The 55,783-nt window shown below is 71.5% G+C and carries 58 protein-coding genes and 3 tRNA genes (2 of these 61 only partly in view); 36 read left to right on the top strand and 25 right to left on the bottom strand.

The annotated features are described in order from the left end of the window. Positions 1-97 carry the beginning of a TetR/AcrR family transcriptional regulator gene (locus Vgi01_RS19360; RefSeq protein WP_204291921.1) on the bottom strand. It extends 500 nt beyond the left edge of the window, so the window shows 97 of its 597 coding nt (coding positions 1-97); it begins with the start codon at positions 95-97; its stop codon lies beyond the left edge, outside the window. Between the two features lie 100 nt (positions 98-197). Here Vgi01_RS19360 and Vgi01_RS19355 point away from each other — a divergent pair, with 100 nt between their 5' ends. From Vgi01_RS19355 to Vgi01_RS19345, 3 genes are all read left to right on the top strand, one after another. Next, positions 198-1,355 carry an FAD-dependent oxidoreductase gene (locus Vgi01_RS19355; RefSeq protein WP_239089053.1) on the top strand — a complete coding sequence of 386 codons (1,158 nt, stop codon included), beginning with the start codon at positions 198-200 and terminating at the stop codon, positions 1,353-1,355. A gap of 35 nt (positions 1,356-1,390) precedes the next feature. Then, a complete protein-coding gene (locus tag Vgi01_RS19350; RefSeq protein ID WP_102659908.1) occupies positions 1,391-1,906 on the top strand; it encodes a DUF3592 domain-containing protein in 516 nt (171 codons plus the stop codon). A gap of 124 nt (positions 1,907-2,030) precedes the next feature. Then, the gene (locus Vgi01_RS19345) at positions 2,031-2,498 is read left to right on the top strand and encodes a DUF8243 domain-containing protein (protein ID WP_204291920.1); all 468 of its coding nucleotides are present in this window, start codon (positions 2,031-2,033) and stop codon (positions 2,496-2,498) included. Here the strand turns inward: Vgi01_RS19345 and Vgi01_RS19340 are convergent. From Vgi01_RS19340 to Vgi01_RS19330, 3 genes are all read right to left on the bottom strand, one after another. After that, positions 2,481-2,969 (bottom strand): GNAT family N-acetyltransferase, encoded by a 489-nt coding sequence (locus Vgi01_RS19340; RefSeq protein WP_204291919.1) that lies wholly within the window; start codon positions 2,967-2,969, stop codon positions 2,481-2,483. The two genes, Vgi01_RS19345 and Vgi01_RS19340, sit on opposite strands and share 18 nt — an antisense overlap. 90 nt (positions 2,970-3,059) lie before the next feature. Further along, positions 3,060-5,429, bottom strand: a complete 2,370-nt coding sequence (locus Vgi01_RS19335) for a glycoside hydrolase family 65 protein (protein ID WP_102659906.1) — start codon at positions 5,427-5,429, stop codon at positions 3,060-3,062. Positions 5,430-5,485: 56 nt separating this feature from the next. Continuing rightward, on the bottom strand, positions 5,486-6,193 hold the full coding sequence (locus tag Vgi01_RS19330) for a prepilin peptidase (protein WP_102659924.1): 708 nt from the start codon (positions 6,191-6,193) through the stop codon (positions 5,486-5,488). 667 nt (positions 6,194-6,860) lie between these two features. Between Vgi01_RS19330 and Vgi01_RS19325 the strand changes: the two genes are divergently transcribed. Genes Vgi01_RS19325 through Vgi01_RS19270 form a run of 12 tightly spaced genes read left to right on the top strand, consistent with a single transcriptional unit; the run spans position 6,861 to position 16,017 of the window. Then, complete coding sequence (locus tag Vgi01_RS19325; RefSeq protein WP_102659923.1) at positions 6,861-7,427, top strand: hypothetical protein; 567 nt, start codon at positions 6,861-6,863, stop codon at positions 7,425-7,427. Positions 7,428-7,471: 44 nt separating this feature from the next. Continuing rightward, on the top strand, positions 7,472-8,392 hold the full coding sequence (locus tag Vgi01_RS19320; RefSeq protein ID WP_102659922.1) for a hypothetical protein: 921 nt from the start codon (positions 7,472-7,474) through the stop codon (positions 8,390-8,392). Further along, positions 8,389-9,054, top strand: coding sequence for an SAF domain-containing protein (locus Vgi01_RS19315; protein WP_204291918.1), 666 nt, complete (start codon positions 8,389-8,391; stop codon positions 9,052-9,054). Before Vgi01_RS19320 ends, Vgi01_RS19315 begins: the two co-directional genes overlap by 4 nt. After that, complete coding sequence (locus Vgi01_RS19310) at positions 9,054-9,854, top strand: CpaE/TadZ family protein (protein ID WP_013730910.1); 801 nt, start codon at positions 9,054-9,056, stop codon at positions 9,852-9,854. The genes Vgi01_RS19315 and Vgi01_RS19310 overlap by 1 nt, the downstream gene beginning before the upstream one ends. Further along, positions 9,844-11,379 (top strand): TadA family conjugal transfer-associated ATPase, encoded by a 1,536-nt coding sequence (locus Vgi01_RS19305; protein WP_102659904.1) that lies wholly within the window; start codon positions 9,844-9,846, stop codon positions 11,377-11,379. Before Vgi01_RS19310 ends, Vgi01_RS19305 begins: the two co-directional genes overlap by 11 nt. Further along, positions 11,380-12,285 (top strand): type II secretion system F family protein, encoded by a 906-nt coding sequence (locus tag Vgi01_RS19300; protein WP_373306997.1) that lies wholly within the window; start codon positions 11,380-11,382, stop codon positions 12,283-12,285. After that, positions 12,282-13,145, top strand: coding sequence for a type II secretion system F family protein (locus Vgi01_RS19295; RefSeq protein WP_102659903.1), 864 nt, complete (start codon positions 12,282-12,284; stop codon positions 13,143-13,145). Before Vgi01_RS19300 ends, Vgi01_RS19295 begins: the two co-directional genes overlap by 4 nt. 30 nt (positions 13,146-13,175) lie before the next feature. After that, complete coding sequence (locus Vgi01_RS19290; protein WP_102659902.1) at positions 13,176-13,370, top strand: hypothetical protein; 195 nt, start codon at positions 13,176-13,178, stop codon at positions 13,368-13,370. Between the two features lie 2 nt (positions 13,371-13,372). Further along, complete coding sequence (locus Vgi01_RS19285; RefSeq protein WP_102659901.1) at positions 13,373-13,816, top strand: TadE/TadG family type IV pilus assembly protein; 444 nt, start codon at positions 13,373-13,375, stop codon at positions 13,814-13,816. After that, a complete protein-coding gene (locus Vgi01_RS19280; protein ID WP_102659900.1) occupies positions 13,801-14,268 on the top strand; it encodes a TadE/TadG family type IV pilus assembly protein in 468 nt (155 codons plus the stop codon). Before Vgi01_RS19285 ends, Vgi01_RS19280 begins: the two co-directional genes overlap by 16 nt. Further along, on the top strand, positions 14,265-14,690 hold the full coding sequence (locus Vgi01_RS19275; protein WP_204291916.1) for a pilus assembly protein TadG-related protein: 426 nt from the start codon (positions 14,265-14,267) through the stop codon (positions 14,688-14,690). Before Vgi01_RS19280 ends, Vgi01_RS19275 begins: the two co-directional genes overlap by 4 nt. 16 nt (positions 14,691-14,706) lie before the next feature. After that, positions 14,707-16,017: a LysM peptidoglycan-binding domain-containing protein gene (locus Vgi01_RS19270; protein WP_204291915.1), complete on the top strand. Its 1,311-nt coding sequence runs from the start codon at positions 14,707-14,709 to the stop codon at positions 16,015-16,017. Between the two features lie 100 nt (positions 16,018-16,117). Here the strand turns inward: Vgi01_RS19270 and Vgi01_RS19265 are convergent, their stop codons facing one another. After that, positions 16,118-16,969 (bottom strand): Rieske (2Fe-2S) protein, encoded by an 852-nt coding sequence (locus Vgi01_RS19265; RefSeq protein ID WP_102659897.1) that lies wholly within the window; start codon positions 16,967-16,969, stop codon positions 16,118-16,120. A gap of 313 nt (positions 16,970-17,282) precedes the next feature. Further along, entirely contained in the window at positions 17,283-18,194 is a 912-nt protein-coding gene (locus Vgi01_RS19260; RefSeq protein ID WP_204291914.1) for a phytoene/squalene synthase family protein, read from the bottom strand. Between the two features lie 63 nt (positions 18,195-18,257). On the opposite strand from Vgi01_RS19260, the gene Vgi01_RS19255 reads away from it, so the two are divergent. The 9 genes from Vgi01_RS19255 (at position 18,258) to Vgi01_RS19215 (ending at position 24,572) form a co-directional block, all read left to right on the top strand. Then, complete coding sequence (locus Vgi01_RS19255; protein WP_102660025.1) at positions 18,258-19,412, top strand: polyprenyl synthetase family protein; 1,155 nt, start codon at positions 18,258-18,260, stop codon at positions 19,410-19,412. Beyond that, a complete protein-coding gene (crtI, locus tag Vgi01_RS19250) occupies positions 19,412-20,914 on the top strand; it encodes a phytoene desaturase family protein (protein WP_204291913.1) in 1,503 nt (500 codons plus the stop codon). Before Vgi01_RS19255 ends, crtI begins: the two co-directional genes overlap by 1 nt. Positions 20,915-20,960: 46 nt before the next feature. Next, complete coding sequence (gene idi, locus Vgi01_RS19245; RefSeq protein WP_102660027.1) at positions 20,961-21,551, top strand: isopentenyl-diphosphate Delta-isomerase; 591 nt, start codon at positions 20,961-20,963, stop codon at positions 21,549-21,551. Continuing rightward, positions 21,541-22,491 (top strand): MerR family transcriptional regulator, encoded by a 951-nt coding sequence (locus tag Vgi01_RS19240; RefSeq protein ID WP_204291912.1) that lies wholly within the window; start codon positions 21,541-21,543, stop codon positions 22,489-22,491. The genes idi and Vgi01_RS19240 overlap by 11 nt, the downstream gene beginning before the upstream one ends. Positions 22,492-22,606: 115 nt before the next feature. Then, entirely contained in the window at positions 22,607-23,386 is a 780-nt protein-coding gene (locus Vgi01_RS19235) for a polysaccharide deacetylase family protein (protein WP_204291911.1), read from the top strand. 154 nt (positions 23,387-23,540) lie between these two features. Further along, positions 23,541-23,613: transfer RNA gene (locus tag Vgi01_RS19230), tRNA-Glu, on the top strand. 33 nt (positions 23,614-23,646) lie between these two features. Then, positions 23,647-23,720 (top strand) — tRNA-Asp (locus Vgi01_RS19225). Between the two features lie 101 nt (positions 23,721-23,821). Continuing rightward, positions 23,822-23,895, top strand: a tRNA-Phe gene (locus Vgi01_RS19220). 173 nt (positions 23,896-24,068) lie between these two features. Beyond that, positions 24,069-24,572 (top strand): SRPBCC family protein, encoded by a 504-nt coding sequence (locus Vgi01_RS19215; protein ID WP_102660030.1) that lies wholly within the window; start codon positions 24,069-24,071, stop codon positions 24,570-24,572. Positions 24,573-24,600: 28 nt separating this feature from the next. Here Vgi01_RS19215 and Vgi01_RS19210 read toward each other — a convergent pair whose 3' ends face one another. Beyond that, on the bottom strand, positions 24,601-24,990 hold the full coding sequence (locus Vgi01_RS19210) for a hypothetical protein (protein WP_204291910.1): 390 nt from the start codon (positions 24,988-24,990) through the stop codon (positions 24,601-24,603). 153 nt (positions 24,991-25,143) lie between these two features. Between Vgi01_RS19210 and Vgi01_RS19205 the strand changes: the two genes are divergently transcribed. Further along, positions 25,144-26,487 (top strand): ABC transporter substrate-binding protein, encoded by a 1,344-nt coding sequence (locus Vgi01_RS19205; protein WP_102660031.1) that lies wholly within the window; start codon positions 25,144-25,146, stop codon positions 26,485-26,487. 54 nt (positions 26,488-26,541) lie between these two features. On the opposite strand, the gene Vgi01_RS19200 is transcribed toward Vgi01_RS19205, so the two are convergent. Together Vgi01_RS19200 and Vgi01_RS19195 are read right to left on the bottom strand one after the other, a co-directional pair. Beyond that, entirely contained in the window at positions 26,542-27,282 is a 741-nt protein-coding gene (locus Vgi01_RS19200; protein WP_204291909.1) for an enoyl-CoA hydratase/isomerase family protein, read from the bottom strand. Next, positions 27,279-28,202, bottom strand: coding sequence for a 3-hydroxyacyl-CoA dehydrogenase family protein (locus Vgi01_RS19195; protein ID WP_204291908.1), 924 nt, complete (start codon positions 28,200-28,202; stop codon positions 27,279-27,281). Before Vgi01_RS19195 ends, Vgi01_RS19200 begins: the two co-directional genes overlap by 4 nt. Before the next feature lie 194 nt (positions 28,203-28,396). Here Vgi01_RS19195 and Vgi01_RS19190 point away from each other — a divergent pair, with 194 nt between their 5' ends. Beyond that, on the top strand, positions 28,397-28,687 hold the full coding sequence (locus tag Vgi01_RS19190) for a hypothetical protein (protein ID WP_013730883.1): 291 nt from the start codon (positions 28,397-28,399) through the stop codon (positions 28,685-28,687). A 69-nt stretch (positions 28,688-28,756) separates the two neighbouring features. Here the strand turns inward: Vgi01_RS19190 and Vgi01_RS19185 are convergent, their stop codons facing one another. Beyond that, positions 28,757-29,536: a class I SAM-dependent methyltransferase gene (locus Vgi01_RS19185; protein WP_204291907.1), complete on the bottom strand. Its 780-nt coding sequence runs from the start codon at positions 29,534-29,536 to the stop codon at positions 28,757-28,759. 54 nt (positions 29,537-29,590) lie between these two features. Here Vgi01_RS19185 and Vgi01_RS19180 point away from each other — a divergent pair, with 54 nt between their 5' ends. Beyond that, positions 29,591-29,977 (top strand): PPOX class F420-dependent oxidoreductase, encoded by a 387-nt coding sequence (locus Vgi01_RS19180; protein ID WP_013730881.1) that lies wholly within the window; start codon positions 29,591-29,593, stop codon positions 29,975-29,977. 92 nt (positions 29,978-30,069) lie between these two features. On the opposite strand, the gene Vgi01_RS19175 is transcribed toward Vgi01_RS19180, so the two are convergent. Both Vgi01_RS19175 and Vgi01_RS19170 read right to left on the bottom strand, forming a co-directional pair. Next, complete coding sequence (locus Vgi01_RS19175) at positions 30,070-30,279, bottom strand: BldC family transcriptional regulator (RefSeq protein WP_007073996.1); 210 nt, start codon at positions 30,277-30,279, stop codon at positions 30,070-30,072. Positions 30,280-30,555: 276 nt separating this feature from the next. Further along, entirely contained in the window at positions 30,556-31,395 is an 840-nt protein-coding gene (locus Vgi01_RS19170; protein ID WP_013730880.1) for a DUF8083 family protein, read from the bottom strand. A gap of 201 nt (positions 31,396-31,596) precedes the next feature. Between Vgi01_RS19170 and Vgi01_RS19165 the strand changes: the two genes are divergently transcribed. Next, positions 31,597-32,679 carry a Glu/Leu/Phe/Val family dehydrogenase gene (locus tag Vgi01_RS19165; protein WP_204291906.1) on the top strand — a complete coding sequence of 361 codons (1,083 nt, stop codon included), beginning with the start codon at positions 31,597-31,599 and terminating at the stop codon, positions 32,677-32,679. Positions 32,680-32,974: 295 nt separating this feature from the next. Further along, a complete protein-coding gene (locus Vgi01_RS19160) occupies positions 32,975-33,187 on the top strand; it encodes a DUF3073 domain-containing protein (RefSeq protein ID WP_102660036.1) in 213 nt (70 codons plus the stop codon). A 141-nt stretch (positions 33,188-33,328) separates the two neighbouring features. Here the strand turns inward: Vgi01_RS19160 and amcA are convergent, their stop codons facing one another. The 5 genes from amcA to Vgi01_RS19135 form a co-directional block, all read right to left on the bottom strand. Continuing rightward, positions 33,329-33,565 (bottom strand): multiple cyclophane-containing RiPP AmcA, encoded by a 237-nt coding sequence (gene amcA / locus Vgi01_RS19155; protein ID WP_102660037.1) that lies wholly within the window; start codon positions 33,563-33,565, stop codon positions 33,329-33,331. Continuing rightward, positions 33,534-34,640, bottom strand: a complete 1,107-nt coding sequence (amcB, locus tag Vgi01_RS19150; RefSeq protein ID WP_286047556.1) for a cyclophane-forming radical SAM peptide maturase AmcB — start codon at positions 34,638-34,640, stop codon at positions 33,534-33,536. The genes amcA and amcB overlap by 32 nt, the downstream gene beginning before the upstream one ends. Positions 34,641-34,810: 170 nt before the next feature. Next, complete coding sequence (gene purM, locus Vgi01_RS19145; protein WP_102660039.1) at positions 34,811-35,965, bottom strand: phosphoribosylformylglycinamidine cyclo-ligase; 1,155 nt, start codon at positions 35,963-35,965, stop codon at positions 34,811-34,813. Positions 35,966-36,025: 60 nt separating this feature from the next. Then, positions 36,026-37,627, bottom strand: a complete 1,602-nt coding sequence (gene purF, locus Vgi01_RS19140; RefSeq protein WP_102660040.1) for an amidophosphoribosyltransferase — start codon at positions 37,625-37,627, stop codon at positions 36,026-36,028. 159 nt (positions 37,628-37,786) lie between these two features. Beyond that, positions 37,787-38,107, bottom strand: a complete 321-nt coding sequence (locus Vgi01_RS19135; RefSeq protein WP_204291935.1) for a sterol carrier family protein — start codon at positions 38,105-38,107, stop codon at positions 37,787-37,789. Positions 38,108-38,349: 242 nt separating this feature from the next. Between Vgi01_RS19135 and Vgi01_RS19130 the strand changes: the two genes are divergently transcribed. After that, positions 38,350-40,605 (top strand): carboxypeptidase-like regulatory domain-containing protein, encoded by a 2,256-nt coding sequence (locus Vgi01_RS19130; RefSeq protein WP_239089061.1) that lies wholly within the window; start codon positions 38,350-38,352, stop codon positions 40,603-40,605. Positions 40,606-40,709: 104 nt separating this feature from the next. Here the strand turns inward: Vgi01_RS19130 and Vgi01_RS19125 are convergent, their stop codons facing one another. The 4 genes from Vgi01_RS19125 to purS all read right to left on the bottom strand — a co-directional run bounded on the left by Vgi01_RS19125 (position 40,710) and on the right by purS (position 45,162). Beyond that, a complete protein-coding gene (locus Vgi01_RS19125) occupies positions 40,710-41,465 on the bottom strand; it encodes a 2-phosphosulfolactate phosphatase (protein WP_102660041.1) in 756 nt (251 codons plus the stop codon). 4 nt (positions 41,466-41,469) lie between these two features. Continuing rightward, positions 41,470-44,151, bottom strand: a complete 2,682-nt coding sequence (gene purL / locus Vgi01_RS19120) for a phosphoribosylformylglycinamidine synthase subunit PurL (RefSeq protein ID WP_204291904.1) — start codon at positions 44,149-44,151, stop codon at positions 41,470-41,472. Positions 44,152-44,218: 67 nt separating this feature from the next. Then, positions 44,219-44,902, bottom strand: a complete 684-nt coding sequence (gene purQ / locus Vgi01_RS19115) for a phosphoribosylformylglycinamidine synthase subunit PurQ (protein ID WP_102660043.1) — start codon at positions 44,900-44,902, stop codon at positions 44,219-44,221. Then, complete coding sequence (gene purS / locus Vgi01_RS19110; protein WP_013730868.1) at positions 44,899-45,162, bottom strand: phosphoribosylformylglycinamidine synthase subunit PurS; 264 nt, start codon at positions 45,160-45,162, stop codon at positions 44,899-44,901. The genes purQ and purS overlap by 4 nt, the downstream gene beginning before the upstream one ends. A 438-nt stretch (positions 45,163-45,600) precedes the next feature. On the opposite strand from purS, the gene Vgi01_RS19105 reads away from it, so the two are divergent. Continuing rightward, positions 45,601-46,281: a S1 family peptidase gene (locus Vgi01_RS19105; protein WP_102660044.1), complete on the top strand. Its 681-nt coding sequence runs from the start codon at positions 45,601-45,603 to the stop codon at positions 46,279-46,281. 27 nt (positions 46,282-46,308) lie between these two features. Then, positions 46,309-46,872 (top strand): YbjQ family protein, encoded by a 564-nt coding sequence (locus Vgi01_RS19100; protein ID WP_199180316.1) that lies wholly within the window; start codon positions 46,309-46,311, stop codon positions 46,870-46,872. 508 nt (positions 46,873-47,380) lie between these two features. Here Vgi01_RS19100 and purB read toward each other — a convergent pair. The 4 genes from purB to Vgi01_RS19080 form a co-directional block, all read right to left on the bottom strand. Then, the gene (gene purB, locus Vgi01_RS19095) at positions 47,381-48,805 is read right to left on the bottom strand and encodes an adenylosuccinate lyase (RefSeq protein ID WP_204291903.1); all 1,425 of its coding nucleotides are present in this window, start codon (positions 48,803-48,805) and stop codon (positions 47,381-47,383) included. Positions 48,806-48,871: 66 nt separating this feature from the next. Beyond that, a complete protein-coding gene (locus Vgi01_RS19090) occupies positions 48,872-49,378 on the bottom strand; it encodes a hypothetical protein (protein ID WP_146017615.1) in 507 nt (168 codons plus the stop codon). A gap of 418 nt (positions 49,379-49,796) precedes the next feature. Next, a complete protein-coding gene (locus Vgi01_RS19085; RefSeq protein WP_204291902.1) occupies positions 49,797-50,459 on the bottom strand; it encodes a hypothetical protein in 663 nt (220 codons plus the stop codon). Between the two features lie 141 nt (positions 50,460-50,600). Then, positions 50,601-51,893 carry an acetyl-CoA C-acetyltransferase gene (locus tag Vgi01_RS19080; RefSeq protein WP_204291901.1) on the bottom strand — a complete coding sequence of 431 codons (1,293 nt, stop codon included), beginning with the start codon at positions 51,891-51,893 and terminating at the stop codon, positions 50,601-50,603. Positions 51,894-51,947: 54 nt separating this feature from the next. Between Vgi01_RS19080 and Vgi01_RS19075 the strand changes: the two genes are divergently transcribed. The 4 genes from Vgi01_RS19075 to Vgi01_RS19060 all read left to right on the top strand — a co-directional run. Beyond that, positions 51,948-53,321 carry a 3-oxoacyl-ACP reductase gene (locus Vgi01_RS19075; RefSeq protein ID WP_204291900.1) on the top strand — a complete coding sequence of 458 codons (1,374 nt, stop codon included), beginning with the start codon at positions 51,948-51,950 and terminating at the stop codon, positions 53,319-53,321. Next, positions 53,321-54,442: a MaoC/PaaZ C-terminal domain-containing protein gene (locus Vgi01_RS19070; protein WP_239089051.1), complete on the top strand. Its 1,122-nt coding sequence runs from the start codon at positions 53,321-53,323 to the stop codon at positions 54,440-54,442. Before Vgi01_RS19075 ends, Vgi01_RS19070 begins: the two co-directional genes overlap by 1 nt. 82 nt (positions 54,443-54,524) lie before the next feature. After that, positions 54,525-55,280 (top strand): NUDIX hydrolase, encoded by a 756-nt coding sequence (locus tag Vgi01_RS19065; RefSeq protein ID WP_199180300.1) that lies wholly within the window; start codon positions 54,525-54,527, stop codon positions 55,278-55,280. Beyond that, positions 55,277-55,783, top strand: partial view of a protein kinase family protein gene (locus tag Vgi01_RS19060; RefSeq protein ID WP_204291899.1) — the 5' portion only. The gene runs 468 nt beyond the window's last position; the window shows 507 of its 975 coding nt (coding positions 1-507); its start codon is at positions 55,277-55,279; the stop codon falls past the right edge of the window. The genes Vgi01_RS19065 and Vgi01_RS19060 overlap by 4 nt, the downstream gene beginning before the upstream one ends.

The raw sequence follows: 55,783 nt of genomic DNA, 5'->3' as shown, positions 1-55,783 counted from the left end.
GGCTGGTGAGCCGGCTCGGCCCCTCGCCGACGACGACGCGCTCCACGGCGGCGAAGAGCTGCTGCCGAGGCTCGGGGGTGGCGACTCCGCGCGGCATGCCTCTGATCTTAGGCCCAGGCCGGACGGCTTCAGTTGTCTCGCATGAGCAGATGCTCATACTATTTGAGCGTACGCTCATTCTTGGGAAGGGATACCGCATGAGGCGAGCGGTGATCGTCGGCGCGGGCATCGCCGGTCTGGCCGCGGCGGCGCGGCTCGGCCGCGACGGCTGGCGCACGACCGTGGTGGAGCGGGCCCCGGGCCGGCGCAGCAGCGGCTACCTGGTGAACCTGCTCGGGTCGGGGTACGACGCCGCGCAGCGACTCGACCTGCTACCCGCACTCTCCGACCGCGCGCTGGGCTCCTTCTCCACCGTGCTGGTCCGCGCGGACGGTCGGCCGAAGTTCACCGTGCCGGCGGCCCTCGCCGAGGCCACCCTCGGCCCGCGCGCCATGACGGTGTTCCGGGGCGACCTGGAAGCCGCGCTGTACGACGTGGCCCGCGAGCACACCGAGTTCCGCTTCGGCACCACCGTCACCGCGATCGAGCAGGATGCCGACCGGGTACGGGTCACGCTCAGCGACGGCAGCACCGAGGATGCCGACCTGCTCGTCGGCGCCGACGGGGTGCACTCCGCCACCCGGACGTCGGTGTTCGGTGCGCAGTACCGGGTCGACCTGCCGTACGTGGTGGCGGCGGTCCCCCTCGCCGAGCCGGTGGCGGAGGTGCCCGAGTCGTCCGCGACGACCTTCATCGGGCCCGGCCGGACGGCAGCGATCATCAACCTGGGGCCCGGCCGATCCTCGGCGTTCTTCACCTACCGCTGCGAGGATCCGGGGCTGGAGGTGGCTCGGGGCGCGGTCGAGGCCGTCGGGGCGACCTTCGCCGACCTCGCCGCCGGGGTGCCCGAGGCGTTGCGGCAGTTGGCCGCCGATCCCGCCGGCGCCTACTTCGACCAGGTCAGCCAGGTGGTCATGCCCCGGTGGAGCGACGGTCGGGTGGTGTTGCTCGGCGACGCGGCCTGGTGCGTCACCCTCTTCGCCGGGCACGGGGCCGCCCTCGCCCTGGCCGGCGCGGACCGGCTCGGCACCGCCCTGAACCGGCCCGACCAGGACATCCCGACCGCCCTCGCCGGTTGGGAGGCCGCGCTACGACCGGAGGTCGTCAAGCGGCAGGCACTCGCCCGTCGCGGCATGCACCAGTACGCCCCACCGAGCCGCGTCCACGTGTGGCTGAACGACGTCACGATGCGCGCGATCACCCTGCCCGGCGTACGTGGTGTGCTGCGGCGCGCGGTCGAACGGCAGAACCGCTGACGCGTCCGGTTGTCGGGGGCGGGCAGGATTGCAGTGTGGGTTGGCGGGATCGGCGGAAGCCGCGCAGGCTGCGCAGCCGCTGGCTGCCCGGCTACTGGATGCGCCACCCGCTGACCGGAATCGTGCTGCTTGTCGCCTTGCTGGCGGTGATCGTGCCGCTTGAGGTGCGGTCGATCCACCGGACCCATCGGCTGGACAACTACGGTGTGCAGGCCGAGGCGACCGTACGCGAGGTGCATGCGCAGGGCAGGAACTCGTACGTGCTTGTCGCCTTCACCACCGCCGAGGGCCGCCAGGTCGTCGCGGAGGTCACCGACTACAGGTGGAGCCCGGAACCGCAGGTCGGTGACGTCGCCACCGTGCGGTACGACCCCGCCGATCCACGACGCAACGTCCGCGACGTACGGATCGGTGCCGGCTACCTGGAGCCCGTGGTCGTCATCGCCGTGACGGTGATGTTCGGGGTCGGCGGCGGCGTGCTGCTCTGGCGTACCCGGTCGGTGTGGCGGCAGAACGCCGAGGACTGGCGTTCCGGACACCACTTCGCCTGACCCGGGTTCCTCTCAGCAGGTCGGTGCTGCCGACGCCGGTAGGGGTGCCGTGTCGTTGATCCGGTTGTGCCCGTTGCCCGCCGGTGGCCACGGTGAGGGCGTCGACAACCCCGGGAGGTACGCCGTGACCAGCGAACGCGAGACCGTCGAGGTCGACCCCGAGCTGTTCCAGGCCGTCTACGACTCACCCGCCTCGCTGCCGGGCCGGCACCGCTGGACCACCCCGGAGACGGACGTACGGCGGATCGAGAAGCTGCTGAACATGCCGCCGCGCACCATCGGTGCTCCGCTGTGGGTAAGCGGCGACCAGCCGGACTGCCCGAAGTGCGATCGCCGGATCAGCTGGTACGACATCGTCTCCTCCGCCTTGAAGGGCGTGCACGATCCGATGATGATCGCCACGGTGATCCTGGGCGAGCGCCGCTACGTCAACACCGGCCTCCCCGACGCCATCGCGGGCGTCCGCTGCGCCGACTGCCGCACCCCGATCGAGGGCCTGCGCAGCTTCAAGTGCCACAACTGGGCGTACGCCTTCGAGGAGCTGACGGCCGTACGGGAGCGGATGGCGGGCGGCTCAGTCCTCGGCGAGTAGCGACAGCACATGCCGCAGCCCCGGACGACCGTCGATCGACACTTCACCGGTCGGGGTGAACCCGGTGTGCCGGAGCACCGCCAGCGAGGCGGGGTTGTCCAGGGTGGCTACGGCGGTCAGCCGACACAGCCCGTACGCCTGACGGGCGAGAGCGGCCACCCGACGTACGCCGTCCGTGGCCACCCCGCGCCCGGCGGCGCGCTGCGCCACCCGGTAGCCCAGCTCGGCCTCGCCGTCGGCCACGTCGACCAGGTTGAACCGGCCCAGCACCTCCCCCTGGTCGACCAGTACGTGGAAGTGGCAGCGCCCGGTGGCCTGCTCGGCGAGCAGGGCGGCGTGCCGGTCGACGAACGTGGCGAAGTAGTCGTCGCCCCGATCCGGCACCGAGGCGGCGAACCACGCGCGGTTGTCGCGTTCGAAGGCCAGCAGCGGGTCCGCGTGCTCGGCGGTCAGCCGTTCCAGTTCGGGCACCCGCGCACCCTAACGCGGCTTGCCGTCGGCACGCCGAGTTGTTAATAAGGGGCCCTTCCTCTACCGGAGGCGTTAATAAGGTGCCCTTCCTTACCGCCCCTGCGGGCGGCGCCCGTCCGGGGAGGGCGGTTCGGCGCCGAAGTCGGGCACCGCAGGCATCGGGCGCGTCACCGGCTCGCCGGCGCTCACCCGCAACCGCTCGCCGTGATGCCACAGCTCGACGGTGGCGCCGGTGGGCGCGTCGGGCAGTTCGTAGCGGACGTCGTCGGCGGTGAGGGTGACCAGCAGCCGGTGCCCGTGCCAGCAGAGGCTGAATGCCAGCCGCTCGATCCGGTCCGGCAGCCGGGGGTCGAAGGACAGCAGTTCGCGGTCGTCGCGCATCCCGCCGAAGCCCTGCACCAGGGCCAGCCAGGCACCGCCCAGCGACGCCAGGTGCAGGCCGTCGCCGGTCTTGTCGCCGAGATCCTCCAGGTCCTGCAACACCGACTCGGTGAACAGGTCGTACGCCAGATCGAGGTGGCCCAGTTCGGCGGCGAGCACGCCCTGCGGGCTGGCCGACAGTGACGAGTCGCGAACGGTCCGGGCCTGGTAGTAGGCGAAGTTGGCGGCCTTCTCCTCGGCTGCGAACTCGCCGGGGAAGCGCTGCATGGCCAACACCAGGTCGGCCTGCTTGACCACCTGGTGCCGGTACAGCTCCAGGTAGGGGAAGTGCAGCAGGAGGGGGTAGTCGTCCTCGCTGGTGCCGGCGAAGTCCCACTCCGGCTGTTCGGTGAAGCCGGCGGACTGCTGGTGCACCCCGCGTTTGGCGTCGTACGGCACGGTCATCGCGTCGGCCGCGGCCCGCCAGGCGGTCACCTCCGCCGGGTCGACGCCCAACCGGGTCGCCGCCTCCGGGTGGCGCTGCGCCGCGTCGGCGGCACCGCGCAGGTTCCGCCGGGCCATCAGGTTGGTGAACAGGTTGTCGTCGACAAGCGCCGAGTACTCGTCCGGACCGGTGACCCCGACGATGTGGAAGCGACCGTCGTCGGTGTAGTGCCCGAAGCCGGCCCACAGCCGGGCGGTGGCCACCAGCAGTTCCAGTCCGGGGCCGGCGAGGAGGTCGTCGTCGCCGGTGGCCGCGACGTAGCGCAGCACCGCGTCGGCGATGTCGGCGTTGACGTGCAACCCGGCCGTACCGGCGGGCCAGTAGCCGGAACACTCCTGTCCCCCGATGGTGCGCCACGGGAAGGTCGCCCCGGTCAGCCGCAACTCCGCCGCGCGTTCGAGGGCCTGCGGCAGCTGCGCGTGCCGCCAGCGCAACGCCGATCGGGCCACCTCCGGCGCGACGTAGGTGAGCACCGGCAGGACGTAGCCTTCGGTGTCCCAGAGCACGTGCCCGTCGTAGCCGTTGCCGGTCAGCCCCTTGGCGGGAATGGTCCGGTCGCCGTCGGGGCGGCCCGCCTGGATCAGGTGGAACATCGCGAAGCGGATCGCCACCTGCAACTTGTCGTCACCGTCGAGGAGCACGTCGGCGGTACGCCAGGCGGCGTCCAGGGCCGCGCGTTGTTCGGCGCGCAGCGCGGCGAAGCCGTCGGCGCGAGCGGCAAGCGCGTCGGTCATCACCTGGTCGGCGAGGTCATCCGGCGACGAGCCGTCGACCGGCTGCCACTCGTACGCCGCGAACTTGGCAAGCGTGACCCGCTCTCCGGGCTGAAGGACGCCGGTGAGGCTGAACCGGATCCGGTCCTCGGTCGCGTCCGCGCTGCTGGTGACGTGGTCCGGTGCCGTCGGGTGGTGTGCCACGGCGACGGCGACCCGCTGACCGCTGTGCTCGGTGCGGTGCACCAGCACCCCGGCGCTGCCGTCGAGGTGCTGCGCCTCGCCGACAAGCGGATCGTCGATGACGGCGGCGGCTCGTGGGTCGTCGGCGCGGTCCTCCACCCGCTCGTTGGCCAGCAGGTCGGCGCAGATCCTCAGCTCGACCGGCCCGTGCAGGGCTTCCACCGTCCACTCGACGGCACCGACGCGGCGGCGCAGCAGTGACACCAGTCGGGTGCTGCGTATCCGCACCGTGTGTCCGCCGGGCGAGGTCCACTCGGTGAGCCGTTCCAACACCCCGGCGCGCAGGTCGAGGACCTGCTCGTGGTGGTGCAGCGTCCCGGTGCGTACGTCAAGTGGTTCGCCGTCGACCCAGAGCCGGACGAGGGTGGCGTTCGGTGCGCTGATCACCGTGTCGGACAGCTGCGGGAAGCCGTGACCGTCCTCGGGGTAGTTCAGCTTGCGCCGCTCGTGGAAGCCGTTGAGGTAGCTGCCCGGCATGTCGCACGGTCGCCCCTCGTCGAGGGCACCGCGCCAGCCCAGCCAGCCGTTGCTCAACGCGAACACCGACTCGGTCTCGCCGAGCCGGTCCAGGTCGTCGTGGGTACGCCGGATCCGCCAGCGCTCGTCGGGTGCGGACGAGCGTTCGGCTGTGCGCTGCAACTACGCCTCCTGAAGCGGTGCGAACGGGAGGCATCAACAGTTCCCCGCCGGCCCGCTCACCACACCAGCAGCAGCGCCCCCACGGTGCCGAGCACCAGGTACGGCCCGAACGGCAGGTGAGACGACCAGCGCGCCCGTCGGGTGACCAGCAGCCCGAGAGCCACCAGGCCGGACAGCATCACCGCGAGCAGCAGCCCCAGCACCGGGGTCGCCCAGCCGTACCAGCCGAGCAGCGCGCCCGCGCCCAGGGCGAGTTTGGCGTCGCCGATGCCGAAGCCTCGGGCGCCGAACAGCAGAGTGGTGGTGGCGAAGAAGCCGGCCAGGCCGAGCGCGGCGGCGGTGGCGCGCAGCCAGGGTGCCGGCCCGGCGTCGACGAGGGCGGTCAGTCCGAGCAGCAGCCAGGTGCCGGCGGCGGCCGGCAGGGTGAGCCGGTCAGGCAGCCGGTGCACGGCGAGGTCGACGAAGACCAGCGGTACCGCGAAGATCAGCCACCAGGCGGCGGCGACCAGTTCACCTGCGGGCGGGCCGGCCAGCAGCAGCATGGCGAGGGCGGCGACGGTGACCAGTTCGACGGTGTACGGCGGCGCGCCGATCCGGGCTCGGCAGGTGCCGCATCGGGCGGTGGGGCCGAGCGCCGGCCAGGGCCGGTCGAGGCCGATCGGGGTGTCGCAGGCGTCGCATCCGCTGCGGCGGTCGGTCCCCGCCGGCACGGCGTGTCGGGCGACGGCGTACCGCAGCAGCGGGGTGAGCGTCAGCACGGCCAGCGGCCGGCGGCGGGCGGCGGTGGGCGGGACGTTGTCGGGCCGCGCCGGCTCGGTGGCGGCCGGCCGGCTCACGCCGACCACCCCGGGAATGTGAATACCGTACGTAATCTGCCCGCTCGGATCCGCAGGTGACCCGATCGTTGCGAAACGGAACCCTGGCAGTCGGCGGAGACTCGGCCGAAACACCCGGCGCGCATCGATGGAATTCCCATGAAACGCAATTGGCGAACCCCTGGGGCGGGGAAAACGGGGGACGGATCGGGCAACAAGCCATTTCCCACCCCACCGATACCCGCCTCGGCGCCCCCCACCCGACGGCGGATCCCATCGGGGCGCGAACCGCACCGATCCGGCGTCGACACGACCTCGGCAGGCCTCGGCAACCCTCCGGTAACCATCGAGCACCACCACCGTTCATGACTCAGAGTAGTCACATGAATTGCCTCTGTTGCATCGGCCGGCGTCAGCTTATGCTCGCCCCTTGGATGTGACGCAACCCACGTCCGACGGCCATAACCACCCAGGACAGTGCATTTGTAGAAGATCCGTAAGGGCAAATGCGACTGCGTATTGGACCGGCCCGCAGAGGACCATCCGGTCGCGCTGCCGCATGCCCGAAAACGGCGGCGACGCCGGTCGCCGGGTCGGTACCGAGGAGGGCACGAGGGTGCGAGCACGGCAGCTGAGTCGCTGGACGGCCGGTCTGGTCGCAGTGGCCACCGTCGGCACGACCACCGCCTGCGGCAACCCGCCGACGACAGCCGGCACCACCTCCACGGACCGGAGCCGGCCGGTCGGCAACGAACGGGTCGCCGAGGAGAAGGCCGCCGAGCAGGCGGCCCTGAAGGCGTACGCCGGATACCTGAGCGCCTCCCGGTCGGCGAGCCGGCGCAGCGACCCGCAGCACCCGGAGCTGACCCGGTTCCTCGCCGACCCGCTGCTCACCCGGGTCCGGGTGGGCCTGATAAAGGCCCGAGCCAACGGCGCGGTCAGCACCGGCACGCTGCGCTCCGACCCCACGGTGATCTCCGTCGACCTGGACGGCGAGCCACCCACTGTGGAGATACAGGACTGCCTCGACGCCACCGGCTACCGGCTGGTCTACGTCGCCGACAAGAAGCCGGTGCCGGGCACCCGCGGTACGCGGCACCTCGCCACCGCCGTCGCCACCCGCTACCCCGACGGTCGCTGGCTGATCAGCGGCGGCTCCGCCCACCAGGATCAGCCGTGCTGACCCGGGCGGCGAACCACCTCGACCGGGCATCGGCCGATCCGCGCCTGCTGCGCCGGACGGCCGTCCGCCGGCTGCTGCTCGGCACCGCGCTGGCGCTGCTGCTGGTCACCGGTCCGGCGGTGCCGGCCGGTGCCGCCGACCCCGGTGCCGAGTGCCCGCCGGCCCAGCCCAACTGCAACGTCTGGGACGACGACCCGGGCACCCCCGGTGGTGGGGGCAACGGCGGTGACAACGGTGGCGACAACGGCGGTGGCGGTGGCGGCAGCGGCGTCTGCCGGTGGAAGGGGCAGACCGTCCCCTGCTACCGCGAAGGCATGGGCTGGTTCAACAGCCAGGACGGCTGCTACTACCGACTCTCCGAGCCACAACTGGAGGCACCCCCGGGGTCCCAGTGGTACACGCTAACCTGCGACGCGGTGTCCCTGGGCAGCGTGCGTAACGAGCTGCTGGAGGGGCCGCCGCCGGGCTTCGGTGCTCCGCCGGATCCGGAGGAGCTGGCCCGCCGGGCGTTCGCCTCGATCACCCTGCTGGCCCCCCGAGCGGCGGTCGCACCCCGCAAGGACATCGGCCCCGGTCTGGTCGGGCTGCCGGTCTGGATGTGGGCCAGCCGAGGCCCCACCTACTTCGGCCCGCAGAGCGCCTCCGCATCCGATCGGGGCCTGACCGTCACCATCCGGGCCGAGGTCGACGAGATCGTCTGGGACATGGGCAACGGCGACCGGGTCGTCTGCGACGGCCCCGGCACCGCGTACGAGCGGCAGGGTCGAAACGCCGGGAAGCGCTCCCCCGACTGCGGCTACCACAACGGCTACACGAAGGCCGGCACGTACCAGGTCCAGGCGACGACGCAGTGGAGCGTCACCTGGACCAGCAGCAGCGGCGCGACCGGGAGCATCGGTGGCGTCACCCGCACAACCGGCCCGGTGCAGATCCAGATCAACGAGCTTCAGGTGGTGACCCGATGAGCGTGGCGACCCGCAACGGACCCTCTCCGGTGGACGCGCCGGTCGCCCCACCCAAGGTGGTCCGGCAACGCCGGGTCCGCCCCGGGCTGCTCGGGCTGGCCGTACTGCTGATCGCCCTGGGTGGGCTGGGTTCGGCGTTCGCGGTCAACTCGGTGCGGGCGACCGGCAGTTACCTGGCGGTCGCCCGGACGGTCGAGGTGGGCAGCGTGGTAAGCGCCAGCGACCTGGTCTCCGTGCAGGTGGCCGGCGGGCAGGGGCTCGACCCGGTGCCGGCCGGACGGCTCGCCGACGTGGTAGGCATGCGCGCCGCCGTCTCGCTGGCCCCCGGCACGTTGCTGACCATGTCGCAGCTCACCGACAAGCCCCTGCTCGGCCCGGGTCAGCAGCAGATCGCCCTGGGATTGCGTACCGCCCAGGTGCCGGCCCCCAAGCTTCGCCCCGGCGACGAGATCCTGCTGGTCAGCACCCCCCGCGACGACAACAGCAGCAGCAACTCGTCCTCCGGCGTGACCCGGTTCACCGCCACCGTCACCGACGCGGTCAGCACGGACGGCCGCGACGAGGTGGTGGTCTACCTGGCCCTGGCCGTCCGGGACGTGCCGGCCGTGGTGGCGTTGGCCGCGCAGGACCGGATCGCGGTCGTGCTCACCAAGGCGGCCTGATGGCGATCATCGCGCTGGTCTCGGCCAAGGGCTCTCCGGGGGTGACCACCACCGCGCTGGCGTGCGCGCTGAGCTGGCACCGTCGGGTGGTCCTCGCCGAATGCGACCCGGCCGGCGGCTCGATCCTCGCCGGCTACCTGGGTGGCGCGCTGGACGGCCCACGCGGCCTGGGTGAACTGGCCGTCGGGGAACTGCGCGACGGCAACCTGGACACCGCGTTCTGGTCGCAGCTGGTCGACCTGGACGCCCCGCGCCGGGAACGCCTGCTGCTGCCCGGTGTCGTCGACCCGGCCCAGGCCGGCAGTGTCATCCCGCTGTGGCAGCGGTTCGCGGACTTCTTCACCGGGCTGGAACGCGGTGACCCGCCGTACGACGTGATCGTGGACTGTGGACGGCTGCACGTGGTCGGCACGCCGTGGCCGCTGCTGCGGGCCGCGTCGGTGGTGCTGGTGGTGACCCGGGCGCAGTTGCCCGACCTGTCCGGCACCCGCGCCATGCTCAAGACGCTCGAACGGGACTTCGCCGAGCATCGGGTGGAGCCCGGCACGCTGCGCCTGCTGCTGGTCGGCGACGGCCACGGCAAGGGCGAGATCAGCAAGGCCCTCCAGTTGCCGGTGATCGCCCGGCTGCCGCACGATCCGCGTACCGCCGGGGTGTTGAGCCTGGGCGGCACGGTGCGCGCCGGACGGCCGTTGCTGCGCGCGGCCCGCGAACTGGAGGTGCCGGTCGGCGCCCTGCTGGACCGGCGGCGAGCCCGCCTGGCCTGGCCGGTCTCGCAGGGGGTGCCCGATGCGCTTTGAGCCGGTCTCCTCGGATCCCCGGCGGCAGCCACCCGGCGCCACCTCCACCGCGCCACCGCTGCCCGTGGCCAACGGTCGGCACTACGCCTCCGTGCCGGTGCCGGTGTCGGCCGCGCCGGCGGCAGCCGAGCCGCCGCCCCGGCCACGGGTGGACTTCCAGGTGGTACGGGAGTTGCGTCGCCAGTTGAGCGAGCAACTCACCCGGTGGCAGCGGGGTCGGGAGTTCAGCGTCGACGAGGAGGACACCGAGCGGGCCCGCCTCGCGGTGCTCCTGGTCGCCGAGTACGCCGACTCGGTACGCCGGGCCGGCACCCCGATGGCCGCCGGTGAGGAACGGCTGCTGCTCGACCAGGTCACCGCCGAACTGGCCGGTCTCGGTCGACTTCAGACCCTGCTCGTCGACGACACCATCGAGGAGGTCCACATCCTCGGCTGCGACCAGGTGCGCATCACCCGGCACGGCGGTGGCGTCGACTGGGTCGAGCCGATCGCCGACAGCGACGACGAGTTGGTGGAGATCCTCCAGGCGGCGGCCCGCCGGGCCGGTGCCACCGAACGTTCGCTGTCCACCTCGAAGCCGACCCTGGATCTGCAACTGCCCGACGGCAGCCGGCTGGCGGCGGTGTTCCTGGTCAGCCACCGCCCGTACGCGGTGATCCGCAAGCACAACACCCTCGACGTGACCCTCGACGACCTCGCCGGCACCCGCGGTGACCTGGACGAGATGATCGACCCGCTGCTGCGCGACTTCCTCCGCGCGTCGATGCGCGCCGGGCTGAACATCATGGTCGCCGGGCTGGCCGGTGCCGGTAAGACCACGGTCATCCGGGCGTTGATGAGCGAGATCCCGCCCGACGAGCCGTACGTGCTGCTGGAGGAGAGCCGGGAGTTGCTGCCGGCCCGCCGGACCGACCGGCACCGGGCGGTGATGAGCTTCGAGGCCCGCGAGGGGCACGGTGAACGCGGGCCGGACGGTCGACCGGCCGGTGAGATCAGCATCGCCGACCTGATCCCGGTGTCGCTGCGGATGGGCGTACTGCGGATCATCGTCGGTGAGGTCCGGTCCCGCGAGATCGTGCCGATGCTCCAGGCGATGACCACCAGCCGGGGCTCGATGTGCACGATCCACGCCCGTACCCCGGGTGGGGTCAGCGAGCGGATCATCGAGTTGGCGCTGGCGCACGGCCGGGAGATGACAGTCGATCAGGCCCGCCGGATGGCCGGCAATGCCCTCGACCTGATCGTCTACGTCACCGTCGAGGACGAGACCGGCATCGGCGGGCGCAAGCACCGGTTCGTCTCGCACGTCGAGGAGGTGATCGGTGTCGGTGACAGCAACCGGATCACCACCACCAAGGTGTTCGCGCCCGGCCCGGACGGTCGGGCGGTGCCCCGACACCTACCCGAACGGGTCCGCGACCAGTTGCTGCGGGTGGGCTACGACGCGCGGCTGCTGAGCCGCTGGATCGAGGCCGGGCAGGGTGCCTGGCGTCGCCCCAAGCAGACCCGACTCGGTCGGCGGTGAGTGGTGCTCGACAACATCGAACTTCTCGCCGTGGTCTCCGGGGCGGCCTGCGTGGCCGGGCTGGTGTTGACGGTCGTCGCACTGGTCGGCACCCGCCGCCCGCCCGGCCCGGCGCCCGGCGCCGGCCCAGGGATCAGCCGACTGTGGCGCGGCTCCGGCACCACCGTCCGCGAGCAGCAGGCCCACCAGGCGCTGCTGATCGGCGCGGTGGTGGCGGGCGCGTTGGCCTTCCTGCTGACCGGGCTGCCGGTGGTCGGCCTGCTGGTCGCGGTCGCGGTACCGGGCACCCCGTGGCTGTTCTCGGTCGGCCGGGCCGAACAGCGGGCCATCGCCCGGATCGAGGCGGTCGGCGAGTGGACCCGCCGGCTCAAGGACGTCTCCGCCACCGGGCAGGGACTCCAGCAGGCGATCATCGGCACGGTCGGCACCGCGCCCGAGGAGATCCAGGACGAGGTACGGCTGCTCGCCGCCCGACTCCAGGCTGGCTGGCTGGCCCGATCCGCCCTGCTGGCGTTCGCCGACGAGATCGGCGACCCGGTCTGCGACCAGGTGATGGCGGCGCTCATCCTGCACCTGACCGACCGGGGTGAGCGGCTCGGCGACGTGCTCGGCTCGATCGCCTCGGCGGCGGCGGCCGAGGTCACCACCCGACGGGAGATCGAGGCCAAACGCACCCAGCCCCGGTTCGCGGTCCGGTTCCTCACCGGGATGACCCTGGCCACCATCGCGTACGGGCTGTTCAACGCCGAGTACGTGCAGCCGTACGGCACGCCGTTCGGTCAGCTGGTGATGGCGCTGCTCGGTGCCGCCTTCGTCGGCCTGCTGGCCTGGGTGCGCTCGATGAGCCAACCGCCGCGACCGGCCCGCTTCCTGCCCGCTCCCGACCCCGAGGAGGCGGTGGCGTGAACCTGCACCTCTTCGTCGCCGTGGTCGCCGGATCAGCGGTCGGGCTGGGCGTGTTCCTGGTGGTACGCGAACTGGTGCCGGCCACCCCCGCGCTCGGCCCGGCGTTGCGCCGGCTACATCCGCCGGCCGGAGTCGCCCGGCCCGGTCCCGCCGCCCGTCAACTGGAGTGGCTCACCGGTCTGGCCCGCTGGCTGCGCCCACCGCACCGACAGCTCGCCCTGCTCGACCGCACCCCCGAGCAGTACACGCTCTCCCTGCTGCTCTCGGCGCTGATCGGCCTCGCCGCGCCAGCCCTGCTCAGCTTCGCGCTGTTCGCCGTCGGCATCTCGCTGCCGCTTGTCGTACCGGTGCTGGGCAGCCTCGGTCTGGCGGCGCTCTGTGCCCTGGTGGCGCACCGGGCGGTAGTGACCCGCGCCGAGGCCGCCCGGGAGGAGTTCCGCCAGGCGGTCTGCACCTACCTGGACCTTGTGGCGTTGCAACTCTCCGCCGCGCACGGCCCGGTGCAGTCGCTGGAGCGGGCGGCGGCGATCTGCGAGGGCTGGGTCTTCGAGCGGATCTCCGAGGCGCTGCGGATGGCCCAGATGCAGATGCACTCCCCCTGGGACGAGTTGCGTGACCTCGCCGATCGGATCGGCATCCCCGAGCTGGGCGATGTCGGCGCGATCATGCAGTCCTCCGGCAGCGAGGGCGCCCAGGTGCACGAGACGCTGCGCAGCCGCGCCGACTCGCTACGCGACCAGATCCGCACCGACAACCTGGCTCGCGCCGAGGGGGTGACCAGTCGGCTCGACATCCCCGGCGCGCTGCTGGTCTTCGTCCTGCTCGGCTTCGCCATCTATCCGTTCCTGGCCCGCCTCTAGGCCAACCCCCGTCAGCAAAGGAGCAGTTCGATGTCCGTCCTCACCTACCTGCACGCCGCGCTACGCGCGCGGCTGGCCGAACTCGCCGGCGATCGCGGCGACAGCCCGGTGCCCACCGCCGTGATCATCTTTGGTCTGGTGACGGTGGCCCTCGCGGTGACCGCCGCCGCCCTCGCCGCAGCCAACAACTGGATGGACGCCCTCCCCGGTCCGCCGGCCAACTGACGATGCGTCGTTTCCGGTTCGAGAGGTGGTGCCGGCGCGCCGTCGCGCGCCGGCACCACCGGCTGCCCGGCGACGGCGAACGAGGCGGCAACCCGGTCGAGTTGGCCGTGACGCTGCCGGCGATCCTGCTGATGCTGTTCGCGTCGATCCAGGTCGCCGCAGTCTTCGTGGCCCGCTCGACCGCGCTCAACGCCGCGCAGAGCGGCGTCAACGCCCAACGGCTGCACGAGGCCGCACCGAACGCCGGTGCCGAGCGGGCGACGAAGTTCCTCAACCAGGCGGGCGACTGGCTGGTCGGCTGGAAGGACCCGGGACCGAGTTGCGTCACCACGGCCACCGACGTGACCTGCACGGTGACCGGTCGCGCCCTGTCGGTCGTACCGGGCGTCAGCTTCTCGGTGCGGCAGAGCGCACACGGGACGGTGGAACGATGGACCGCACCATGAGCCGGGGCTCGGTCTCGATCGAGGTGGCCGTGCTGGCACCTGCCTTCGTGGCGCTGATGGTGCTGGCCGGGGTCGCCGGCCGTACCGCCGTGGCCAGTGAGGCGCTGGAGGCCGCCGCCCACGACGCCGCCCGCGCGGCCTCGATCTCCCGGGACGCCCCCACCGCCCGCCGGGAGGCCCGGGAGGCGGCCCGGCAGCAGCTCGACTGGCGGGGCGTGGCCTGCACCGGCGCCCCACAGATCACCTTCCGGGGTACGGTCGACGGCCGGTCCACCACCTTCAACGCGGCGTTCCGCAGCCGTGTCGGGCAGGACGCCTCGGTCACCGTGGAACTCGCCTGCACAGTGTCCTACCAGGACGTCAGGCTTCCCGCGCTGAAGAACATGCCGGCGGGCAGCCGGATCACCGCCTCGTTCACCTCGCCGCTGGACCGCTACCGGAGTCGAGGATGACCGCCGGCCGGGGCGATGCCGGGCGGGTGAGCATCTTCCTCGCCATCGCCCTCGTCGGAGTGCTGGCCATCATCGGCATGGCGTTCGACGGCGCGGGGCAGCTGCGTACCCTCCAGCGGGCCGAGAACCTGGCCGCCGAGGCGGCCCGGGCGGGCGGGCAGGCCATCGACCTGGCCACCGCCATCGAGGGCGGGCCCAAACAGATCAACCGACCACAGGCCCGTCGCGCCGTCGCGGACTACCTCGCCGCCGCCGGGGCCAGCGGTCACACCGTCAACTTCCCGGTGGTCGACGGCGAAACCCAGATCCGGGTACGCGTCTCGGTCACCTACAGCCGGGCCATGCTCGGCCTCTTCGGCTTCTCCAACACCGTCACCGTCACCGGTGAGGCGACCGCGCGGCCGCTGACCGGGCTCCCCTGAGAGAAGGAAGGTCGTCATGGCCGCATCGGGTGGTACCGCCGTACGACGGCTCGGTCGCATCCTGACCGGCTTCGGTGCGCTCGTCGTGCTGCTCGGCCTGCTGGTCGGCGGGCCGATCGCGCTGCTGGCCTTCGCCGGCAACCCGTTGCCCGACCACGTACCGACACTGGCGGAGATCGGCACCACCCTCACCAGCCGCGACGACGGCCAGTTGTTCCTGCGGGCGCTGGCCCTGGTCGGCTGGTTCGGTTGGGCCACCTTCGCCATCTCGGTGCTCGTGGAGTTGGGCGCACAGGCGCTGCGCCGACCGGCACCCCGGCTGCCCGGGATGGGCCGCCAGCAGCGGGCCGCCGCCGCCCTGGTCGGCTCGGTCGCGCTGATCCTCGTCGCCAGCCCGGCCGCCGCCGCCACCGCCGCGTACACCTCCGGGCCGTACACCGCACCCACCGCGACCGTCGCGTACGCGTCCCCGGCCACCTCGACCACGATCGCCTCGACCACCATGGGCTCGACCACCATGGGTTCGACGGCCGTGGGCTCGACGGCCATGGGTTCGCAGGCGACGGTGCGGGCGGACCGGGCCACGGTCGATGCTCCGGTCTACCAGGTGGCCAAGGGCGACTACCTCGGCAAGGTCGCCGACCGGTACCTGGACGACTTCGACGACTACCGCAAACTGGCTGCCCTCAACGGACTCCGCAACCCTGACCAGATCCGCCCCGGCCAACTGATCACGCTCCCGGCGGAGGCCCAGGACCAGGGCGTACGGGCACACGCCACCGGTCGGCTGGTAACCCCGAAGGCGACGCCGGCACGGCCCTCGCCCGAACCGGCCGCCCCGGACAGCGGAGCAGAAACGCCCGCCCCGGCGAAACCGGGCGGATCGGGGCCGGGCGGATCGGGACCCGGCGGGACGGGGCCGGGCGGATCAGGGCCGGGTGGGACGGGGCCGGGTGGGGCCACGCAGGACGGGGCGACGCGGGGTGGCGCCTCCGGTCAGCCGGGTGGGAGCACCTCAGGGCCGGCAGCCGCGACACCAGCGCCCGCCGCGCCCGAGGATCGACAGCCGACCGCGCCACGCGACGAGGTTTCCGACAACCATCCGCCGGTGGTGACGGTGGGCGCGGCCCGCGCAGGCGATCCCGACCGGGTGAACCGACCCCTGGCCATCTCCGCCGTACTGGCCGTGGCCAGCATCGTCGGCGCACAGATCGGCGCAGTCCTGGGTCTGCGCCGACGACCCGCGACCACCTCGGCCAGCACCTGGCAGCACCGGCGCAGCAGCGCACCCCGCGAACTTCCCACCGGCCGACACCGCAAAGACTGACGACACCTACCGGCACGAGCGACTGGCGGCACGAGCGACTGCCGTGGCGGGCGGTCGGTGCGCGGGCCGCAGCGTCGGGCCTGCCGCCGTACCCCGGGGGTCAGGGCAGGCGTGCCTCGACCTTGCCGTTCACCACGCGGGTGGGCAGGATCTGCTGGTCGTTCGAGGATGGACCGTGCACCACCTCGCCACCGTTGAGGCGGAAGGTGCTGCCGTGCCAGGGGCAGACCACGCAGGCGTGGCCGTCGATCTCGCGTACCTCGCCCTCGCCGAGCGGCCCGCTCTGGTGGGGGCAGCGCTCCAGCATCACCGTCACGTCGTCGCCGTGCCGGTAGAGGATCACCGACACCTCGTCGACCTTGCGGGTGATCAGTTCCCGCTGAGGCAAACTGTCGATCTCGGCGACCGCATGCCACCCCTCGCTGATCAGGTGCAGGTCGGAGACGCTCACGTTCACCTGGGCACCCTGCTTGTACGCCAGATGCCCGCCGATGTACGCCCCCGCGCTCGCCGCACTGAGTCCGAGGAAGCCGAGCGTACGGCCGAGGCCGTGGCGACCCGACAACCGTGCGGCCAGCGAGCCCCCGTACAACACCAGGGCCACGCTGTTCGACGCGGCGTGCACCAGGCCGACCCGGCGCTGGTCACGGGCCAGGGCCGCCCAGTCGTTGAGACCCGCCACCGCGGACGGCACGGCGCTGGCGGTGCCGACCGCGATCAGCGCGGTGGCCGCCCGCCGCTGCCCCGGCAGCAGATCCAGTACCGCCGCACTCATCCAGGAACCGACCGTGACCTGCACCATCGCGGGGTGCAGGGGATGCCCCAGCCAGACCCCGTGCAGGAGATCACGGACGCGCTGCCCCCGCAGGGTGCCCTGCACCGCGCGCTGCAACCGATCACCGAACCGGTCAAGCCGGGAATTCTGCTCGATCTTCGTCAATAGCTCTCGCACAACTACCGACTTCCCGCCCTACCCGCCCCCAAACCGCCCGACAAGAACAACCTCCCCCAACCACCCCCTCCCACCCCCACACCCCACCCCACGCTCACCCCTCCCACCCCACCCGCCCCAGCCACCCACCCACCCCGTCGATCTTGCACTTTCGGTCACCCATTCAACCCTTGCGCGGCATTTGCGGGGACGGAAAGTGCAAGATCGACGGGGCGGACGATCGGCGGGGCGGGCGGGGCGGGGCGGGGCGGGCGGGCGGCGGGGCGGGGGCGGCGGGGTGGGCGGTTGGCGGGGTGGGGTCAGCGGGGTGGGGTCAGCGAGGGGGAGGTCCGGGTAGGGGTACCGGGGTGCCGGGCGGGGCGAGCAGGGCACGAGCCGCCACGGTCAGGCGGCGTCGCTGCGGGACGGTGGCTCGCCGGGCGAACACGTCGTAGTCCTGGGCGGCCACCTCGTCGAGGATGCCGCCGTAGAGCAGGTACGCGGTGCGGATGCAGGACTGTGAGCCGGCGTCCAGCAGGATCACCCCTGCCGCGGCGGCGGCGTAGTGCGCCTGGGCGCGGGTGACCTCGTACCGGATCAGCTCCCGGACCGGCTCGGTGGCCCGACCGGCGGCCCGGCAAGCCAGCAGATCGTCCCGGGTCACGCCGAACTCGGCCATATCCTCGTCCGGCAGGTACGTCCGGCCCCGGTCGAGGTCCTCGGCCACGTCCCGGATGAAGTTGGTGAGCTGGAACGCGAAGCCGAGTTGGCGGGCGGGCTCACGGGCGGCCAGCAGGTTCGAGCTGCCCAGGATCGGCAGCATCATGGTGCCGATGACGGCCGCCGATCCCTCCATGTAGTCCAGCAGGTGATCGTAGGTGCGGTAGGACGTGACGGTCAGGTCCATCGCCATGCTCTTGAGGAACGAGGCGAAGTCCTCCCGGTCGAGATCGAAGACGGCGATGGTGTGCAGCACCGCCGGCAGCAGCGGGTCGTCGACCGGTTCGCCGTGCAGCCCGGCCACGAACCGTCCACCCCAGTCGTCGAGCAGGGCGGCCCGCTCGGCCGACGGCAGCGCCTCGGTGCGGTCCACGATCTCGTCGGCGTAGCGGGTGAATCCATACAGGGCATGGACGTGTCGGCGTTTCCATGCGGGCAGCAGGCGGGTAGCGAGATAGTAGGTGCGTCCGTGCTGTCTGTGCAGGTCACGACACCGTTCGTAAGCGGCGGCGAGGTCCAGATCCATTCGCCCTCCTCAGAATCGACGCACCAATCGACGCAACATGAACCCTAGGGTACGCTCAGCGGCATGGCCAACGACCGACCAACGGGTAACCTCCTTCGCGTGTTGCCTGAACAGCCGGTCGGTGGAGATGAACCGATTCCGGCTGTCCTCGCGGCGTACACACGGGATCTCGTCACCGCGGTCGAGCAGACCCTCGCCGAATTCCTCGACGCCGAGGTCGACGCGCTGACCACGATCGATCCGGCGATGGGCGGATTCGCCGCCACGGCCCGCGACTGCGTCCTCGCCGGCGGCAAACGGGTCCGCCCGACCTTCGGCTACTGGGGGTGGCGCGGCGTGGCCAGCGGCGACGAGCCGCTGCACGGGGTGCTGCCCGCACTGGCCACGTTGGAACTGCTGCACACCTTCGCCCTGGTCCACGACGACGTGATGGACCACTCGGCGACCCGTCGGGGCCGACCGACCGCCCACGTGGCCGCGGCCGCTCAACATGCCGCCGCGGGGCGCAGCGGCGACCCCGGCCGGTTCGGCGAGGCGGTGGCGGTGCTGATCGGGGACCTCTGCATGGTCTGGGCCGACCAGTTGCTGGCCCGGGCCGCGCTGCCGGCGAGCCGCCTGTTCGACGTACGCCGCGGCTACGACCGGATGCGGGTGGAGACGATCGCCGGGCAGTACCTCGACATCCTCGGCGAGGCCGACCCGGAGAACTGGTCGGTCGACCGGGCGCTACGGGTCGCCCGCTACAAGACCGCCAGCTACACCGTCCAGCGCCCGTTGCTGTTCGGGGCGAGCCTGGCCGGCGTCCATGGCGACACGCCACTGACCGCCGCGTACACCCGCTACGGCCTTGCCGTCGGCGAAGCCTTTCAGCTCCGCGACGACCTGCTCGGGGTGTACGGCGATCCGACCGCCACCGGCAAACCGGCCGGCGACGACCTGCGCACCGGCAAGCCGACCGCGCTGCTCATGCTGGCCCGCGAGCTGGCCTCACCGGCCCAGCGGCAGGCGTTGGACGGCACCGGCTCGCTGCCGGGCGAGCCGGAGGTGGCTCGCCTGGCCGAGATCGTGTTCGACACCGGCGCGGTCGACCGGATCGAGCGGATGATCGACGAGCGGGTCCAGGAGGCACTGGACGCGCTCGCCACCGTCAGGATCGACGAGACCGCCCGTACCGCACTGTTCGGCCTCGCCAGCGCGGCCACCGACCGGAGGTCATGATGGGCGCACGATCGTCAGCGGCGCGAACGGTCACCGGGCGTACGGACCGGGTGGTGGTCGTCGGGGCGGGCCTCGGCGGTCTGGCCTGTGCCCTGCACCTGGCCGGCAGCGGACGGCAGGTGACCCTGCTGGAACGCGAGCCGGTGCCGGGCGGGCGGGCCGGGCGGCTCAGCGTCGACGGCTACGAGTTCGACACCGGCCCGACCGTGCTCACCATGCCCGACCTCATCGCCGAGGCGCTCGGCGCGGTCGGCGAGGAACTGACCGACTGGCTCGACCTGGTCCCGCTCGATCCGGCTTACCGGGCCTACTACCCGGACGGGTCGACGCTTGACGTGATCACCGACACCGCCCGGATGGCGGCGGAGATCTCCCGCGTCTGCGGGCCCCGGGAGGCCGACGGCTACCTGCGGTTCGTCGACTTCGCGCGCAACCTGTGGCGGCTGGAGCGGGCCGACTTCATCGAACGCAACTTCGACGCGCCCACCGATCTGCTCACCGGCAACCTGCTCAAGCTGATGGCCACCGGTGCCTTCCGGCGACTGCAGACCAAGATCGACCAGTTCTTCCGCGACCCGCGTACCCGGCGGATCTTCTCCTTCCAGGCGATGTACGCCGGCCTGGCCCCGCACGACGCGCTGGCCATCTACGCCGTGATCGCGTACCTCGACTCGGTGGCCGGGGTCTACTTCCCGCGCGGCGGCATCCACGCGGTCTCCCGCGCGATGGCCGGGGCCGCGGAGAAGCACGGCGTACGCATCAGGTACGGCACCACGGTGACCCGGGTCGAGACCGCCAACGGCCGCGCCACCGGGGTGGTGACCACCGACGGCGAGTTCGTCCCGGCGGACGCGGTGGTGCTCAACCCGGATCTGCCGGTGGCCTACCGTGACCTGCTCCCACCGGCCCGCCAGCGCCGGCTGGCCTACTCGCCGTCCTGCGTGGTGCTGCACGTCGGCTCGTCCCAGGGGTACGGGCGGATCGCCCACCACAACATCCACTTCGGCCGCGCCTGGAAGGGCACCTTCGACGAGGTCATCCGGCGCGGCGAGCTGATGACCGACCCGTCCCTGCTGGTCACCAACCCGAGCCGGACGGACCCGGCGGTGGCGCCCGCCGGCCGGCACACCTACTACGTGCTCGCGCCCGTGCCCAACCTCGACCGCGCCCCGTTCGACTGGCGTGGCGACCTCACCGCCCGCTACGCCGATCAACTGATCGCCACCCTCGAGGAACGCGGCTACGTCGGTTTCGGCGCGGGTGTCGAGGTGCTCCAGGCGATCACTCCGGCGGACTGGGCGGAACAGGGCATGGCTGCCGGCACGCCGTTCGCCGCCGCGCACAGCCTGTTCCAGACCGGCCCGTTCCGGCCCGCGAACCTGCACCGGTCGCTGTCCAACGTGGTGTTCGTCGGCTCGGGTACGCAGCCCGGCGTCGGAGTGCCTATGGTGCTCATCTCCGGCAAGCTCGCGGCGAGCCGGATCACCGGAGCAGTCCGGTGACGCCACCCGGCGCAACGCAGCCGAGCCTGAACAGAGGAACGCACTGATGTCCCCGTCCCGGGAGAGTCATCTGGTCGAGTTGGTGGACGAGACGGGTCAGCCCGTCGGATCGACCACCGTGGCCACGGCCCACCAGCCACCTGGCCGGCTGCACCGCGCCTTCTCCGTGCTGTTGGTGGCGCCGGACGGTCGGGTGCTGCTCCAGCGCCGCGCCGCGATCAAGACCCGGTTTCCGCTGCGCTGGGCCAACTCCTGCTGCGGCCATCCACAGCCGGGCGAGTCCCTGTCGGTGGCGGCCAACCGTCGGCTCGACGAGGAGCTGGGCGTCGGGCCGGTGCCGCTGACCGAGGTCGGCGTCCACATCTACCGGGCCGAGGATCCGGCCACCGGGCGCATCGAAGTCGAGTACGACCACGTCCTGCGCGGCGAGTTCCGGCCGGACGCGCCGCTGCACCCGGAACCGTCGGAGGTCGCCGAGCTGCGCTGGGCGGATCCGGTGACCCTGGCCACCGAACTGATCGAGGATCCCGATTCGTACGCCCCGTGGCTCGGCGGCGTGCTGGACCGGCTGTTGCACCCGTCGAGCCCGACCCAGCTGCCCCCCAGCGACGCGTCGGAGCGGTCGGGTGGCCGATGAGGCGCTGAGCGCCGGGGCGGTCGCCCGACGGCTCGGTGTCGCGGTCACCACGCTGCGCACCTGGCACCAGCGGTACGGCCTCGGGCCGAGCCAGCACGTCCCCGGCCACCATCGGCGCTACACCCCGGCCGACCTGGCTCGGCTGGAGATCATGCGGCGGCTCACCGCCGAGGGAGTCAACCCGGCGGAGGCGGCCCGCTGGGCCCGGCAGGCACCGGACCCGGCGTCCGCCCGCACCCCCCGCCCGGTCCGGTCGACCACGGCGCGGGCCGGCGGTGGCGCGACCATTCCGGTACGCCGAGCCGGCCCGGTGGCTCGCGGCCTGGCCCGAGCCGCGATGCGGATGGACGCCGAGGTGATCAGCGAGACCATCGCCCGGTCGATCGCCACCGACGGGGTGATCGGCACCTGGGACGGTCTGCTCCGTCCGGTGCTGGTCGGTATCGGTGAGCGGCATGCCGCCACCGCCGCCCTGATCGAGGTGGAGCACCTGGTATCCCGGTGCGTGTCGGCGGCGTTCGCGGCGGTCGTGGCTGCCTGTCCCGCCCCCGCCGGGCAGCCACCCCGCGTCCTGCTCTCCTGCGCCGACGAGGAGCAGCACAGTCTGCCGCTGGAGGCGCTCGCCGCGGCGCTCGCCGAGGTGGGCGTCAACCATCGGATGCTCGGTGCGCGGGTGCCGGTGGCCGCCCTGTTGGACGCGATCGACCGGACCGGGCCGGCCGCCGTGGTGATCTGGTCACACACCCCGGTCACCGGCGACCCGGCCCAGCTGAGCGCGCTGCTCGGCGCCCCACGCCGACCACTGTTGGTCATTGCCGCGGGGCCGGGTTGGCCGGCCGACAGCCTGCCCGCCGGTGTGGTCCACCCCGCTGGACTGGCCGAGGCGGTCTCACTCGCGGTCGCCGTACGCGACGCACTGGACCGGTCCGCCGCATCCTGATCCCGCGTCCGGGGAAGATGCCGCGCGCTACTACGTCCCTACCCACTGCTATCCGCCGAAAAGGGATGAACTAGCGTCGGGGTTTGCGTACCCGAACCCCTCTCGGGAGCGACCCATGCGTCCTCGTCTGCTGCTCGTCTGCCTCACCGGGCTGACCCTTCTGCTGTCCGGCTGCGGCACGGGCTCTGCCGAGCCCAACCCGACACCCGTCGACGCACCCCCGTCGGCCGCCCTGCCGGACCCGCCCGCCCCACCGAGCCCCACCGCCACGCCGAAGCCCAAGCTGCGGCCGCTACCGGCCAAGCTGCCGGCCGGCCTGGTACGCACCACCGGGGGCAAGAAGGTGGCGCTCACCTTCGACGACGGTCCGGACCCGGCCTGGACACCGAAGGTGCTGGACCTGCTGAAGGCAGCAAAGGTCAAGGCCACCTTCTGTGTGGTGGGTACGCAGGTCCGCAAGCACCCCGAGCTGGTCCGCCGGATCGCCCGGGAGGGCCACCAGCTCTGCAACCACAGCTGGAACCACGACCTGAACCTGGCTCGGCGACCGGTCGCCGAGATCCGCGCCGACCTCACCCGGACGGACCGGGAGATCAGGCGCGCCGTGAAAGACGCGAAGGTGCCGTACTACCGGCAGCCGGGCGGCCGGTGGACCGCAGAGGTGGTCAAGGTCGCCAAGCAGTTGGGCATGCGCTCGCTGCACTGGACGGTCGACCCGCAGGACTGGGCCCGGCCGACCGCCGCCACCATCCAGAAGCGGGTGCAGCGGGCTGCCCGGCCCGGTTCGGTGGTCCTGCTGCACGACGGGGGCGGCAATCGGGCGGCCACCCTCGCCGCCTGCCCGAAGGTGATCGCCGCCCTCAAGCGCGACCACGGCGTCACCCGGCTCCGCTGACCCCCCGCTGACCTGCGGTTTCAGGAGCGTCTGCGGCTGGGGGCATACCGGTTTGGTCGTCCGGTCAGCCATCACGTATGCTTTCCAAGCCTCCGGCGGGGCCGGATGGGAGCAAGTCCGCACAGAGTTGCGAATGTGCAATGATGGCGGGGCCGCCCTCATCGTCTAGCGGCCCAGGACGCCGCCCTTTCAAGGCGGTAGCACGGGTTCGAATCCCGTTGGGGGCACGGTCCGGCTTCGGCCGGAGGCAACACCAGCAAGGTCCTGTGGAGCAGTTGGAGTGCTCGCCGCCCTGTCAAGGCGGAGGTCGCGGGTTCAAGTCCCGTCAGGACCGCAAGCGCTGACCGCCGCGCGCACCACGCGCGGCGTTCTGCGTATCGGGACAGGTGACCCAGTCGGCGGCGATCCCGCCGGGTAACATGGCCCGAGCAGCACGGCCAGGTAGCTCAGTTGGTACGAGCGTCCGACTGAAAATCGGAAGGTCGGCGGTTCGACCCCGCCCCTGGCCACATAGCCTTTCGCCGGGCTACAGAGGTCCCCACCAGCGAAAACGCAGGTGGGGATCTTGCTGTATGCCCTCATCTCGCAGCCCTCGGGCACCGGTCGGTGCTCGCCGTCGGTGATGCGACCCGAGCGGTGAGCAAGCTGCGCAGCCGGACAGCAGCCGGTATGGTCCGGGCGTATGGGAGACCGGCCGCCCGACATCCGACAGGAGCACGAGCGGTTCGCGCTGCGGAGCACGTTGCTGGTCCCCGCGTCCGTGGAAGCCACGTACGAGACTTTCACCACCAGGCTCACCGACTGGTGGGTGACGGAGTACACGTGGTCCGGCCCGGACGTGCTCGCCGACTTGGCCATGGAGCCCCGGGCCGGCGGAATGCTCTACGAGATCGGCCCGTACGGCTTCCGCAACGACTGGGGTCGGGTGCTGATCTGGGATCCGCCGCGTCGGCTGGTGTTCACCTGGCAGATCGGCCCGGATCGGGCGCCGGTGCCGGACCCGGCGCGGGCCAGCGAGGTCGAGGTGATTTTCACACCTGCGGCGGCCGGCACCCTGGTCGAGGTCTCACACCGGCATTTCGACAGGCACGGCGAGGCAGCCGAGGGCTACCTTCAGGCGCTCACCGCCGGGTGGCACGAGCTGCTGTCCCGGTTCGCCGCGACCGCGGTCGCCGAGCCGGCGTGAGGCCGGGCCAGCCCGGCCGCGGGAGCGTTCAGGTGGAGCGGTGCCGCAGGGTGGCGATGGTCGAGCCGGCGAGGGTGAGCAGGCATTCGGGCAGCAGGCCGTCGGCCGCCGCCGCGCCGAACAGCGCTCGGGCCGTCTCCAGGTCGGAGTTGGCGTACGCGCTGACGAAGCGCGCCACCCAGCGGGCGTCGTACTCGGCCTGGTCGATGCCGGGGAAGTCGAGCGCGCAGGCGCCCGGGGGGACCGCGTCGCCGACCATCGTCGCGGCCAGGCACCACGCCACGTCGTACGCGCCGGTGAGGCCGTCCCGGTCGACGACCGCGTCGAAGGTCCCCACCACTGCGTCGGAGTCTCCGTCGAGCGCCGAGCTGAGGATCGCGGTGGCGTCGGCAAACGTCTGCTGTGGCGAGTCGGTCACGCACCGCACAGTAGGTTCCCTCGTCAAGGAGACCGGAATCGTCACTCTCCGTACATAAGCTAGGCGGCCTGCGGATAGACGGCCCTCCACGGTCCCGTCGTCCGGGTGGGCACGTTAGTCTGCGCAGCGGACCTTCGCGGAGGAAGGACGACAATGCACATGTCACGCGGTACGCGGGGCGCCGTCATGGCGGTCTGCGCCACGCTCCTGCTCGCCACCAGCGCTTGCGGGGATGACCAGCCCGAAGAGGCGACTGCCCACCAGGTGCGCCTCTACGGCACCGACGGCAACATGTCCAACTCGTACGCGGAGGAGCTGGGCGATCGAGCCAACCTGGTCGATGGCATGAAGGGCACCACCCCGCTCACACCGCTGCCCGAGGACTTCAAGAAGCGGCTACTGTCCGTCGATCCGAAGTTGGACGGCTTCCTCTACGCCGCCGAGTCCTACGACGCGGTGGTGATCAGCGCGTTGGCCGCTGAGGTCGCGGGCACCACCGATCCGGCGGCCATCGCCAAGCAGATCGTCGGGGTCACCAACACCGGCACCCGCTGCGGGACGGTGGCCCAGTGCCTGCGCCTGATCCGCGAGGGCAAGGACATCGAGTACCGCAGCGTCTCGATCACCCGGGCCGGGTTCACCGACGTCGGTGAGCCGGCGACCGCCAGCTACGCCACCCTGCACTTCGACGGGCAGCAGCTCAACGACGCCAAGACCGAGTTCGTCGGCGCCGGTGACGAGTCCGCGGCCAGCAACAAGCGACCGCCGCGCGGTGACGCCGCCTCGTCCCCCGACGCGCCGCTCGTCATCGGCGGGCTGTTGCCCAGGACCGGTGACCTCGCGATCGCCTACCCGCCGCTGGCCGCCGGCGCGGCGCTGGCCATCAAGGAGATCAACGCGGCCGGTGGGGTGCTCGGCGAGGAGGTGGTCTGGGTCGACGGCGACGACGGCACCAACCCGGCGATCGCCAAGGCGACCGTCGCCCGGCACGTCGACGGCGGCGTCCACGTGATCATCGGTGCCGGTGGCTCCGGGATCTCCGCCGCCGTGCTGGAGGACGTGGTGAAGGCGGGACGGATCCTGTTCTCGCCGTCGAACACCGCGGCGAACCTGAGTGAGGTCGACGACCGTGGCCTCTACTTCCGCACCGCACCGCCGGACGGGCTCCAGGGCCGGGCGCTGGCCGACGTGATCCTCCGGGACGGCCCGCAGAAGATCGCGATCGTGGCCCGTAAGGACTCCTACGGCGAGGGTCTGCAGAGCATCGTCCGGGCCGAGCTGGAACGGGCCGGGTTCGGCGGCGACAAGGTGAAGCTGCTCGGCTACCAGCCCGGCGAGGACGCCAACGCCGCGCCGATCGACTTCAGCGCCGGCGCCAAGGAGATCAAGGACTTCGGTGCCGACGCCGTCCTGATCATCGGGTTCGGTGAGTCCGCCGCCGTGGTCCGGGCTCTGGCGGACGCCGACGTACCGCTGGCGGCGCTGGCCAACAGCTGAGCGCACCCGCGACGGCCGCACCGACGAGTGTCGGTGCGGCCGTTTCCGGTTGTCTCAGCGCCGCCGGTCGAGGAACTCGGTCATCCGACGCCGCTTCTCCTCGTCCTCGAAGAGCACCGCCTGGCTGACCAGGTCCAGTTGCGGATGTGCGGCGGCCGGGGCGTCGACGGCGAGTTTGGTCAGCCGCAGCGCCAGCGCCGAGCCCTTGGCCATCTCGTCGATGAGCGCGTGCGCCGCCGGCAGCAGTTCCTCGGGGGTCGCCACCACCCGGTTGACCAGGCCGATCCGCAGCGCCTCCGCGGCGTCCACCCGCCGCCCGGTGAACAGCAGTTCCTTGGCCCGGGCCTCACCGACAAGCGCCGGCAGCCGGTGGGTCGCGCCGGCACCGGCCAGGATGCCCAACCGCACCTCCGGCTGGCCGAACACCGCCCGCTCGGTGCACACCCGAAGATCGCAGCCGTACGCCAGCTCAGCGCCACCGCCGAGCGCCGGGCCGTCGACGGCGGCGACGGTCGGCATCGGTAGCGCCCGGATCCGGGCGAAGGCCGCCGAGTTGATCGCGGCGAGGGCGTCCAGCCGGCCTCGCTCGCGCAGTTGGGCGATGTCCGCGCCGCCCGCGAAGATCCCGTCGGTGCCGCCGGTCAGCAGCAGCATCCGGGGACGGGCCTCCAGTTCGGCGCAGACCTCGTGCAGCGCCGCGATGAGGTCGGCGTCGATGGCGTTGCGCTTCTCCGGCCGGTCGAGGGTGACCACCAGCCGGTCGGGAAGCTCCTCGACCCGCAGCCCGGCGCTCACCGCGACGCTCCCGGATCGGTGGTCGGGGCCGGATCGGTGGTCGGGGCGGCCGACTCGGTGCCGCCCGAGCGGACCCCGTCGACCCACTTGTAGAAGCCCTGGCCCGACTTCTTGCCCAGGCGGCCCGCCGCGACCATCTCCACCAGCAGCGGTGGCGGCGCGAACCGGTCGCCGTACGCGGCCTGGAGGGTACGGGCGATGTCGAGGCGCACGTCCAGGCCCACCAGGTCGGTCAGTTCCAGCGGGCCGATCGGGTGCCGGTAGCCGAGCGCCATCGCCTTGTCGATGTCGGCCGGGCTGGCCACCCCGTCGGCGACCATCCGGATGGCTTCCAGTCCGAGGGTGACCCCGAGTCGGGAGGTGGCGAAACCCGGCATGTCGCGTACGACGACAGGGTCCTTGCCCAGCCGGTCGGCGAGCGCGCGGGCCGCTTCGGTGGTCTGCGCGGCGGTGGCCGGGCCGACCACGATCTCCAGCAGCGCCATCGCCCAGACCGGGTTGAAGAAGTGCAACCCGCAGAAGCGCTCGGGCCGGGCCAGTTCCCCGGCCAGCTCGGAGATGGAGATGCTTGAGGTGTTGCTGCCCAGCAGGGCGGGCTCCAGTCGCTCTGCCTCGGCCAGCACGGCCCGCTTCAGCTCCAGCCGCTCCGGTACCGCCTCGACGATCACCGCTGGCTCTGGGGCGACCTCGCCGAGCCCGGCCCGCAGGGTGACCGAGGCGCGGTTGGCGGCGGCCTGCTCAGCGGTCAGCTTGCCGCGCTGCACGGCCCGGTCCCAGAGTTGGGCGAGCCGTTCGACGGCCGCCTCACCGCGGGCCCGGTCGAGCTCGACCAACTCCACCGCGTAACCCGCGCCGGCTGCCACGTACGCGATGCCCAGGCCCATCGTGCCGGCACCGACCACGACGAATCGCTGTGTCATCGATACACCACCGCTCCGTGACGGCCCTCGGCTCCCGCATGGCCGATGGCGCGCGGGATCGCCGCCACGCCGGAGCCGGTCCGTACCCTCCGCTCAGTCATGGTGCGACCCTATGCAGCACGATCATCGTCGCGTGCGTGGGGGCGGGCGAGATCGGGTAGGGACCGCTGACAACCAAGGGAAGGGACGAACTGATGAGCCAGGCACCGGAGACCGGTACGGAGGCCCAGGAGACGGTCGAGACGCGCGGCGACGAGCGTGTCGAACTGCTGCGCGCCGACACCAACAACGACGGCCGTACGGACGTCTGGGTGGTCGACACCGACGGCGACGGCAAGGCCGACCTGTTCCAGTTCGACACCGACGGCGACGGCAAGGTGGACGTCACGATGGTCGACATCGACGAGGACGGCCAGCCCGACGAGGTCGTCGACGGCGACGGTGGCCTCCCCCCGGAGCAACTCCCCCCCACCGTCCAGGTCTGAGTTGTAAGGAAGGGCCCCCTGTTAACGCCTCCGGTATAGCAAGGGGCCCCTCTTAACGTTCTCGTCTGGTCAGCCGGGCAGCCGCAACGTGGCGAGGTAGTACGGGGCGTCACGGTCGTCGATGTCGGCCAGGTGCCAGGCGGTGCCCCGGACCAGGTCGGCCAGTTCGTCCGGGGAGCAGACCAGGTAGTCGAACCACGGGGTGGCCAGCTCGCGGTAGCGCAATCGCAGCCGCAGTTGGCCGCCGAGACGGCCTCGACGCCGGTTGTGTTCGTGGTAGCCCGTGTGCACCGGGTCGCGGGTGCCGTACGGATCGGTGCCCTGAGCGATCACCTGCGCCCCCGGGTTGGCCATCGCGGCCAGCGCGGCGAGGAAGGCGGGTGCCCGTTCGCGCCCCTCCAGCAGCCCCAGGTTGTTACCGAGCAGCAGAAACGTGTCGTAGCGCCGCCCACTCGCCGCGTGCTCGTCCACGGTGCCGTGCACCAGTTCCCGTACGCCCCGACGGCGACACACCGCGAGCGCGCCCGGTGAGACGTCCAGCCCGGTGACCGGTACGCCCCGCTCCTGCAGCAGCAGCGCGATCCGCCCGGCGCCGACGCCGATGTCCAGGGTGGCGCCGCGTACCCGGTCCACGGCCCGGTGGTCGTGCGGTTGCCACTCCTGCGGCCCGTCGAGGTACTGCGCGGCCGGCGCCCCGTTGATCAGTCCGTCGTCCCGTTCGATGATCTCGATGACCGGGCGGGGTACGCGCCCGCCGGCCAGCGGTCGGGGACCGATCCCGGTAGCCACTGCGAGCGTGTCGCGCAGCAGTTCCCCGTAGACGTCACCGATTCGTGGTTCTCCCGTCACACCTGCCACGCTATCGGCCTGCTCATTCCCGGTCCCCGCCCGTACGCTGAGGGGGTGACCACGTTGGACCGCCTCGCGGCGGAGAAGTACATCCTCCTCACGACCTTCCGCAAGGACGGCCGCGCGGTACCCACCCCGGTGTGGGCGGTGCGCGACGGCGACGCCCTGGCGGTGTGGACCGCTTCGGACGCCGGCAAGGTGAAGCGGATCCGGCGCAGCGGAGAGGTCACGGTGGCGCCGTGCGACGTCCGTGGCCGGCCGCACGGCGCTGCGGTACCGGCCCGAGCGACCCTCTACGACCCGGGCGCGACCGAGCACATCCGCGGCCTGATCAAGCAGAAGTACCGGATGATCGGCCGGCTGACCCTGCTCGGCAGCCGACTGCGTCGCGGTCAGGGTGGGACGGTCGGCATCCGACTCGAACTGACCGATCCGAACTGACCAGCTCGGGGTGGATGTCCCGACATGCTGAAGGGGCGGCGGATCTGACGATCCGCCGCCCCTTCAGCTCAGCTCTGTTATCTGCCGTGCGGTCAGTCCCCCTGGCGCTGCTGCGGGATCTGACCCTGCAGCAATGCCCTGACCTCCGACTCCCGGTAGCGACGGTGGCCGCCCAGGGTCCGGATGGCGCTCAACTTGCCAGCCTTCGCCCAACGGGTCACCGTCTTCGGGTCGACACGGAACATCGACGCCACCTCGGCCGGTGTAAGTAGCGGCTCTGGTTCGTGCGTTCGCGATGCCATCGGTCACTCCTCCACATGTATAGACATCGGCCGGGGTCCCGCCGGCCGACGCGTCTCCCATGGTCCGGCTAGTCCCCGATGTCCGACATGGGCCGAACGGCCGAACGTCCCTAGACGGACGGATGAACCATGCCCGATATATGGGACTTTTACACGCCAGAAGCTACCTTATTCGGACTCATGATCACGGTTCGTGATGCATCAACTACGAAGGAGCCTCGTATTGCAGCCCGACATTCATGGACAATGCCCCACTAGTTGCCCCGGCATCCCGGGCTAGTTGCACCGCTCCAAAAGTTGCACGGCACGCCACCTGGCGACCAGCTTGTCGTACGCCGCGGACGCCTCCTCCGCCTCGCCCTGGGACAGCCCGGCCAACCCCGCCGCGACCAGTTCCGGCGAGTCGTCGTCCGCCAGGGTCTCGTCCGAGAGCAACTCGACCAGGCCGCCGTAGTCCAACTCGACCACCGAACCCGGGTGGAACTCCTCCAACCACCGGGCCGCCTCCTCGACCGCCTCGGTGATCGGGGCGTCCCCGATCGACTTGCGGAGCACCGACAGGGCCCGCGAGGAGCGACGCCGCGCCTTGGAGATCTCCGTCCGGAACCGCAGCGCCCGACGCCCCGGCGCGGTCACGTGCTGCCGTTCCTCCGCCTCGAACAGCACGAACCAGCGCAGCGGCACCCCCCAGGTGGCGACCTGCTCGTGCACCCGGGGCACGCCACGCTCCAGCACCCGGGCTCCGCTGCGCCAGTCCTCCACCACCGCCTTGGCCTGCCCGGCCAGCACCGGCGGGACGAACGCGTCGGCCAGCACCGGCGGTACGCCGTCGCGCGCGCTCAACGCCGCCTCGGCCACCCGAATCCGCAGGTTCCACGGGCACACCAGCAGCGTCTCGTCGGTCTCCAGGACGTACGCCTCCTCGGGCAGGTCGGGCAGCCGGGTCCAGCCGGCGCCGAGCGCCTCGATCACCGAGGTCCGCTGCCGGCCCGGCCCTTCCACCGGCGCCACTGCCCGCCCCTGCTCGACGTAGCGCCGCCAGTACGCCTGGCGGTCCCGGTCGAAGGCGGTCAACGGCTCGTACACGCGCAGGTATGAAGCGAAGAGCGACGGCACGGCGCGATCCTCCCACGAATCGCAGGCCGATCGTTGCTCGGCGTCATCGTGGCCGTGAATGGGTGCCCGCTGGGCGGGACGAGGTGCTCGCGGCAGCAGCCCGAGGTCAGCCGATACTAGGCTCGCTACACCGGCAGCATCCCCGCCGGCGCAGACCAGGTCCGCGTCCCACAAGGGCGCCCGCCGACACAGGAGCCAGTCATGGGCGTATTCGCCAGCACCGACGACCCGGAATCCACAGGTCACGAGCAGGTCGTGTTCTGCCAGGACAAGCAGACCGGCCTGAAGGCGATCATCGGCATCTACTCCACCGCGCTGGGCCCCGCGCTCGGTGGCACCCGCTTCTACCCGTACGCCAGCGAGGAGGAGGCCCTCGCGGACGTCCTCGACCTGTCTCGCGGCATGGCGTACAAGAACGCCCTCGCAGGTCTGGACCTGGGCGGCGGCAAGGCGGTCATCTGGGGCGATCCGGCGCAGATCAAGACCGAGGGGCTGCTGCGCGCGTACGGCCGCTTCGTGGAGTCGCTGGGCGGGCGCTACTACACCGCCTGCGACGTGGGCACCTACGTACCGGACATGGACGTGATCGCCCGCGAGACCCGGTACGTCACCGGCCGCAGCGTCGAGCACGGCGGTGCGGGCGACTCCTCGATCCTCACCGCCTGGGGCGTCTTCCAGGGCATGCGGGCGGCGGCCGAGCACGTCTGGGGAGTGCCGACGCTGCACGGCCGACGGGTCGGCGTCGCGGGCCTGGGCAAGGTCGGCAAGTACCTGGTCGGCCACCTGGTCGACGACGGCGCCGAGGTGGTCGCGACCGACGTCAACCCGCAGGCGCTGGAGTGGGCCCGCACGACCCACCCGCAGGTCTCGCTCCTCGACGACGTCTCCGCGCTGGTCGCCGCCGACATCGACGTGTACGCCCCGTGTGCGCTCGGGGGCGCGTTGAACGACGACACGGTGGCGGCGTTGCGCGCGAAGGTGATCGCCGGCGCGGCCAACAACCAGCTCGCCCACCCGGGCGTCGAGAAGCTGCTGGCCGACCGCGGCATCCTCTACGCACCTGACTACGTGGTGAACGCCGGCGGTGTGATCCAGGTCGCGGACGAGATCGAGGGCTTCGACTTCGAGCGGGCCAAGTTGCGCGCCACCCGGATCTACGACACCACTCGGGAGATCCTCCGGCTCGCCGACGCCGACGGCGTTCCCCCGGCGGTGGCGGCCGACCGGCTGGCCGAGCGGCGGATGGCCGAGATCGGCCGGCTGCGCGCCATCCACCTGCGCTGACGACTCACCAGTCGAGGGCGGGGCCGTTGGTCCCGCCCTCGACAGTCGTTTCCGGCTAAGCTGAGGATACGACGTATTCGTGAGGTTTCGCCCCGTGTCACGACCGTACCCGGCATCGCTCCTTACCGGGTACAATGGGTGACGACCGCACGACCGCAACGCGCGGTGGCGGTCGACGGTAACCCGAGGTGCCGAACGGTGGCATCCCCATGTACCGTAAGAGCCACGAGAGATGCCTGACGTCATCGGGGCCCGCCTTCGGGCTGCCCCGCATTCTGTGCGAGGGGGTCGAGCCATGGGGCGCGGCCGTGCTAAGGCCAAGCAGACAAAGGTGGCGCGGGAGTTGAAGTACCACTCCCCGAACACCGACCTCGCCGCCTTGCAGCGAGAACTCGGCGGCGGCGGTAAGTCGGACCGCAACTTCGACGACGACTACCAAGAGTTCGTCGACGAAGACGAGGACCATACCGGGGACGACCCGGACAAGTGGGTCCGCCCGACCCGCTGACCCCCGGTCGCATCTGAGCACGCGGTAACTCCCCGCGTGCTCACGTATGTGCCCGCCAAGGCGGCGCAACACCCGACGATCCAAGGGCCTGCCACGCCCGGACACGCTCCGGCAGCGTGGCGGGCCCTTGGCTCAGCCCGGTCAGCGTGGCCGGTTGTTCCAGTTGTAGAACGTCGGGATGTTCTCGAAGTGGTTCCAGGCGCAGACCGCGCTGGCGCCGTCGCCACCCGCCACCTCTGCCCGTGACTGTCGCGCGACCTCGGCCTCGTGCAGTAGTGCAGTGAGCCCGGTGGCGGCCTCCCGTACCCGGGAGGCGACCTGGTCGGGTGCCTCTTCCGTCGCTCGCTCAGGCTCCCGGTGACTGGTGGTTTCGGGCATGCTCCAACACTCCCTCCAGTAGGCGGATCTTGCTGTTGCGGCAGTGCTCGGTCTCCGTACCGTCGAAACGCCCCAGCTCGAAGTAACGGTTCGCAGCGTGGCCCCCGCCACAGAAGCCGAAGTAGGGGCACGACGAGCGGCACGCCTCCACCCCGGTCAGGAACTCACCCACCCAGGTGGTGCGCTCCGCCGCGTCGGCGAGGATCGCGTGCAGCGGGGTGGTGAGCACGTTTCCGCTGCTGAAATCGCCGTAGCGGGGGTCGGTGAAGCCGGCCAGCTCGGGCGAGAGGACCACGACCGAGCCGTCGTACGCGACGGTCGGGATCGGGTCGAGGTGGCGCGGCAGAAGATCGTCGGCGTTGCCGTCCAGCACGGCTGCGGCGTACCGCAGCGACCACTCGACCTCGCGCAGATGGATCCGCGGCTGCCGACGCCAGGCGGCCACGAGTTCGGCCCAGAACCCGGTCACCACGGCCGGATCGTGGGCGTTGGTCCGGGTGTTGACGCCCTCGGTCTCCTCGATGTTCACCCCGAGCACCTCGCAGCCGAGGTCGAGGCAGTAGTCGTACAGCTCCGTCGCCCGGCCGGGTGCCGGGTCGTTGACCACCGCGAGCGCCGAGAAGGGCAGGTCGTGTCGGCGCAACGCCGCCACCCCACGAACGATCCGGTCGTACGCGGGCCGGCCCGATCGGGTGACCCGGTCGCCGTTGCGCTCCCGAGGGCCGTCCACGCTCACGCTCACCCGCATGCGATGCGCCACGAAGAACTCGCACCAGGCGTCGTCGATCAACGTGGCGTTGGTCTGGACGTGGTGCTCCACCTCCGGGCCGAACGGCGCCATCAGCGCCGCCAACTGCTCCCGACCGGCGGCCAGCGGCTCACCGCCGTGCCAGACCACGGAGAACCGCGCCGAGGCCGCCCACGGGTTCACCGAGGCGGCCACCGCCTCCGCCACGGCGACCGGCATCCGTCGGTCGGTCGCCCGAAACGGCAGGTAGCAGTAGGCGCAATCGAGGTTGCAGAGCGTGGTGGGCTGCATCACGACGTACGACGGGACGGCAGCCATGCCGCGCATCCCATGCAATGACCGTCCCGGTGCAGCCATCGCCCTCCTCGTCGCGGTTGAAGGCTGCCGGGCACACCCCGGCAGGGCATGCCCCGCAGCGTTGAGGGGTGCCCTTCAGGCTAGGCCGCGATGGCCACTCGGGTGAAGCCCGGCTCAGGTGGGCGTGAGCTCAGCTCACCTCACCCGCGGGTGTGCTGACCGACCATCTGCACCTCGCCGGTGCCCTCGATGATCTCGCCCACCTGCCAGGCGTCGACGCCCCGGCCGGTCAACGTGGCAAGCGCCCGGTCGGCGTCCTCAGCCGAGACGATCGCGAACATGCCGACGCCCATGTTGAAGGTCGCCTCCATCTCCGGGTCCTCGATCCGTCCCTTGGTCTGGATCAGGTCGAAGATCGGCTGCGGCCGCCAGGTGGAGCGGTTGACCACCGCGTCCACGTTCTCGGGCAGGATCCGCACCAGGTTGCCGGGGATGCCGCCGCCGGTGACGTGGGCCAGCGACCGCACCTCGGCCTCGGCGATCAGCTTGAGGCAGTCCTTGGCGTAGATCTTGGTGGGGGTGAGCAGTTCCTCGCCGAGCGTGCGCTGCCGGCCGAAGTCGTCGATGACGACGTCCAGCCGCATCCGCCCCGCGCCGAGCAGCACGTGCCGTACCAGGGAGTACCCGTTCGAGTGCAGACCGGACGAGCGCATGGCGATCACCACGTCGCCCACCTCGACCCGCTCGGGGCTGAGGATCTCGCTCTCCTCCACCACACCGACACCGGTGGCGGAGATGTCGTACTCGTCGGGACGCAACACGCCCGGGTGCTCGGCCGTCTCGCCACCGAGCAGCGCGCAGCCGGCGTAGCGGCAGCCGTCGGCGATGCCGGCACCGATCTCGGCGACCTTGTCCGGCACCACCTCGCCGGTGGCGATGTAGTCGAGCAGGAACAGCGGCTCGGCGCCGCAGGCCACGAGGTCGTCGACGACCATCGCGACCAGGTCGATGCCGACCGTGTCGTGGATGTCCATCTGCTGGGCGATCACCAGCTTCGTACCGACACCGTCGGTGGATGACGCCAGGATCGGGTTCTTGTACTTCGTGGTGTCCAGCCGGAACAGGCCCGCGAAGCCGCCGAGGTCGCCCATCACCTCCGGCCGGCGAGTCTCCTTCACCTTGGACTTCAGCAACTCGACGGCGCGGTCACCCGCCTCGATCGACACGCCGGCGTCCGCGTACGAGACGGAACGTTTGCGAGCCTGGCGGCCGCTGCCGGCAGTCCAGGGCTGGCGGTCGTTGCCAGCGCCGCTCGGGCTGCTTCCTGCGCCGCTGCGCTCGGACACGTGCGTCACGGTTCTCCCCTTTGTGGTTCTCGGCTGCGGTCGACGGTGACCGACCGCAGCCGGGCGATGCTACGGGCGGTTTGTGGTCGCCGAGATCTTCAGGTCGGAGCGCGACGCGCGACGCGACCGGTTGAGATCGTCGTCAGCTCCCGCAGCGGCGACGAGCGGAGGGACGGGTTGCTCGGCGGAATCACTGTCGTCCGAGTTGTGGGCGACCCGACGGCCGATTCCTTCGAGGACGTGCTTGCCGATCAGGTTGCCGACGGGAAGGTCGATCGGATACTCCCCGTCGAAACACGCCCGGCACAGGCGGGTCTTCGGTTGCTCGGTCGCGGCGATCAGGCCGGGCAGCGAGACGTAACCGAGGGTGTCCGCACCGATGGAGCGCCGGATGCCCTCGTTGTCGAGACCGTTGGCGAGCAGTTCGGCGCGGGTGGCGAAGTCGATGCCGTAGAAGCACGGCCAGGACACCGGCGGCGAGGAGATGCGGACGTGCACCTCCAGCGCGCCGGCCTCGCGGAGCATCCGGACGATCGCGCGCTGGGTGTTGCCGCGGACGATGGAGTCGTCCACCACCACCAGGCGCTTGCCGCGTACGTTCTGCCGCAGCGGGTTGAGCTTGAGTCGGATGCCCAGCTGACGCAGGGTCTGCGACGGCTGGATGAAGGTGCGCCCGACGTACGGGTTCTTCATCAGGCCGGCGCCGTAGGTGATGCCGGACTCCTCGGCGTAGCCGATCGCCGCCGGGGTGCCCGACTCGGGCACCGGGATGACCAGATCGGCCTCGACCGGGTGCTCCTTGGCCAACTGCCGGCCGATCTGCACCCGGGCCGCGTGCACGTTACGACCGGCGATGGTGGCGTCCGGGCGGGCGATGTAGACGTACTCGAAGAGGCAGCCCTTGGGCTCGGGGGCGGCGAACCGGCTGGACCGCAGCCCTTCGGCGTCGATCGCGATCAGCTCGCCGGGCTCGACCTCACGGACCACGCTGGCACCCACGATGTCCAGTGCCGCCGTCTCGCTGGCCACCACCCAGCCCCGCTCCAGCCGGCCGAGCACCAGCGGGCGTACGCCGTGCGGATCCCGCGCCGCGTAGAGGGTGGTCTCGTCCATGAAGACGAAGCTGAACGCACCCCGCAGCTGCGGCAGCACCTCCAGCGCGGCCGCCTCGACGGAGAGATCCGGTCGACTCGCCAGCAGCGCGGTCACCAGCGAGGTGTCGTTTGTCGAACCGTCAGCGGTCAGGCCGCGCTCGGTCACCTCGCGCTGCAGCTCGGCGGTGTTGACCAGGTTGCCGTTGTGCGCCAGTGCGATTGTCGTGCCGGAACTGGTGGCACGGATGGTCGGCTGGGCGTTCTCCCAGGTCGACCCGCCGGTCGTCGAGTAACGGGTGTGGCCGATCGCGACATGGCCGCGCAGGCTGGCCAGCGTCGGCTCGTCGAAGACCTGGGCCACCAGGCCGAGATCCTTGTAAACCACCACGCCGGAGCCGTCACTTACCGCTATGCCGGCCGCCTCCTGCCCCCGGTGCTGCAACGCGTACAGCCCGAAATAGGTCAGGTTGGCAACCTCTTCCTCCGGCGCCCAGACACCGAAGACGCCACAAGCGTCCTGCGGGCCGGGTCGTTGGGGATCAAGGTCGTGGCTCAGCCGGCCGTCGCCTCGGGGCACCTGCCGCTCCCTCTTGCTGGTCTGGACTGGCCTCGCGGAAGCCGAAGGGCCTGCTCCGCGCTGATCGGCCGGGACCACACTGTCGCCTGACAGTGTACGCGAATCCGAGTCGGCACATACGGTCACGTTGTCACCGCTATAGGTCAGCCGAAACATGCGTCACTCCAGTTCGAGGGGCAGGTACGGGGAGAGGTCGGCCCGCGTCCCGCTCGCCCGTACGCGACCCTCCGTGACCGCCTGAGTCCATTCGAGTCGCCCGGTGGCCAATGCGAGCCAGGTTTCCGGATCCATCTCGACAGTGTTCGGTGGCGTACCGCGGGTGTGTCGCGGCCCGGGAACACACTGAACTGCACCGTAAGGTGGGACACGCACCTCCACCGATCGGCCGGGAGCGCGGTCCGCGAGGGTGGTCAACAGGGCCCTGACCGCCACCCGCAGGACCGACCGTTCGGGCGCGCGGCTCTCATCGAGCGCCGCCATCACCGCCGCCACCGCGGCCGACTTATCGTACGGAGAGGACACGACGGGACGATACGGCCTCGTCTCGCCGCGCGCGACGCTGGCCCTGGGTCGCGCCGATCCGCCCCGACAAGGCATAGTTGCCGACGGCGTATTCGTACCGTGATGTTCCCCCGGCCCGGCACCCCGCCCGGCCACGGAAATCAGTCCGGAAGGCGGTGGACGTGTCAACACACCGACGAGCCTGGCAAAAGCGGGCCGGTGTGGTCGTGGCGCTGGTTGTGGGTGCCCTGCTCGCCGTCCCCGCCACACCCGCCCTCGCCGCCCCGAGCGTCAACAACGTCTCGGCATCTCCGAGCGCCGTTGAAGCAGGCAAGACCACCACCGTCCGTTACTCACTGGGTTTCAGTGATGACGTGGTCCCGGTGGACATCACCGTCAGCTCGAACAACGGAAAGCTGCGGTGCATCGACGGCTGCGAGCGCAGGCGCGTCGACGCAGCTGGCACTCTCGAGGCCACCTTCCAGCTCGCGAACGACGCCACCAACGGGTCGGCCACGATCACCGTCAAGGCCGTTGAAGCTCAGGGTGTGATTCGGCAGGACGCCGAGGCCTCGACGAACGTGACGATGGTCGCTGCTCCCCCGCCGCCGCCGACCACGCAGGCGCCGCAGACGGTGCGGTCGATTTCCGGCAAGGTGGTCAACCAGGCCGGTGACGGGGTGCCGAACGCGTACGTCCTGCTCAAGGACAGCGCGGGCAAGCAGTACGAGACCAACGCCAACAACGACGGCAACTTCCGCTTCACCGGCACCAGCGAGCGGCCCATCGCTCCGGGCCGGATCGACCTCGGCGCGAGCGCGAACAGCGTCCGCGAGGTCGTGAGCTTCACGGCGAACGCGGGTCAGAGCGTCACCGGGCAGCGGATCACCCTGGCGATCCAGGCCTCGAACAGCCCGACTCCGACCCCCACCGCCAGCGAATCGGCGGTGCCGACGGAGGACCCGTTCGACGACGAGCTCGCCGACGAGGTGGACGAGGCACCGGCCGAGTCCGCGGCGCCTCCGGCCCAGGCCAGCAACGAGGACTCCGGCGGCTTCGGCAACTGGCTGCTGGTCCTGCTCGGTGGCCTCTTCGTGGCCGTTGGTGTCGGCACCATCGTGCTGCTCTGGATGAAGCGCAAGGAGAACGACGACGCCGAGGTCGACGGGGATGAGCCTGCCGGTGCCCCCGCCGGCGCGGTTCCGGCGGCACGAGGCTCCTTCGCCGGCGCGGACGACCAGACCCGCGTGGTCAGTCGGGTCGGCAACACGCCTGACCCGACAATGGTCGCCGGTGCCGGGATCAGCAACGCGCCGACGATGATGCACCAGCCGATCGTCGACGACGTTCCCCCGGACCCGTACGGCGCGCCGCCCGCACCCTACGGCGCTGCGCCCGGTGCCGGGCAGGCATGGTCGGGCGGTGGTTACGGCGACGAGCCCGGCGGCTACGGCGCATCCGGTTACGGCAACGCGCCGTCGTCGGGCAGCGGCTACGGCAGCAACCCTTCGTCGGGGGCGGGCTACGGCGGCCGTGACTACGGCGCAGGCAGCGCCGGGGCCGACTACCCGCCGGCCGGTGGCGCAGCCGGCTACGGCGAGCGGTACGACGAGCCGACCGGCCGCTACACCGGTGACGAGACCCGCTACCCGGCGCCCGCCGACCCGTACGCGACCGGGTTGTACCAGCCCGAGGCGGGCCAGGGCTACGGCAGTTCCGAGCCGACCGGCTACGGCCGGGGCGAACCGACCGGTGGCTACGGCCAGAGCGAGGCGACCGGCGGCTACGGCCAGGGCGCGCCCGCTGGTGGGTACGGGCAGGCCGAGCAGCCTGGCGGCTACGGCCAGGGCGGGTCGGCCGGCGGTTACGGTTCAACTGATCGGGACTACAACCGGGGCGAGCCGACCGGCAGCTACGGCAACGGCAGCGGGTACGGGCAGAGTGAGCCCGCCACCGGCTACGGACAGGGCGCGCCGGCCGGCGGATACTCCCCGAGCACGCCTGCCGGCGGTTACGGCCAGGGCGAGCCGACCGGCAGCTACGGTCGGACCGAACCCGTCGGCGGTTACGGCCAGAGCGAGCCGACCGGCGGTTACAGCCAGAGTGAGCCGACGGGTGGTTACGGGCAGACTGCCGAGCCGACGGGTGGCTACCCGCCGCAGACCGGTGGGTACGGACAATCCGCAGGCGGCTACGGCCAGACCGGCGGGTACGACGATCCCGGCCGCTACGGCCAGGGCGGCTACGGCGGCGGCTACGGCGGGCAGGAGGCCCCGCAGCAGCGCAGCGGCTACGACGGCGGTTACGACCAGAACAGCGGCGGGTACGGCCAGGAGCCGCCACGCCAGCGCGGAGGCTACGACAACGGCTACGAGCAGGGCGGCGCCTACGGCAGCGACCCGGCACAGGCCGGCCATGGCCGACCGGACGGCGGCCCCGCGGAGCGCGGACGCCGGCTCGACTGGCTGGACGACTGACCAGACCTCCCAGAGCAGGCGTAACGACAACGTGTGACGGGCGACCCACCGCAAGGGGGTCGCCCGTTCCGCGTGTACGGTGCTGATCGGTCGGGCCCGGCCCGTCAGGCGGGTGTGAAGACGCCCTGTCGCAGCAGCGGCACCACGGCCGAGGTGTCGACCCGTACGGCGATCTCGACGTCCTCGGCGAAGCCACTCCCGATCAGTTCGCGGCCCGACACGGAACCCCGGATCGCCGCGGGTACGTCCGGGATGCTGGCCAGCGCCGCCAGTGCCACGGCCGCTTCGACGGAGAGGCCGCCGGTCACCCCGGACAGCGCGTCCAGCACGCTCGCCGCACCGAGTTGATCCTCCACCGACGGGCGCAGCGCGCCGTCCGGCCACTGTTCACCGGCGGCGATCACGCCGATCGGTTCGTTTGTCGAGCCGTACCCCTGGCTCAGCAGCCAGCGCCCGACGGCGCGTGCGTTACGCAGGTTGGCCGCGACCACCGGCAGGCCGGTGGCGCTGGCGGCGGCACTGATCGCCGAACCGTTCGGGGAGGGCAGCACCAGGTCGGAGACGACCGGTGCCCGGCTCAACGCGGCCGGTGACAGCGACCACGGATGTGCCGGCGTGACCTGCCGACGCCCGGCGGCGGGCACGGCACCGACCCGGCGCGCGTACTCGGCGGCCTGTTCTCCCCAGGGGAAGGGGTGGACGCGCATTCCGCGCCCGACCGCCACCTCGACGGTGGTGGTGAACGACAGCACGTCCACCACCACCAGTACCGCGCAGACGCGGCCGAGTTCCGCCGCCCCCGCGAGGCCCCAGTCGAAGCGGGCCCCGGATCCGGATTGGGCGTGAACGGACTCGGCCAACGCCTCAGCGCTCGTCGGCGGAGGATTGCCCCTGTGGTGCGTCGGTTGCGGTGTCCTGCTCGCCGGCTGCCTCGATCGGCTGCTGGCGGACCGGCGGTGCCGCCCGCTCGACCGGCCGGTCGTCCTCGGGCGACTCGACGCCGTCGGACACAGCCTCCGCGTGCGGCTCGGCGTCCTCGACCGAGGCAACCGGGTCAGCCTCGACCGGTGCCTCGACCGCGTCCACCGGCGCGGCCTCGACCGCGCTGTCCTGGACCGTCAGCTCGACCGGCTGGACGCCACCGAACAGCGCCGGCAGCGTGGCGCTGTGCGCCTCACGCAGCTCGTCCAGGCCGATGCGGAACTGGCCGTGCACCTCCAGCGCGCCGCCCGTGGAATCGGTGACGCCGATGAGCTCCCATGGCACGCCGTGCTCGGCGCAGAGTGCGGTGAACGCCTTCTCGTGGCCGCGAGGCACCGAGACCAGCACCCGACCGGCGGACTCGCTGAACAGGAAGACGAAGGGCATCGAGGTGCCCTCGAAGCGCTCCGGCACCGCGATCCTCGCCCCGACGCCGTAGCGCAGGCAGGACTCCACCAGGCTCTGCGCGAGCCCACCGTCGGAGAGGTCGTGCGCCGAGCTGACGTGGCCGACCCGCGCGGCGGCGGCCAGCAGCTCGCCGAGCTGCTTCTCCCGGGCCAGGTCGACCTGCGGGGGTACGCCACCGAGGTGCTGGTGGGTCACCCAGGCCCATTCCGATCCGGAGAGTTCCACGTGCGTCTCGCCGAGCAGGAAGAGCTGGTCGTGGTCGCCGCTGGGCCGCGGGACGAAGCCCATCGCCACCCGCTCGGCGACGTTGTCCAGGACGCCGAGCACACCGACGACCGGCGTCGGGTGGATGGCCGCCGCCCCGGTCTGGTTGTAGAAGCTGACGTTTCCGCCGGTGACCGGGATGCCCAGCTCCGCGCAGCCGTCGGCGAGGCCACGAACCGCCTCGGCGAACTGCCACATCACGCCCGGGTCCTCGGGGGAGCCGAAGTTCAGGCAGTCGGTGACCGCGATCGGCGTCGCCCCGGTGACCACCACGTTGCGGTACGCCTCGGCCAGCGCCAGCTTGGCACCGTGGTACGGGTCGAGCCGGGCGTACCGGCCGTTGCCGTCGACCGAGAGCGCCACGCCCAGGCCGGTCCGCTCGTCGATCCGGATCACGCCGGAGTCCTCCGGCTGGGCGAGCACGGTGTTGCCCAGCACGTAGCGGTCGTACTGCTCGGTGACCCAGGTCTTGTCGCACAGGTTCGGCGAGGCGATCATGCGCAGCACGGTCTCGCGCAGCGCGTCCGGGTCGCTCGGCCGGGGCAGCGTCTCGGCCCGGTCCGCCTGCAGCAGGATCAGGTCGGCCGGCTCCCGCATCGGGCGGGCGTAGACCGGCCCGTCATCCACCAGCGAACCCGGCGGCACATCGACCACCAGCTGGTCACGCCAGGTGATCAGCAGTCGGCCCGGCTGGCCGTCCGGCTCCGGAGCGGTGACCTCACCGATCGCGGTGGCCAGCACGCCCCACTTCTCGCAGGTCTTGAGGACCGTTTCGAGCTTGGCCGGCTCGACGACCAGGAGCATCCGCTCCTGCGACTCGCTGGCCAGGATCTCGTGCGGGTCCATCGAGGGCTCGCGCAGCGGCACCCGCTCCAGCCAGACCCGCATGCCGGTGCCGGCCGCCGCGGCGGTCTCGGTGAGCGCGCAGGTGAGCCCGGCACCGCCGAGGTCCTGGATGCCGGCGACGAGTTCGGCGTCGTACAGCTCCAGGCATGCCTCGATCAGCAGCTTCTCGGTGAACGGGTCACCGACCTGCACGGACGGGCGGCGCTGCTCGCTGCCCTCGGTGAAGGTCGCACTGGCCAGCACCGACACACCGCCGATGCCGTCACGGCCGGTCTTGGCACCCATCAGCACCACGACGTTGCCGGGGCCGACGGCGGCCTTGTTCTGCAGGCGGCTCACCGGCAGCACGCCGAGGCAGAGCGCGTTGACCAGGGGGTTGCCCTGGTAGCAGGGGTCGAAGACCACCTCGCCGCCGATGTTGGGCAGGCCGAGGCAGTTGCCGTACCCGCCGACGCCGGCGACCACGCCGGGCAGCACCCGGGCGGTGTCGGGGTGGTCGGCCGCGCCGAAGCGCAGCGGGTCCATCACGGCGACCGGGCGGGCGCCCATGGCGAGGATGTCCCGGACGATCCCGCCGACGCCGGTCGCCGCGCCCTGGTACGGCTCGACGAAGCTCGGGTGGTTGTGCGACTCGACCTTGAAGGTCACCGCCAGCTCGTCGGAGACCCGCACCACACCGGCGTTCTCGCCGATGCCGGCGAGCAGCCGGTCACTCGGCGGGGCCTTCTCGCCGAACTGGCGCAGGTGCACCTTGCTCGACTTGTAGGAGCAGTGCTCGCTCCACATGATCGAGTACATCGCCAGCTCGGACTGGGTGGGCCGGCGGCCGAGGATGTGCCGGATGCGGTCGTACTCGTCGTCCCGGAGCCCCAGTTCGGCGTACGGCTGAAGCTCTTCCGGGGTGCCCTCGGCGCGCGGCACGGTGTCCACCCGGTCCGCCCAGTCGGCCTGCCCGGCCGACGCGGCCGGATATGGCTGGACCGGCTGTGCCGGCGTGGCCGGGACTGCCTCCGGGGTGTCCCGTACCGGGTCCGGATGCGTAGTCATGACCTCTCCTCGTTGCGCTCGCCGCCGTACGGGCGGGTGAGCCGACCGATGATCCCGACGCGGACGGTCACGCCGGCGCCCCCACCAGGTGCTTGAGCACCGAGGTGAAGAAGCCGAGGCCGTCGAGGGAGGGGCCGGTGAGCGCCTCCACCGCGTGCTCGGGATGCGGCATGATGCCGACCACGTTGCCGGCCGGGTTGGTGATGGCCGCGATGTCCCGCTGGGAGCCGTTCGGGTTGACGCCGACGTAGCGGGCGACGACCCGACCCTCGGCTTCGAGGGCGTCAAGCGTCGCGGGGTCGGCGACGTAGCAACCCTCGCCGTTCTTGACCGGGATCAGCACCTCCTGGCCGGGCTGGAAGACGTTCGTCCAGGCGGTGCCCGCCGACTCGATGCGCAGAATCTGGTCGCGGTTGCGGAAGTGCAGGTGCTGGTTGCGGGTGAGCGCGCCGGGCAGCAGGTGGGCCTCGCAGAGGATCTGGAAGCCGTTGCAGATGCCGAGCACGGGCAGGCCGCCGGCAGCGGCGTCGACGATGGTCTCCATCACCGGGGCGAACCGGGCGATGGCCCCGCAGCGCAGGTAGTCACCGTAGGAGAAGCCGCCGGGCAGGACTACCGCGTCCACCCCGTGCAGCTCCGGGTCACCGTGCCACAGGCGTACGGGCTGGGCGCCCGCGATGCGGACAGCCCGGGCGGCGTCCCCGTCGTCGAGCGAGCCGGGGAAGGTCACCACACCGACCCGCGCGGTCACGACCGGGCTTCCGCGGGCTCGTCGGCCTCGACCAGGTGGACGGTGAAGTCCTCGATGACCGGGTTGGCGAGCAGCTTGTCGGCGATCTCCCGGGCCCGGTCCAGGTCCGGTTCACCGGTGAAATCGATCTCGATGCGCCGACCGATCCGCACCGAGGCGACATCGTTGACACCGAGCCGGGGCAGCGCGTTTGCGACGGCCTGGCCCTGCGGATCGAGGATCTCGGGCTTGAGCATGACGTCGACGACGACGCGAGGCACTGGGCACTCCTGACTGTGTACGCAGTTGGGTGCCGACCCACAACGGGCGAGCGCAGCCAGCCTACCTGGCAGATGTCGCACCGGACGCACCGGTGGGAGGGCGTCGAGGCGCCACTCGCGGCCACCCGCCTGGCCCTGTCGAGAACGATACGGGTTCGTTGCTGTCCCGATACGGCATTGTTGCCCGATCTCCCGGCGGGTCGCGTAACGCACGGGTCGGCAGGTCTTGGCCGAAGGTGGACACCGAGCACGACTGGGCCCGACATCGGGCTGTTACATCGACTTGTTTGAATGAACCTCTTGTGAAACACCTCACCCAGCCCTACGGTACATCGTCAGACGTCGATTTATCGGTGTCGCGGTGACGGACCACTCCCGCCCGTCACCGCAGGTCGACCCGGCCACCCGGGTCCCGCGATCCCCGAAGGAGCCCTACCGATGCGCATCCGATCCCTGCTCGCGGTCCTCGCCACAGCCCTGGCCGGCGTGCTCGGCGCCAGCTCCGGCGCTGTCGCCGCGCCGGTTGGCCCGTACATCATCGGCGGCGGAACCGTCTCCTCCGCGCCGTGGGCCGCGGCGGTGTTCAGCAACGGCTCGTTCACCTGCTCCGGCACGATCATCGCCCCGCAGTGGGTGCTGACCGCCCGGCACTGCCTCGGCGGCACCATGTCCGTGCGGGTCGGCAGCGTCTACCACGGCTCCGGCGGCGTCACCCGCACCGTCAGCGCCACCTACGGCCGCTACGACCTGGCCCTGATGCGCCTGTCCAGCTCGGTGAGCACCAGCTACGTCACGCTGGCCAGCAGCAACCCGCCGGTCAACTCGACAAACACGATCTACGGCTGGGGCATGACCTGCTACAGCGGCTGCGGGGCTTCTCCCCAGCTGAAGACCGCGTCGGTCCGGGTGACCAGCACCAACGTCACCGACGCGTACGGCGGGCAGGCGATCCGCAGCACCCGGATCAACGGCAACGCCTGGCGGGGCGACTCGGGCGGCCCGCAGTTCTACAACGGTGCCCAGGTCGGCGTCGCCTCCACCGCCGACGGCCAGAGCATCCAGAACTACGGCAGTGTGGCCTTCAACCGGGCCTGGATCACCTCGGTGGCCGGTGTCTGACCGAAAGCGTCCGATGCGGCGCGGAAGGTGGGCAACGCGCCCGCCGTCCGCGCCGCGCTGTTTTGCAGCATCCGAGCAGGTGAACAGGGCTCACGTTGCCGGAGGTCAACGCCTGCCAGCATCGAAAACGTGCTGGTCGTGACGACGGATCAACTTCCCGGCTACGAGATCCGCCAGATCCTCGGCGAGGTGGTCTCCTCGATGGCCAGGACCCGCAACCCGTACCGCGAGGGCGTGAAGAACCTCCGTGGTGGCGCGTACGACCCGATGGCCCCGGACAACCTCACCCGGTGGCGTACCGACTCGGTGGCCCGGCTCGGCGAGGAGGCCCGCCGGCTCGGCGCGAACGCCGTGGTGGGGATGCGGTTCGACAGCCGGGACTGCGGCGAGATGTGGATGGAGATCTGCGCCTACGGCACCGCCGTCATCGTGGCACCCAAGGTCCCCGACGTCATGCCCCCCGACCAGCCGCTCATCGCCGCCGAAACCGCAAACGACCCGTCCTTCGCCAGCACTCCCGGCGGCATCGCCGAACCCGCCAGCGCCCCCAACCTCAGCTCCGCCCCCGAAACCCCCACCCGCGACAGCTAACTCCACCCCACCCCACCCCACCCCACCGCCCGCCGCCCGCACCCACGCCCACGGTCCCCGCGTTCCCTGCGCGCCGATCTTGCACTTCCGGTCGCCGTTTCGCGGCTTTCGCGCACTTATGCCCGGACAGAAAGCGCAAGATCGACGCGCGGGGAAGGCGAGTGCGCGGGGAAGGCGAGTGCGCGGGGAAGGCGAGTGCGCGGGAAGGCGGGCCAGGGGAATGCGCAGGAGTGCCGTCGCGCGCCTTGTTCGCAGCCCTGCCCGCGCAATGGCGTCCTCACTCCTGCCTGCAGCCCTGCCCGCACGATGCAGCGCGTCGATCTTGCACTTTGGGTCGCCCCTATGTGGCTTTTATCCGCTGATGCCCCGACGGAAAGTGCATGATCGACGCGCAAGGCTGGGTGCGCGCAGGGGCGGGTGCGTGCAGGGCTGGGTGCGCGCAGGGGCGGGCGGCGTGGAGGGTGGGTGGGGTGGGTGGGGCGTGTGGGAGGGGGTGGGGTGGGAGGGGTTAGAGGATGGGGGGTGGGGTGTAGGTGGCGGCTTGGGGGTGAGACTGGACGATCTTGGAGATGCGGGTGGTCACCGCCTGGATCTGGGCGGGAGCGGCACCGACGAAGGCGGCGCGGTTGGCTACCAGGGCGTCGATCTCGGGACGGGACAGGCCCAGGCGAGGGTCGGCGGCCAGACGGTCGAAGAGGTCGTTGTCGGGACTTCCCTGTTCGCGCATGGCCAGGGCCACGGCGACCGCGTGTTCCTTGATCGCCTCGTGGGCGGTCTCCCGGCCGACGCCCCGACGGACGGCAGCCACCAGGATCTTGGTGGTGGCCAGGAACGGCAGGAAACGCTCCAACTCCCGGTTGATCACCGCCGGGTACGCGCCGAACTCGTCAAGCACGGTGAGGAAGGTCTGGAACAGCCCGTCGGCGGCGAAGAAGGCATCGGGCAGGGCCACCCGGCGCACCACCGAGCAGGAGACGTCGCCCTCGTTCCACTGGTCGCCGGCCAGCTCACCGACCATCGACAGGTACCCCCGGATGATCACCGCGAAGCCGTTGACCCGCTCCGACGAGCGGGTGTTCATCTTGTGCGGCATCGCGCTGGAGCCGACCTGGCCGGGCTTGAAGCCCTCGGTCGCCAACTCCTGCCCGACCATCAGCCGGATCGTGGTGGCCAGTGAAGACGGGGCCGACGCCACCTGCGCCAGCGCGGAGATCACCGCCAGGTCGATCGAGCGCGGGTAGACCTGCCCGACGCTGTCCAGCACCCGGCTGAAGCCGAGGTGCTCGGCGACCCGCCGTTCCAACTCGGCCACCTTCTCGGCGTCGCCGTCGAGCAGATCCAGCTGGTCGGCGGCGGTACCCACCGGGCCCTTGATGCCCCGCAGCGGGTACCACGAGATCAGATCCGTCAGCCGCTCGTACGCGATGATCAGTTCCTCGGCGGCCGACGCGAAGCGCTTGCCCAGCGTGGTGGCCTGCGCCGCGACGTTGTGCGACCGCCCGGCCATCACCACGTCGGAGTACTCGTGAGCGTGCCAGGCCAGCCGGGCCAGCGTCGCCACCACCCGGTCCCGGATCAGCTCCAGCGACCGGCGTACCTGAAGCTGCTCGACGTTCTCGGTGAGGTCCCGCGAGGTCATGCCCTTGTGCACGTGCTCGTGCCCGGCGAGGGCGTTGAACTCCTCGATCCGCGCCTTGACGTCGTGGCGGGTCACCCGCTCCCGCGCCGCGATCGAGTCCAGGTCGACGTCGTCCAACACCCGCTCGTACGCCTCGACCACCCCGTCGGGCACCGACACGCCGAGGTCCCGCTGGGCCTGGAGCACGGCGAGCCAGAGCCGCCGCTCCAGCCGGATCTTCTCCTCCGGAGACCAGAGGGCGACCAGTTCGGGCGAGGCGTACCGGTTGGCGAGCACGTTCGGGATCGTCGTCACCCGCCCATTCTCCGGCACCCACCAGCAAGCCCTCGACCGCCCCTCACCGGCAGTGACGAGCCCCGCTCAGGGGTGCGGACGCGCGATTGGACAGGAGTTCAGCAGGAGTGGGACCCGACACTCCTGGCGGACCCATTCAACGATCCGCGGCTCGACATGATGCAGGAGCCCGAGGATGTCCTCGTACCGCGCGGTCAACGGCTCGGTCCAGATCCGCTCGTGATGAGCGAGCCGATTGCGGAAGAGGTGCAGGCGGGTGACCGGCGCGTCGATCGTGGTCCTTGCCCGGTCGGGGGCGTACGGGAAACCGCCCGCCAGACTCGGCCACAGCACGGTGTTGTAGCGACGGGCAAGCATGAACCGCCAGAATCCAAAGGAAAGCTCACTGATCGTCTGCCCATCAGCCGGCTGCTTTCCCTTGGCAACCACTCTCCGTCGCGCTTCTCGGATGTCAGCCCTGGCTCGTTGATCGAGTTCACCGGCAGGATCATCCAGCCAGGTGCCAGCGCGGCCCATCGCCGCATGGCGGGCCGCCAACTGCTCGGCAAGAACGTTCCGGAGGACGACCTCCAAGTGGCTCAACGTTTCCCAGTAGGCCCCACTCGCGGCAGCGTTCCAGCGGTAGAGCGCAAGCGCCGCGTCCGCGTCACCCCCGCACCGGTCTACATATGCCCTCATCCGTGGCAGGCTCATCCTGCGTAGCAGCATTGGAGTGAGGTCCGTTGCGCTGTTTTCGGGGGTCACGATGGGGGTACCCTAGGACGCGAAGACCCCAGAACGGTCCCTGGTAGTCGCGTGTCGGCAGGCCAAACCGCTGGGGTTAAGACCTCGAAGAGGGCCATCCAGACGGATGGCCCTCTTCGCTTTCTGTACCAGCTCTTACCGCGTTTCACGAATGAAACGTCGTCGACGAGGCGCCGAGCCTCGCGTACCCGACTCTGACTCCCTGTCGAGCTGTTAACGCAAACGGTTCACGTCGCCAGGGCCGCGGTCAGACTTCCGGCACGTCATTCACGGTCGCGGTCACCGCCAGGGTCTTCGTCTGCTTGCCGTGAGAGTTGCGTACGGTCAACTGGTAGGTGTGCCGTTGCGTGTCACCCCCGGCACCCGAACAGGGGAAAGTGAGCGTTTCGCTGCCGGTGGGCGGGTAGTTGTCGGCGTACACGCCCTGGCCGTCGACGGAGAGGGCGACGGAGTCGACGTTGCCGACCTTCCACTCCAGGACGACAGGCGTGCCGGGGATCGGGTTGACGTTCGTCCCGGCCGGGCAGGACGGCTTCTGGGCAGCCCGGAAGTACGTGATGGTCGGCCCGTTGCCCGCCTTGGTCCCGGACTGTCCCCCGCCGGTCGAACCACCTCCGTTGGATCCACCTCCGGTCGAGCCACCTCCGGTCGAGCCACCCCCGGTGGAGCCGCCTCCGGTCGCACCACCGTCGGTGGAACCGCCCTTGGTGGCGTCGACTGCGGTGGGCGTGGCAGCGGGGGCCAGCTCGGCATCGGCGGTGGGGTCGGAGGTCGGCTCGGCTGTTGCGGGTGCGCTGGGGGCCGTGTTGGAGGCGGACTCCGGGCCGGTGTCAGCGGACGTGCAGCCGCTGGCCACGAGCGCAGCGGCCAGGGCGACGATGGAGGTGCGGAGCAGGGCTTGACCAGTCATGACCACTCCTTGGTAGCGCGCCGCCGGTGGCTCCGGGGCGCAGGCTGTGGTCCACAGTAGAAATGCCTGCCAACAGCTTCGACCAGGTCGGAGTCGGAGGTCGGCAACCCTGGTGGTCGCCCGGCTGCGGCGACCGGTCGATCAGCGTTCCAGGATGGCGGTCACGCCCTGGCCGCCGGCGGCACAGATCGAGATGAGTCCGCGACCGCTGCCCTTCTGGGCGAGCAGTTTGGCCAGGGTGGCGACGATCCGTCCGCCGGTGGCGGCGAACGGGTGTCCGGCGGCCAGCGAGGAACCGTTGACGTTGAGCTTGTCGGTGTCGATCGCGCCGAGTGGTTCGTCCAGGCCGAGCCGCTCGGCGCAGAACTCCTTCGACTCCCAGGCAGCGAGGGTCGCGAGCACCTGCGCGGCGAACGCCTCGTGGATCTCGTAGTAGTCGAAGTCCTGCAGGGTCAGGCCGGCGCGGGCGAGCAGCCGGGGCACCGCGTACGTGGGTGCCATCAGCAGTCCCTCGTCACCGTGCACGAAGTCGACTGCGGCCGTCTCCGACCAGGAGAACCAGGCCAGTACCGGCAGGTTGTGCTCGGCGGCCCACTGCTCGCTGGCCAGCAGCACGGTGGAGGCGCCGTCGGTCAGCGGGGAGGAGTTGCCGGCGGTCATGGTGGCCCGCTCGGCGTCCGGGCCCTTGGCACCGAAGGCCGGCTTGAGCGTGCCGAGCTTCTCCAGGGTGGTGTCGGGGCGGAGGTTCTGGTCGCGGGTGAGTCCCAGGTAGGGGGTCATCAGGTCGTCGAAGAACCCCCGGTCGTACGCGGCGGCGAGCCGCTGGTGCGACCGGAGCGCCAACTCGTCCTGCGCCTGCCGGTCGATGTTCCAGCGCAGCGCCGTCTGGGCGGCGTGCTCGCCCATGGACAGTCCGGTGCGCGGCTCGGCGTTGCGCGGGATCTCCGGCTTGAACGGCTGGGTCGGACGCAGCTTCGCGGCGATCTTGAGACGTTCGCCGAGCGTACGGGCGGAGTTGAGCTTGAGCAGCGTGCGGCGCAGGTCCTCGTTGATCGCGAGCGGGGCGTCGGAGGTGGTGTCGACGCCACCGGCGATGCCCACCTCGATCTGCCCGAGGGCGATCTTGTTGGCGACCAGGATGGCGGCTTCCAGGCCGGTGCCACAGGCCTGCTGGATGTCGTACGCGGGGGTGCGCGGGTCGAGCTTGGAGCCGAGCACCACCTCGCGGGTGAGGTTGAAGTCCTTGGAGTGCTTCAGCACCGCACCGGCGACCACCTCGCCGACCTGCTGCCCGGCCAGGCCGAACCGGGCGATCAGGCCGTCGAGCGCGGCACCGAGCATGTCGGAGTTGCTGGCGCTGGCGTAGCGGGAGTTGGAGCGGGCGAAGGGGATGCGGTTACCGCCGATCACCGCGACCCGTCGAACGTTCTGCACGATCCGCCTCCTCGAAAGGGTTGCCCGCACCTTACTCACCAGTAGGCTACGCCTATGAGCGACAGGTACGCGAGCTTCGTCCAGTCGGGCGCCGGTCGGGCGCTGGTCAAGCGCCTCGGCCTGCCCGATCCGCCGCGGCTGCGCCGGTACGCCCCCGGCGAGCCCATTCTTCCCGGGCCGGTCCTGCTCGGCTCCGCCGCCGGTGGTCGCCTCACCGAACCGGTGGGCAGGATCCTGGCCACCGCCGGGCTCGCCCTGCGCGATCCGGCCACCGCCGTGCCCGACCCGACCACCGGCCGTACGCCCGACAGCGCCGCCCTCGTCTACGACGCTACCGGCATCACCGACTCGACCGGGCTGCGCCAGCTCTACGACTTCTTCCACCCGCAGGCGCGGGCGGTGCAGCCCAGCGGTCGGGTGATCGTGCTGGGCACCCCGCCGGCCGAGTGCGCCGGCACCCGCGAGGCGACCGCCCAGCGTGCCCTCGAAGGGTTGACCCGCAGCATCGGCAAGGAGTTCGGCAGGGGCATCACCGCCCAACTGGTTCACGTCACACGCGAGGCCGACGAGAGCACCTGGACCAGTCTGGAGGCGACCCTGCGCTTCCTGCTCTCCGGCCGGTCCGCGTACGTCTCGGGTCAGGTGATCCGGGTCGGTGCCGGTCAGGCGACCGCGCCGGTGGACTGGGACCGTCCGCTCGACGGGCAGGTGGTGCTGGTGACCGGGGCGGCCCGGGGCATCGGTGCGGCGCTGGCCCGGGTGCTGGCCCGCGACGGCGCGACAGTGCTGGCGCTTGACGTCCCGGCCGCCGGGGACGAGTTGGCCTCGGTGGCCAACGAGATCGGCGCGAGCGCGATACAGCTCGACCTGACCGCCGCCGACGCGCCGACCCGGCTGGCGGAGTACCTGGCCGGCCGGCACGGGCGGGTGGACGTGGTGGTGCACAACGCCGGCATCACCCGGGACAAGACCCTCGGCCGGATGGACGCCGACCGCTGGAACCAGGTCATCGACGTCAACCTGTCCAGTCAGGAGCGGATCAACGACCTGCTGCTGGAGCGTGAGCTGGTTCCGGCCGGTGGGCGGATCGTCGGTGTCTCCTCGATCGCCGGGATCGCCGGCAACCGGGGGCAGACCAACTACGCCACAAGCAAGGCCGGGGTGATCGGGCTTGTCGACTCGCTCGCCCCGGCGCTGCGGGAGCGGCGGATCAGCGTGAACGCGGTCGCGCCCGGGTTCATCGAGACCCGGCTGACCGCCCGGATCCCGCTTGTGGTGCGGGAGGCCGGTCGCCGGATGAACAGCCTCGCCCAGGGTGGGCTGCCGGTGGACGTCGCCGAGACGATCAGTTGGCTGGCCTGGCCGGCGTCCGGCGCGATCAGCGGCAACGTGGTCCGTGTCTGCGGCCAGAGCCTGCTGGGGGCGTGATGGCCCGGCGCAGTCCGCAGGAGGAGCCCTCCGACGACCTGTCGGTCGGCGAGCTGATCGACGGGCCGACGGAGACGCTGACCCCGGAGATCCTGGCCGCCGCGTTCGCCGACGAACGCCGTGATCCGGCCGCCACCCAGGACCTGAGCAGCGCCGCCGCCCGCGCCGGTGCGGGCCACGATCCGGGAGTCACGCAGGACCTGACCAGTGCCGCCGCGTCGGTTGTGGGGCCCGCTGCCGCCGCCGAGGCCGGGCAGCCGGCGACTCGGGCCCGGGTGGAGCTGTCCCGGCTGCCCGCGCCGGGGCCGCTGTACCGGCGGGCGTTGCTGGGCACGCTGCCCGGGCTGGGCGGCCGGCGCGGTGCCGACGTGCCGGCGGTCGAGTTGGCGGTAGGTGGGGTGGCCGTGGATCCGCAACGGCTGGCCGACTACGACCGGGTCTGCGGGTTCCGGTTGGCCGACCGGCTGCCGGCGACCTTTCCGCACGTCATGGGGTTCCCGCTGGCGCTGCGCCTGATCACCGCGCCGGAGTTCCCGATCCCGCTGACCGGGGTGGTGCACATCGGCAACCGGATCACCGTGCACCGGCCGATCACGGTCACGGACCGGCTGGACTTCACCGCCTGGGCGGAGAACCTGCGTCCGCACGACCGGGGGCGGCAGGTGGATGTCGTACTCGTCGGCTCGGTCGACGGGGAGGAGGTGTGGCGCGGAGTGTCGACGTACCTCTGGCGGCAGCGCACACCGGGCGACGGTGAGCGACGCGACCGGGCGGAACCGCCCGCGCCGCCGGCCGCTTCCGCCCGGTGGCGGGTCGAACCCCGCATCGGTACGGAGTACGCCCGGGTCTCCGGCGACCACAACCCGATCCACACCTCCCGGCTGGGTGCGCGGCTGCTCGGCTTCCCTCGGCCGATCGCACACGGCATGTGGACGAAGGCGCGGTGTCTGGCCGCGCTGGAGAGCCGACTGCCGGAGGCGTACACGGTGCAGGTGGCGTTCAAGCTCCCGGTGTCGCTGCCGAGCACTGTCGCCTTCAGCGCCGGCAGGCAGGGTGACGACTGGGATTTCGCGCTGCATGACCAGCGGGGACGACCTCATCTGGTGGGCACCATCCGCTGACCGAGGGCCGGGCACTTGCCCGGCCCTCGTTTTCGCGCTAAGTTGTTCTCACATAGAGATGTTCTCGGAGTGAGAGTGACCCATGGTGAACGAGCAGGACTTCCTCGCCGCGTACGACCCGCGTGCCTATCCCGCCATCGCGGTCACCGTCGACGTGGTCGCCCTGACCATCCGCGACGGCGCGCTGCACCTGCTGCTGATCCGCCGCGGCGAGCAGCCCTACGCGGGTCACTGGGCCCTGCCGGGCGGCTTCGTCCGACCCGACGAGGACCTGACCGGCGCGGCGCGGCGGGAGCTGGCCGAGGAGACCGGCCTCGGCGACGACCGGCTGGGCCGCGTACACCTGGAGCAGCTGGCCAGCTACGGCGCTCCCGAGCGCGACCCGAGGATGCGGATCGTCTCGGTCGCGCACCTCGCCTTCGCTCCGGATCTGCCCGACGCGGCGGCCGGCACCGACGCCGACGAGGCGGTCTGGCTGCCGGTCAGCGGGTTGGCCAACCGGGAGCTCGCCTTCGACCACCGCCAGATCGTCGCCGACGGGCTGGAGCGGGCCCGGTCGAAGCTGGAATACACCCCGCTGGCCACCCGCTTCCTGGGGCCCGAGTTCACCATCGGCGAGCTGCGGTCGGTCTACGAGACGGTCTGGGGGCAGCCGCTGCACGCGGGCAACTTCCACCGCAAGGTGCTGTCGGTGCCCGGCTTCGTGGAGAGCACCGGTGCGAGCACCGAGCGCGGCGGCAGCCGAGGCGGCCCGCGGGCGCGGCTCTACCGGGCCGGTGACGCCCAGTTGCTGCACCCGGCGCTGCTGCGTCCGGCCCGCGAGGAGGCGGTGCGATGACCACCGCCGAAGCGATCCGGCTGGTCGGCGCGGCCCGCGACGACGAGGAACTGTTCGGTGTCGACGCACCGGAGCGCCGCTACCGGGAACTGGTCGCCGCCCTGCACCCCGACCGGCTCAGCCTGGCCGGGCCCGGCCTCCAGGCCGAGGCCACCGCGGCCTTCGTCGAGGTGACCACCCGCTGGCGGAGCCGCCACGTGACCGAGCTGAACGGCTACCGCTGTGGGCGGCCGGCGCACTGCGGTGACCTCGCCGACCTGTACGACGTCGGCGACGACCGGCTGCTCAAGCTGCCCCGTGCCGCAAGCGACAACGACCTGATGCTCCAGGAGGAACGCGCCCTGCGCCGGCTCGCCGAGCACGGTGATCCGCGCTGGCTGCCGTACGTGCCCCGGCTGGTCGACAGCTTCGCCCACCGGGACGCGGCCACCGGGGCGGAACGGCGGATCAACGTCATCGCCACCGCTCCCCGCCTGCACAGTCTGGTCGAAGTGCGGCGGGCG

It is taken from the genome of Micromonospora gifhornensis (assembly GCF_016863515.1).
GTDB lineage: Bacteria > Actinomycetota > Actinomycetes > Mycobacteriales > Micromonosporaceae > Micromonospora > Micromonospora gifhornensis.
The sequence above is the reverse complement of the archived record's forward strand: the minus strand, read 5'-3'. Positions and strand labels throughout refer to the sequence as shown.

Excerpts from the sequence above, each read along its gene's own strand:
- idi (WP_102660027.1), top strand. The coding sequence starts at position 20,961 with ATGTCCCCGTCCCGGGAGAGTCATCTGGTCGAGTTGGTGGACGAGACG.
- Vgi01_RS19135 (WP_204291935.1), bottom strand. The coding sequence starts at position 38,107 with ATGGCGGCGCTCGATGAGAGCCGCGCGCCCGAACGGTCGGTCCTGCGG.
- Vgi01_RS19280 (WP_102659900.1), top strand. The coding sequence starts at position 13,801 with ATGGACCGCACCATGAGCCGGGGCTCGGTCTCGATCGAGGTGGCCGTG.
- Vgi01_RS19255 (WP_102660025.1), top strand. The coding sequence starts at position 18,258 with ATGGCCAACGACCGACCAACGGGTAACCTCCTTCGCGTGTTGCCTGAA.
- Vgi01_RS19275 (WP_204291916.1), top strand. The coding sequence starts at position 14,265 with ATGACCGCCGGCCGGGGCGATGCCGGGCGGGTGAGCATCTTCCTCGCC.
- purL (WP_204291904.1), bottom strand. The coding sequence starts at position 44,151 with ATGACTACGCATCCGGACCCGGTACGGGACACCCCGGAGGCAGTCCCG.
- Vgi01_RS19205 (WP_102660031.1), top strand. The coding sequence starts at position 25,144 with ATGCACATGTCACGCGGTACGCGGGGCGCCGTCATGGCGGTCTGCGCC.
- Vgi01_RS19285 (WP_102659901.1), top strand. The coding sequence starts at position 13,373 with ATGCGTCGTTTCCGGTTCGAGAGGTGGTGCCGGCGCGCCGTCGCGCGC.
- crtI (WP_204291913.1), top strand. The coding sequence starts at position 19,412 with ATGGGCGCACGATCGTCAGCGGCGCGAACGGTCACCGGGCGTACGGAC.
- Vgi01_RS19355 (WP_239089053.1), top strand. The coding sequence starts at position 198 with ATGAGGCGAGCGGTGATCGTCGGCGCGGGCATCGCCGGTCTGGCCGCG.
- Vgi01_RS19215 (WP_102660030.1), top strand. The coding sequence starts at position 24,069 with ATGGGAGACCGGCCGCCCGACATCCGACAGGAGCACGAGCGGTTCGCG.
- Vgi01_RS19270 (WP_204291915.1), top strand. The coding sequence starts at position 14,707 with ATGGCCGCATCGGGTGGTACCGCCGTACGACGGCTCGGTCGCATCCTG.
- Vgi01_RS19085 (WP_204291902.1), bottom strand. The coding sequence starts at position 50,459 with ATGACTGGTCAAGCCCTGCTCCGCACCTCCATCGTCGCCCTGGCCGCT.
- Vgi01_RS19075 (WP_204291900.1), top strand. The coding sequence starts at position 51,948 with ATGAGCGACAGGTACGCGAGCTTCGTCCAGTCGGGCGCCGGTCGGGCG.
- Vgi01_RS19235 (WP_204291911.1), top strand. The coding sequence starts at position 22,607 with ATGCGTCCTCGTCTGCTGCTCGTCTGCCTCACCGGGCTGACCCTTCTG.
- Vgi01_RS19105 (WP_102660044.1), top strand. The coding sequence starts at position 45,601 with ATGCGCATCCGATCCCTGCTCGCGGTCCTCGCCACAGCCCTGGCCGGC.
- Vgi01_RS19290 (WP_102659902.1), top strand. The coding sequence starts at position 13,176 with ATGTCCGTCCTCACCTACCTGCACGCCGCGCTACGCGCGCGGCTGGCC.
- amcA (WP_102660037.1), bottom strand. The coding sequence starts at position 33,565 with ATGCCCGAAACCACCAGTCACCGGGAGCCTGAGCGAGCGACGGAAGAG.
- Vgi01_RS19160 (WP_102660036.1), top strand. The coding sequence starts at position 32,975 with ATGGGGCGCGGCCGTGCTAAGGCCAAGCAGACAAAGGTGGCGCGGGAG.
- Vgi01_RS19065 (WP_199180300.1), top strand. The coding sequence starts at position 54,525 with ATGGTGAACGAGCAGGACTTCCTCGCCGCGTACGACCCGCGTGCCTAT.
- Vgi01_RS19175 (WP_007073996.1), bottom strand. The coding sequence starts at position 30,279 with ATGGCATCGCGAACGCACGAACCAGAGCCGCTACTTACACCGGCCGAG.
- Vgi01_RS19310 (WP_013730910.1), top strand. The coding sequence starts at position 9,054 with ATGGCGATCATCGCGCTGGTCTCGGCCAAGGGCTCTCCGGGGGTGACC.
- Vgi01_RS19305 (WP_102659904.1), top strand. The coding sequence starts at position 9,844 with ATGCGCTTTGAGCCGGTCTCCTCGGATCCCCGGCGGCAGCCACCCGGC.
- Vgi01_RS19070 (WP_239089051.1), top strand. The coding sequence starts at position 53,321 with ATGGCCCGGCGCAGTCCGCAGGAGGAGCCCTCCGACGACCTGTCGGTC.
- Vgi01_RS19195 (WP_204291908.1), bottom strand. The coding sequence starts at position 28,202 with ATGACACAGCGATTCGTCGTGGTCGGTGCCGGCACGATGGGCCTGGGC.
- Vgi01_RS19190 (WP_013730883.1), top strand. The coding sequence starts at position 28,397 with ATGAGCCAGGCACCGGAGACCGGTACGGAGGCCCAGGAGACGGTCGAG.
- Vgi01_RS19315 (WP_204291918.1), top strand. The coding sequence starts at position 8,389 with ATGAGCGTGGCGACCCGCAACGGACCCTCTCCGGTGGACGCGCCGGTC.
- Vgi01_RS19165 (WP_204291906.1), top strand. The coding sequence starts at position 31,597 with ATGGGCGTATTCGCCAGCACCGACGACCCGGAATCCACAGGTCACGAG.
- amcB (WP_286047556.1), bottom strand. The coding sequence starts at position 34,640 with ATGCGCGGCATGGCTGCCGTCCCGTCGTACGTCGTGATGCAGCCCACC.
- Vgi01_RS19260 (WP_204291914.1), bottom strand. The coding sequence starts at position 18,194 with ATGGATCTGGACCTCGCCGCCGCTTACGAACGGTGTCGTGACCTGCAC.